The sequence below is a fragment of the Halogeometricum rufum genome (assembly GCF_900112175.1).
GTDB lineage: Archaea > Halobacteriota > Halobacteria > Halobacteriales > Haloferacaceae > Halogeometricum > Halogeometricum rufum.
In genome coordinates, this window is the sequence record NZ_FOYT01000001.1 from 554,190 (window position 1) to 608,182 (window position 53,993).

64 protein-coding genes (1 of these 64 only partly in view) are annotated in these 53,993 nt (G+C 68.7%); 33 read left to right on the plus strand and 31 right to left on the minus strand.

Going from position 1 to position 53,993, the window contains the following annotated elements; translation table 11 throughout:
• Positions 1–23: 23 nt before the first annotated feature.
• Positions 24–323, minus strand: a complete 300-nt coding sequence (locus tag BM310_RS02890; RefSeq protein ID WP_089804444.1) for a DUF6432 family protein — start codon at positions 321–323, stop codon at positions 24–26.
• A 142-nt stretch (positions 324–465) separates the two neighbouring features.
• Here BM310_RS02890 and BM310_RS02895 point away from each other — a divergent pair, with 142 nt between their 5' ends.
• The gene (locus BM310_RS02895) at positions 466–1,548 is read left to right on the plus strand and encodes a DUF7093 family protein (protein ID WP_089804446.1); all 1,083 of its coding nucleotides are present in this window, start codon (positions 466–468) and stop codon (positions 1,546–1,548) included.
• Between the two features lie 132 nt (positions 1,549–1,680).
• A complete protein-coding gene (locus BM310_RS02900) occupies positions 1,681–2,061 on the plus strand; it encodes a DUF5611 family protein (RefSeq protein WP_089804448.1) in 381 nt (126 codons plus the stop codon).
• Between the two features lie 70 nt (positions 2,062–2,131).
• Here BM310_RS02900 and BM310_RS02905 read toward each other — a convergent pair whose 3' ends face one another.
• Entirely contained in the window at positions 2,132–2,872 is a 741-nt protein-coding gene (locus BM310_RS02905; RefSeq protein WP_089804450.1) for an SDR family NAD(P)-dependent oxidoreductase, read from the minus strand.
• A 186-nt stretch (positions 2,873–3,058) separates the two neighbouring features.
• On the opposite strand from BM310_RS02905, the gene BM310_RS02910 reads away from it, so the two are divergent.
• The 4 genes from BM310_RS02910 (at position 3,059) to BM310_RS02925 (ending at position 6,720) form a co-directional block, all read left to right on the plus strand.
• Positions 3,059–3,517 carry a universal stress protein gene (locus BM310_RS02910; protein ID WP_089804452.1) on the plus strand — a complete coding sequence of 153 codons (459 nt, stop codon included), beginning with the start codon at positions 3,059–3,061 and terminating at the stop codon, positions 3,515–3,517.
• 111 nt (positions 3,518–3,628) lie between these two features.
• Positions 3,629–4,597 carry an ROK family protein gene (locus BM310_RS02915; RefSeq protein ID WP_089804454.1) on the plus strand — a complete coding sequence of 323 codons (969 nt, stop codon included), beginning with the start codon at positions 3,629–3,631 and terminating at the stop codon, positions 4,595–4,597.
• A gap of 184 nt (positions 4,598–4,781) precedes the next feature.
• A complete protein-coding gene (locus BM310_RS02920) occupies positions 4,782–6,287 on the plus strand; it encodes an LVIVD repeat-containing protein (RefSeq protein ID WP_089804456.1) in 1,506 nt (501 codons plus the stop codon).
• Between the two features lie 100 nt (positions 6,288–6,387).
• A complete protein-coding gene (locus BM310_RS02925) occupies positions 6,388–6,720 on the plus strand; it encodes a NifU family protein (protein ID WP_089804458.1) in 333 nt (110 codons plus the stop codon).
• Between the two features lie 153 nt (positions 6,721–6,873).
• Here the strand turns inward: BM310_RS02925 and BM310_RS02930 are convergent, their stop codons facing one another.
• The 3 genes from BM310_RS02930 to BM310_RS02940 all read right to left on the minus strand — a co-directional run bounded on the left by BM310_RS02930 (position 6,874) and on the right by BM310_RS02940 (position 9,066).
• Positions 6,874–7,143, minus strand: coding sequence for a HalOD1 output domain-containing protein (locus BM310_RS02930; protein WP_089804460.1), 270 nt, complete (start codon positions 7,141–7,143; stop codon positions 6,874–6,876).
• Between the two features lie 85 nt (positions 7,144–7,228).
• A complete protein-coding gene (locus BM310_RS02935) occupies positions 7,229–8,692 on the minus strand; it encodes a DUF402 domain-containing protein (protein WP_089804462.1) in 1,464 nt (487 codons plus the stop codon).
• Entirely contained in the window at positions 8,689–9,066 is a 378-nt protein-coding gene (locus BM310_RS02940; RefSeq protein ID WP_089804464.1) for a DUF7532 family protein, read from the minus strand. Before BM310_RS02940 ends, BM310_RS02935 begins: the two co-directional genes overlap by 4 nt.
• Before the next feature lie 109 nt (positions 9,067–9,175).
• Between BM310_RS02940 and BM310_RS02945 the strand changes: the two genes are divergently transcribed.
• Positions 9,176–10,186 (plus strand): PrsW family intramembrane metalloprotease, encoded by a 1,011-nt coding sequence (locus tag BM310_RS02945; protein ID WP_089804466.1) that lies wholly within the window; start codon positions 9,176–9,178, stop codon positions 10,184–10,186.
• 36 nt (positions 10,187–10,222) lie between these two features.
• On the opposite strand, the gene BM310_RS02950 is transcribed toward BM310_RS02945, so the two are convergent.
• On the minus strand, positions 10,223–10,834 hold the full coding sequence (locus BM310_RS02950; RefSeq protein ID WP_089804468.1) for a riboflavin synthase: 612 nt from the start codon (positions 10,832–10,834) through the stop codon (positions 10,223–10,225).
• 117 nt (positions 10,835–10,951) lie between these two features.
• Between BM310_RS02950 and BM310_RS02955 the strand changes: the two genes are divergently transcribed.
• Entirely contained in the window at positions 10,952–11,599 is a 648-nt protein-coding gene (locus BM310_RS02955; protein ID WP_089804470.1) for a DUF502 domain-containing protein, read from the plus strand.
• A 20-nt stretch (positions 11,600–11,619) separates the two neighbouring features.
• Here BM310_RS02955 and BM310_RS02960 read toward each other — a convergent pair whose 3' ends face one another.
• Positions 11,620–13,488 carry an SLC13 family permease gene (locus BM310_RS02960; RefSeq protein WP_089806973.1) on the minus strand — a complete coding sequence of 623 codons (1,869 nt, stop codon included), beginning with the start codon at positions 13,486–13,488 and terminating at the stop codon, positions 11,620–11,622.
• Between the two features lie 118 nt (positions 13,489–13,606).
• Between BM310_RS02960 and BM310_RS02965 the strand changes: the two genes are divergently transcribed.
• Positions 13,607–13,849, plus strand: a complete 243-nt coding sequence (locus BM310_RS02965) for a DUF7533 family protein (protein ID WP_089804472.1) — start codon at positions 13,607–13,609, stop codon at positions 13,847–13,849.
• Positions 13,850–13,876: 27 nt separating this feature from the next.
• On the opposite strand, the gene BM310_RS02970 is transcribed toward BM310_RS02965, so the two are convergent.
• From BM310_RS02970 to BM310_RS03000, 7 genes are all read right to left on the minus strand, one after another.
• Positions 13,877–15,040, minus strand: coding sequence for a M24 family metallopeptidase (locus tag BM310_RS02970; RefSeq protein ID WP_089804474.1), 1,164 nt, complete (start codon positions 15,038–15,040; stop codon positions 13,877–13,879).
• A gap of 4 nt (positions 15,041–15,044) precedes the next feature.
• On the minus strand, positions 15,045–16,895 hold the full coding sequence (locus BM310_RS02975; protein ID WP_089804476.1) for a UvrD-helicase domain-containing protein: 1,851 nt from the start codon (positions 16,893–16,895) through the stop codon (positions 15,045–15,047).
• Between the two features lie 110 nt (positions 16,896–17,005).
• Positions 17,006–17,188, minus strand: a complete 183-nt coding sequence (locus BM310_RS02980; protein WP_089804478.1) for an HVO_0416 family zinc finger protein — start codon at positions 17,186–17,188, stop codon at positions 17,006–17,008.
• Between the two features lie 170 nt (positions 17,189–17,358).
• Positions 17,359–18,843 (minus strand): carboxypeptidase M32, encoded by a 1,485-nt coding sequence (locus BM310_RS02985; protein WP_089804480.1) that lies wholly within the window; start codon positions 18,841–18,843, stop codon positions 17,359–17,361.
• Between the two features lie 90 nt (positions 18,844–18,933).
• Complete coding sequence (locus BM310_RS02990) at positions 18,934–20,472, minus strand: carboxypeptidase M32 (protein WP_089804482.1); 1,539 nt, start codon at positions 20,470–20,472, stop codon at positions 18,934–18,936.
• A gap of 179 nt (positions 20,473–20,651) precedes the next feature.
• Entirely contained in the window at positions 20,652–21,728 is a 1,077-nt protein-coding gene (locus BM310_RS02995) for a M20 family metallopeptidase (RefSeq protein WP_089804484.1), read from the minus strand.
• Positions 21,729–21,861: 133 nt separating this feature from the next.
• Positions 21,862–22,674: a manganese catalase family protein gene (locus BM310_RS03000; RefSeq protein ID WP_089804486.1), complete on the minus strand. Its 813-nt coding sequence runs from the start codon at positions 22,672–22,674 to the stop codon at positions 21,862–21,864.
• 238 nt (positions 22,675–22,912) lie between these two features.
• Here BM310_RS03000 and BM310_RS03005 point away from each other — a divergent pair, with 238 nt between their 5' ends.
• The 3 genes from BM310_RS03005 (at position 22,913) to BM310_RS03015 (ending at position 26,765) form a co-directional block, all read left to right on the plus strand.
• Complete coding sequence (locus BM310_RS03005; RefSeq protein ID WP_089804487.1) at positions 22,913–24,559, plus strand: methyl-accepting chemotaxis protein; 1,647 nt, start codon at positions 22,913–22,915, stop codon at positions 24,557–24,559.
• Between the two features lie 78 nt (positions 24,560–24,637).
• Positions 24,638–26,485 (plus strand): PINc/VapC family ATPase, encoded by a 1,848-nt coding sequence (locus BM310_RS03010; protein WP_089804489.1) that lies wholly within the window; start codon positions 24,638–24,640, stop codon positions 26,483–26,485.
• A 100-nt stretch (positions 26,486–26,585) separates the two neighbouring features.
• Positions 26,586–26,765, plus strand: a complete 180-nt coding sequence (locus BM310_RS03015; RefSeq protein ID WP_089804490.1) for a hypothetical protein — start codon at positions 26,586–26,588, stop codon at positions 26,763–26,765.
• A gap of 344 nt (positions 26,766–27,109) precedes the next feature.
• On the opposite strand, the gene BM310_RS03020 is transcribed toward BM310_RS03015, so the two are convergent.
• A complete protein-coding gene (locus BM310_RS03020) occupies positions 27,110–27,400 on the minus strand; it encodes a MarR family transcriptional regulator (RefSeq protein WP_089804492.1) in 291 nt (96 codons plus the stop codon).
• Between the two features lie 152 nt (positions 27,401–27,552).
• Between BM310_RS03020 and BM310_RS03025 the strand changes: the two genes are divergently transcribed.
• The 4 genes from BM310_RS03025 (at position 27,553) to BM310_RS03040 (ending at position 30,995) form a co-directional block, all read left to right on the plus strand.
• Complete coding sequence (locus tag BM310_RS03025; protein WP_089804495.1) at positions 27,553–27,879, plus strand: EMC6-like membrane protein; 327 nt, start codon at positions 27,553–27,555, stop codon at positions 27,877–27,879.
• A 3-nt stretch (positions 27,880–27,882) separates the two neighbouring features.
• On the plus strand, positions 27,883–29,718 hold the full coding sequence (locus BM310_RS03030) for a ribosome biogenesis/translation initiation ATPase RLI (protein ID WP_089804497.1): 1,836 nt from the start codon (positions 27,883–27,885) through the stop codon (positions 29,716–29,718).
• Positions 29,719–29,795: 77 nt separating this feature from the next.
• Positions 29,796–30,005 (plus strand): hypothetical protein, encoded by a 210-nt coding sequence (locus tag BM310_RS03035; protein WP_089804499.1) that lies wholly within the window; start codon positions 29,796–29,798, stop codon positions 30,003–30,005.
• Positions 30,006–30,011: 6 nt separating this feature from the next.
• Positions 30,012–30,995 (plus strand): hypothetical protein, encoded by a 984-nt coding sequence (locus BM310_RS03040; RefSeq protein ID WP_089804501.1) that lies wholly within the window; start codon positions 30,012–30,014, stop codon positions 30,993–30,995.
• A 16-nt stretch (positions 30,996–31,011) separates the two neighbouring features.
• On the opposite strand, the gene rtcA is transcribed toward BM310_RS03040, so the two are convergent.
• From rtcA to BM310_RS03055, 3 genes are all read right to left on the minus strand, one after another.
• Positions 31,012–32,085: an RNA 3'-terminal phosphate cyclase gene (rtcA, locus tag BM310_RS03045; RefSeq protein ID WP_089804503.1), complete on the minus strand. Its 1,074-nt coding sequence runs from the start codon at positions 32,083–32,085 to the stop codon at positions 31,012–31,014.
• Complete coding sequence (locus tag BM310_RS03050; protein WP_089804504.1) at positions 32,086–32,502, minus strand: universal stress protein; 417 nt, start codon at positions 32,500–32,502, stop codon at positions 32,086–32,088.
• Between the two features lie 132 nt (positions 32,503–32,634).
• On the minus strand, positions 32,635–33,156 hold the full coding sequence (locus tag BM310_RS03055; RefSeq protein WP_089804506.1) for an archaemetzincin family Zn-dependent metalloprotease: 522 nt from the start codon (positions 33,154–33,156) through the stop codon (positions 32,635–32,637).
• A gap of 39 nt (positions 33,157–33,195) precedes the next feature.
• Between BM310_RS03055 and BM310_RS03060 the strand changes: the two genes are divergently transcribed.
• The 5 genes from BM310_RS03060 to npdG all read left to right on the plus strand — a co-directional run bounded on the left by BM310_RS03060 (position 33,196) and on the right by npdG (position 35,914).
• Positions 33,196–33,627: a UPF0146 family protein gene (locus BM310_RS03060; RefSeq protein ID WP_089804508.1), complete on the plus strand. Its 432-nt coding sequence runs from the start codon at positions 33,196–33,198 to the stop codon at positions 33,625–33,627.
• 25 nt (positions 33,628–33,652) lie between these two features.
• Positions 33,653–34,525, plus strand: coding sequence for a TIGR01548 family HAD-type hydrolase (locus BM310_RS03065; protein ID WP_089804510.1), 873 nt, complete (start codon positions 33,653–33,655; stop codon positions 34,523–34,525).
• 54 nt (positions 34,526–34,579) lie between these two features.
• The gene (locus BM310_RS03070; RefSeq protein ID WP_089804512.1) at positions 34,580–34,963 is read left to right on the plus strand and encodes a hypothetical protein; all 384 of its coding nucleotides are present in this window, start codon (positions 34,580–34,582) and stop codon (positions 34,961–34,963) included.
• Positions 34,960–35,151, plus strand: coding sequence for a DUF7534 family protein (locus BM310_RS03075; RefSeq protein ID WP_089804514.1), 192 nt, complete (start codon positions 34,960–34,962; stop codon positions 35,149–35,151). Before BM310_RS03070 ends, BM310_RS03075 begins: the two co-directional genes overlap by 4 nt.
• 94 nt (positions 35,152–35,245) lie before the next feature.
• Complete coding sequence (gene npdG, locus BM310_RS03080; RefSeq protein WP_089804516.1) at positions 35,246–35,914, plus strand: NADPH-dependent F420 reductase; 669 nt, start codon at positions 35,246–35,248, stop codon at positions 35,912–35,914.
• Between the two features lie 100 nt (positions 35,915–36,014).
• On the opposite strand, the gene BM310_RS03085 is transcribed toward npdG, so the two are convergent.
• The 5 genes from BM310_RS03085 to BM310_RS03105 form a co-directional block, all read right to left on the minus strand.
• The gene (locus BM310_RS03085; RefSeq protein WP_089804519.1) at positions 36,015–37,268 is read right to left on the minus strand and encodes an MFS transporter; all 1,254 of its coding nucleotides are present in this window, start codon (positions 37,266–37,268) and stop codon (positions 36,015–36,017) included.
• 211 nt (positions 37,269–37,479) lie between these two features.
• Entirely contained in the window at positions 37,480–38,010 is a 531-nt protein-coding gene (locus BM310_RS03090; protein WP_089804521.1) for a preprotein translocase subunit SecD family protein, read from the minus strand.
• A 67-nt stretch (positions 38,011–38,077) separates the two neighbouring features.
• Complete coding sequence (gene hisE / locus BM310_RS03095) at positions 38,078–38,380, minus strand: phosphoribosyl-ATP diphosphatase (RefSeq protein ID WP_089804524.1); 303 nt, start codon at positions 38,378–38,380, stop codon at positions 38,078–38,080.
• Between the two features lie 72 nt (positions 38,381–38,452).
• On the minus strand, positions 38,453–39,055 hold the full coding sequence (pdxT, locus tag BM310_RS03100; RefSeq protein WP_089804526.1) for a pyridoxal 5'-phosphate synthase glutaminase subunit PdxT: 603 nt from the start codon (positions 39,053–39,055) through the stop codon (positions 38,453–38,455).
• Positions 39,056–39,157: 102 nt separating this feature from the next.
• Positions 39,158–39,322, minus strand: a complete 165-nt coding sequence (locus BM310_RS03105) for a preprotein translocase subunit Sec61beta (protein ID WP_089804528.1) — start codon at positions 39,320–39,322, stop codon at positions 39,158–39,160.
• Between the two features lie 106 nt (positions 39,323–39,428).
• Between BM310_RS03105 and BM310_RS03110 the strand changes: the two genes are divergently transcribed.
• Complete coding sequence (locus BM310_RS03110) at positions 39,429–39,695, plus strand: thioredoxin family protein (RefSeq protein WP_089804530.1); 267 nt, start codon at positions 39,429–39,431, stop codon at positions 39,693–39,695.
• 154 nt (positions 39,696–39,849) lie between these two features.
• The gene (locus BM310_RS03115) at positions 39,850–39,999 is read left to right on the plus strand and encodes a 50S ribosomal protein L40e (RefSeq protein ID WP_089804532.1); all 150 of its coding nucleotides are present in this window, start codon (positions 39,850–39,852) and stop codon (positions 39,997–39,999) included.
• A 53-nt stretch (positions 40,000–40,052) separates the two neighbouring features.
• Here BM310_RS03115 and BM310_RS03120 read toward each other — a convergent pair whose 3' ends face one another.
• Complete coding sequence (locus tag BM310_RS03120) at positions 40,053–40,679, minus strand: MBL fold metallo-hydrolase (RefSeq protein WP_089804534.1); 627 nt, start codon at positions 40,677–40,679, stop codon at positions 40,053–40,055.
• A 168-nt stretch (positions 40,680–40,847) separates the two neighbouring features.
• Here BM310_RS03120 and BM310_RS03125 point away from each other — a divergent pair, with 168 nt between their 5' ends.
• From BM310_RS03125 to trpB, 4 genes are all read left to right on the plus strand, one after another.
• Positions 40,848–41,024 carry a DUF5786 family protein gene (locus BM310_RS03125; protein WP_089804535.1) on the plus strand — a complete coding sequence of 59 codons (177 nt, stop codon included), beginning with the start codon at positions 40,848–40,850 and terminating at the stop codon, positions 41,022–41,024.
• Between the two features lie 9 nt (positions 41,025–41,033).
• The gene (locus BM310_RS03130) at positions 41,034–41,618 is read left to right on the plus strand and encodes an endonuclease dU (protein WP_089804537.1); all 585 of its coding nucleotides are present in this window, start codon (positions 41,034–41,036) and stop codon (positions 41,616–41,618) included.
• 118 nt (positions 41,619–41,736) lie between these two features.
• Positions 41,737–42,339, plus strand: coding sequence for a uracil-DNA glycosylase (locus BM310_RS03135; RefSeq protein ID WP_089804539.1), 603 nt, complete (start codon positions 41,737–41,739; stop codon positions 42,337–42,339).
• 45 nt (positions 42,340–42,384) lie between these two features.
• Positions 42,385–43,536, plus strand: coding sequence for a tryptophan synthase subunit beta (gene trpB / locus BM310_RS03140; RefSeq protein ID WP_089806975.1), 1,152 nt, complete (start codon positions 42,385–42,387; stop codon positions 43,534–43,536).
• Between the two features lie 42 nt (positions 43,537–43,578).
• On the opposite strand, the gene BM310_RS03145 is transcribed toward trpB, so the two are convergent.
• The 5 genes from BM310_RS03145 to BM310_RS03165 all read right to left on the minus strand — a co-directional run bounded on the left by BM310_RS03145 (position 43,579) and on the right by BM310_RS03165 (position 47,606).
• Positions 43,579–44,328 (minus strand): DUF6498-containing protein, encoded by a 750-nt coding sequence (locus BM310_RS03145; protein ID WP_089804541.1) that lies wholly within the window; start codon positions 44,326–44,328, stop codon positions 43,579–43,581.
• 72 nt (positions 44,329–44,400) lie between these two features.
• Positions 44,401–44,607, minus strand: coding sequence for a hypothetical protein (locus BM310_RS03150; protein WP_089804543.1), 207 nt, complete (start codon positions 44,605–44,607; stop codon positions 44,401–44,403).
• A gap of 100 nt (positions 44,608–44,707) precedes the next feature.
• A complete protein-coding gene (gene phnE / locus BM310_RS03155; protein ID WP_089804545.1) occupies positions 44,708–45,673 on the minus strand; it encodes a phosphonate ABC transporter, permease protein PhnE in 966 nt (321 codons plus the stop codon).
• On the minus strand, positions 45,663–46,463 hold the full coding sequence (gene phnC / locus BM310_RS03160; RefSeq protein WP_089804546.1) for a phosphonate ABC transporter ATP-binding protein: 801 nt from the start codon (positions 46,461–46,463) through the stop codon (positions 45,663–45,665). The genes phnE and phnC overlap by 11 nt, the downstream gene beginning before the upstream one ends.
• A gap of 99 nt (positions 46,464–46,562) precedes the next feature.
• On the minus strand, positions 46,563–47,606 hold the full coding sequence (locus tag BM310_RS03165) for a substrate-binding domain-containing protein (RefSeq protein ID WP_089804547.1): 1,044 nt from the start codon (positions 47,604–47,606) through the stop codon (positions 46,563–46,565).
• A gap of 175 nt (positions 47,607–47,781) precedes the next feature.
• On the opposite strand from BM310_RS03165, the gene hisH reads away from it, so the two are divergent.
• Positions 47,782–48,444 (plus strand): imidazole glycerol phosphate synthase subunit HisH, encoded by a 663-nt coding sequence (gene hisH, locus BM310_RS03170; protein WP_089804550.1) that lies wholly within the window; start codon positions 47,782–47,784, stop codon positions 48,442–48,444.
• A gap of 15 nt (positions 48,445–48,459) precedes the next feature.
• On the opposite strand, the gene BM310_RS03175 is transcribed toward hisH, so the two are convergent.
• The gene (locus BM310_RS03175) at positions 48,460–49,041 is read right to left on the minus strand and encodes a hypothetical protein (RefSeq protein ID WP_089806977.1); all 582 of its coding nucleotides are present in this window, start codon (positions 49,039–49,041) and stop codon (positions 48,460–48,462) included.
• Positions 49,042–49,116: 75 nt separating this feature from the next.
• Here BM310_RS03175 and pheA point away from each other — a divergent pair, with 75 nt between their 5' ends.
• The 4 genes from pheA to BM310_RS03195 all read left to right on the plus strand — a co-directional run bounded on the left by pheA (position 49,117) and on the right by BM310_RS03195 (position 51,635).
• Entirely contained in the window at positions 49,117–49,923 is an 807-nt protein-coding gene (gene pheA / locus BM310_RS03180) for a prephenate dehydratase (protein ID WP_089804552.1), read from the plus strand.
• Positions 49,924–50,021: 98 nt separating this feature from the next.
• On the plus strand, positions 50,022–50,438 hold the full coding sequence (gene hsp14 / locus BM310_RS03185) for an archaeal heat shock protein Hsp14 (RefSeq protein WP_089806979.1): 417 nt from the start codon (positions 50,022–50,024) through the stop codon (positions 50,436–50,438).
• A gap of 94 nt (positions 50,439–50,532) precedes the next feature.
• Positions 50,533–51,051: a gamma carbonic anhydrase family protein gene (locus BM310_RS03190; protein WP_089804553.1), complete on the plus strand. Its 519-nt coding sequence runs from the start codon at positions 50,533–50,535 to the stop codon at positions 51,049–51,051.
• A gap of 131 nt (positions 51,052–51,182) precedes the next feature.
• Positions 51,183–51,635 (plus strand): Hsp20/alpha crystallin family protein, encoded by a 453-nt coding sequence (locus BM310_RS03195; protein ID WP_089804555.1) that lies wholly within the window; start codon positions 51,183–51,185, stop codon positions 51,633–51,635.
• Positions 51,636–51,742: 107 nt separating this feature from the next.
• Here BM310_RS03195 and BM310_RS03200 read toward each other — a convergent pair whose 3' ends face one another.
• Positions 51,743–52,915 (minus strand): SMP-30/gluconolactonase/LRE family protein, encoded by a 1,173-nt coding sequence (locus tag BM310_RS03200; RefSeq protein WP_177232517.1) that lies wholly within the window; start codon positions 52,913–52,915, stop codon positions 51,743–51,745.
• Between the two features lie 259 nt (positions 52,916–53,174).
• Here BM310_RS03200 and leuS point away from each other — a divergent pair, with 259 nt between their 5' ends.
• On the plus strand, positions 53,175–53,993 hold the start of the coding sequence (gene leuS / locus BM310_RS03205) for a leucine--tRNA ligase (RefSeq protein ID WP_089804557.1). It continues 2,058 nt past the right edge of the window; 819 of the gene's 2,877 nt are visible here — the first part of the coding sequence; it begins with the start codon at positions 53,175–53,177; its stop codon lies beyond the right edge, outside the window.

Consider the following 53,993-nt stretch of genomic DNA (forward strand, 5'->3'; position numbering starts at 1 on the left):
CCGGCGCGATTGCCGGGGGCCGGCTACAACCCCAACTTCTCGCGGATGGCGTCCACGATGCTCCGTTCCTCCTCGGGTTCCTCGCCGGGGTTCGGCACGACTCGGTCGTCGGGGAGGATGACGACCCGGTCTTCGTCGCTGTCGACGGTGATGAGTCCGTCCGACTTGAGCGACGACAACGCCTCCTCGATGGTGTCGATGTCGGCGTCGACGGCCGCGCGCAACTCGAAGACGGTCATCCCCTCCTCAGTTCGGTCCACGAGTGCGTCGAGGAGGGCTACCTCCACGTCCCGCCGATTCCGAAACTCCCGCCGCGCTCTCATGGTCGCTACAACGTCCGCACTCGGTTTATACTGTCCCCTCAGCGTGCGACCCGCTGTCACATTCTTCCCGAGCGCACCTGTCTGCCGGGCGTCGGACAACGAGGGGGTACATTTTAGTCGCTGAGTTTCCGAAAAGCGGGTAATGGGACTCAAGTGCCGTCTACTCGGGCATCAGTACGGGGACCCCGAGATAGAACGCGAACGCGAGGAGAACGGCGACGAGGTCGTCGCCACCATCCGGGAGATTCAGGTGTGCCAGCGGTGCGGGACCGAACACGTCGTCAGCGAGAACAAGGAAGTCACGTCCATCCGACGCCCCGAGGAGGTGGGACTGGAGACGGACGCTGCGCCCGAGGCGGCAGACCCCGTGGCCGCCGACGAGGCGCCGGCCGGACCCGAGACGACGCCGACGGGCGACGCGTCCGCACAGGCCGGCGACGCCGCGACGCCGACCGACGGCGACCCGACGCCCGCCGCCGACACCGGGACGCACATCGCAGAGGCCGAACCCGACGAGTCGGCCGCCCCCGCCCCGCGCGAGGACGCCGCGGAGGCGTCCGCGGACTCCGACTCCGACTCCGCGTTCAACGACGACGACTTCGAACCGCCGGAGTCGCCCGACGAGGACGACGCGGTCATCCTCGACGACGAGGGCAACGAACGGGACGAGACGCAGTGGCCCGAGGACACGGGCCCCGACCCGGCGATGGCGGCGCGGGAGTCCGCGGCGGCGGAGGACGGCCAACCCGTCGAACCCGAGACGCCCGACGAGGACGTCACCGACGACGCCGAGTTCATCGACGCCGAGGAGGACCCGGTGAACGACGACGTGGACGTGGACCGCGAACGCGGCGAGTGGCCCGAACGCGAGGACGTCGAGGACCGCGAACCGTCCTGGCCCGTTCAGGAGGGCGAAGACGAGGGATTCGCGGCCGAACCGTCCGACGGGAGTCCGAGCGAGGACGTGTCGTTCGGCGGTCTCACGCCCGAGTCGAACGGCCACGTCGGCGACGACGCGGCGGAGGAAGACTACATCACCGCCGGCGACGACGGGTTCACCCGCGCGGAGCAACAGGGCGAACTGCAGTCCGACGTCCCCGACGACCGAATCGAGTTCTACTGTCCCAACTGCGGTCACGCCCGGTCGGCGGGCGCCTCTTCGATGCGGGCCGGCGACATCTGTCCGGAGTGCAAGCAGGGCTACATCGCGGAGCGACAACTGTAGTCGCGGCGGCGAGTATATAACGCCCCCCGGCGCACTCGTAAATCGCTTATAGGCGCCCGGAGACGCTTTTATAGGGCATAAGAGGCGACGAGGGACGAAACAGGTAAACCATCCCCTGTCAAACCACGGGTCATGAAGGAGTACAAGATGCGTCGCGGAGAGACCCTCGATGAGCGAGTTCCGGACATGGAGTCGTACGTCGAGGAGATGTTCGGCCCCATCACCGACACCGAGGAGTACAAGGGGAGCGACCTGTACGTCGTCGGCGAACCCTCGAACCCCGTCTTCGAGAAAGTCGTCGCCGGTGCGGTGGAGTACAGCGGCAAGAAGGACAAACTCGCCGTCGAGTTCCACGAACGCGACCCGACCGAACTCGGCCCCGACGAACTCGAGGCGGCCGGCGAGGCCGTCGACGCGAAGAACACGTTCCTCCTCGAAGCGACCGGTCGAGACGCCAAGTCCCGCCGTGAGTCGCTGAAGCGGTCGGTCGAAGACGACGCACCCGACTACTGAACGGTACCCCTTCTCCGCGCGAGCGTCGTTCGCCCACCCGCGGAGCGACCGGTACGGACGCGGCGCGGCCTCACAGGGTCTCGGGTAGCCAGCCGCCGTCGATTTCGACGTTCTCGCCGGAGATGTAGCCGGAGTCGTCGTCCCAGAAGAACGCCACCGCGTGCGCGACGTCCTCGACGCTCGCCCACCGGCCGCGGGGGGCGTCGTCGGGGAACTCGTCGGAGGTGTCCACGACGTACGGCGAGACGGCGTTGACCGTGACGCCGTCGTCCTGCGTGTCCGCCGCGAGCATCCGCGTGAACATCAGCACGCCCGTCTTCGCCACGAAGTAGGGGAAGTTCTTCGGGTAGACGAGTGCCTTCTCGCTGCCGGCGTAGCCGACGTTGACGATGCGCCCCCACGACTGCTCGCGCATCCCCGGGAGGGCGCGCTTCGCGCAGAGGACGGTGCCGTAGAAGTTCGTCTCGACCACGCGCTTCCACGTCTCGAACGGTATCTCCGCCCAGTGCTGGGGCGCGAAGTCGCCGACGTTGTTCACGAGGAGGTCCACCGTGCCCAGTTTCGCCTCCACGTCCTCGAACATCGCGTCCACGGCGTCGGGGTCGGTCACGTCGCCCTGCACCGTCGTCGCGGCGGGCGCGCCGAGTTCGCGGGCCTCTGCGGCGGCCTCTGCGGCGGCCTCGTCGCTCGTGTGGTAGTGTATCGCGACGGCGGCGCCCGAGGCGGCCGCGCGGAGGGCGATGGCCCGTCCGACGCCTCGCGCACTGCCGGTCACCAGCGCGACGCGGTCGTTCAACTCCGGAGTGAGCATATCGGTCCGTGGGACGGCACGCATATAGCGATTCGCCGCCGCGCAGTCCGGACCGCAGTAACTTACTTGACGGTAGCACGTGACACGGACACGTGTGCCTCCGGCGCCGGTAGTCCGTAGAAAAGTTCATTCGGAACAGAGTAAAAAGTCGCTACAGTTAAGGTAGCGGAGAATCTTTCCTCCAGCATGGCGATAGAAACCATTCTCTTAGCCGTCGGACCCGGCGACGAAGACAGACTCGAACGACTCGCCGAGGAGACGATAGACGTCGCTGGCCCCACCGGCGCCCGCGTCGTCCTCGGGCACGTGTTCACGCGCGAGGAGTACGATTCGGCCCTCGACAACCTCGACTTCGACACGAGGGCCGACGAGGTGTCCGCCGACGACGTGGCGACGCGGCACTCGACGGTCCGCGAACTGGTCGCCGCCCTCGACGAGGCGGGCGTCGAGTACGAGGTCCGCGGACGCGTCGGCGACCACGGCGAGTCCATCGTCACCCTCGCGAAGAACGTGAACGCCGACCGCGTCATCGTCGGGGGCCGCCGTCGGTCCCCCGCCGGCAAGGCCGTCTTCGGCAGCGTCGCACAGGAGGTCATGCTCTCTGCGCCCTGCCCGGTCACGTTCGTCCGCGCCGACACGAAGTGAGCGTTCTCGGGACGCGGTGATCCGTCGCCTCGGCTTCGTCGCGCGAAACTCGTACTCGAATCCGCGTGAGAAACCTCTTAGTTAAGTGCCGGGCAAACGCGTACCCGTACAATGGCTTACTACGTGGGTGTCGACCTCGGGGCGACCAACATCCGCGCGGTCGTAGCCGACGACGAGGGTACCGTCGTCGCCAGTCGAAGCGACGGGACGCCTCGCGGCCCGACGGGCATCGCGGTGACGGAGGCGGTTCTCCGCGTCGTCCGCGAGACGTGTTCGGAGGCGGGCATCCGTCCCGACGAGGCCGTCGCCGCGGGCGTGGCCTCCATCGGTCCGCTTGACTTGGCGGAGGGCGCCGTCGAGAACCCGGCGAACCTCCCGGACACCATCGACCGCATCCCGCTCACGGGACCCATCTCGGTCCTCCTCGACACCGACCGCGTCTTTCTCCACAACGACACGAACGCGGGCGTCATCGGCGAACGGTTCCACTCCGAACGCAACCCCGACGACATGGTGTACGTCACCATCTCCTCGGGCGTCGGCGCCGGCGTCTGCGTCGACGGCAACGTCCTCTCGGGGTGGGACGGCAACGCGGGCGAAGTCGGGCACATGACGCTCGACCCGCAGGGACTGCTCACCTGCGGATGCGGACACGACGGCCACTGGGAGGCGTACTGCTCCGGCAACAACATCCCGCGCTACGCCGAGTTCCTCCACAGCGAGGACGACGTGGAGACGTCGCTGCCCATCGAGGACCCCGACTTCTCCGCCGCCGACGTGTTCGACCACGCCGAAGACGACGAGTTCGCCCGGTACGTCGTCGACCAGGTCGGCCACTGGAACGCGATGGGCATCGCCAACATCGTCCACGCGTACGCACCGCTGACCATCTACGTCGGCGGGGCCGTGGCCCTCAACAACCCGGACCTCGTTCTCGACCCCATCCGCGAACGGATGGACGACATGGTGATGGTGAACGTCCCGCAGATAGAGTTGACCACGCTCGGCGACGAGGTGGTGGTGCAGGGAGCGGTGGCGAGTGCGATGACCGGCGGGACTGGCGACCGGTCGCGCCTGTAGGGCGCGAGGCCTCGACAGTCGCGTCGCAGGCGGGACCACTCGACGGTCGCGCCGTAGGAGGGACGGGCGACCGGTCGCGCCTGTAGGGCGCGAGGAATCGCCCGTTCCCCTCGTACCGAGTCTCCGACGAATCGCTCGGGTCGGCAGGCACCCGACTTATCCTTCCGGAACACCGAACGGGAGTATGCATCGCCGTGAGTTCCTGCGCACGGGTGCCCTCCTCGGCGCGGCCGGTCTCTCGCTGTCGGCGTCCGGTCGCGTCGACGCTCACCCCGGCCCGTACGAACCCTACGGCTCCGTCGACGTCGACGGGACGAAGGAGGCCGTCGTCTCGCCGGACGGGACCGTCGCCTACCTCGCGGCGTCGACGGGGTACGCCACCGTCGACGTCTCCGTCCCCGACCGGCCCCGCGTCCTCGCGGAGGTGCGCGAACCGGTCGACGAACACGAGAACGGCCCGCTTCGCGGTATCTACGACGTGAAACTCGACGCGACCGACCCCGAGACGCTGGTCGTCGTCGGCCCGGCCAACCCCCTCCCCGGCGCCGTCGCGGGCGTCCTCGTCGTCGACGTGTCGGACCCCGCCGCGCCCGAACGCGTCTCCTTCTTCGAGACGGCGTACCCCATCCACAACTGCTTCGCCCGCGACGGCCACGCCTACCTGACGCGCAACGACGGCGACACGAACGTGCTGGTCGTGATGGACCTGCAGTCCGGCCGGGCGGTCGGTCGGTGGTCGCTCCCGGACGTCGACGAGGCGTGGACCGACGTGTCGAACGGACGGAAGTCGCTCCACGACGTGTACGTCCACGAGGACACCGCCTACCTCGCCCACTGGGACGCCGGCACGTGGATTCTCGACGTGTCGGACCCGACGGCGCCGACCCACGTGGGGAGCGTCGACGCGCCCGACCCGACCGAACTCGCCGGGTCCGGACGCGGCGAGGCCCTCGTCCCGCCGGGTAACCACCACTACGTCGCCACCGACGAGTCGGGCACGCTCCTCGGCGTCGGCAAGGAGTCGTGGGCGCGCCGCGTCGGCACGAACGACGACGACGAGGAGTCGCGTCTGGTCGGGGGACCGTCCGGCATCGACCTCTGGGACGTGTCGGACCCCGCCGCGCCCGAACGCCACTCGACCATCGACCCGCCGCCGTCGCCGAACCCGACGTACGGCGGCGTCTGGACCACCGCGCACAACTTCGAGTTCCGCGACGGCCGCCTCTACTCCGCGTGGTACCGCGGCGGCGTGAAGCGACACGACGTGTCCGACCCGTCGACCCCCGAGGAACTGGCGTGGTGGCGGATGCCAGACGAGGCGTCGTTCTGGACGGCCCGCCTCGCCAAACCGGGCGCGGAGACGGGCTTCTTCGTCGGCGCGAGTCGCGGCGTCGACGACGTTCCCGGCCGCCTCTACACGTTCCCCGACCACGCGGGCCAGCAACTGTCGCCGCCGCCCCTCGGCGACGAGTCGAACGCGTCCGGCGGGTCGGGCGACGCGACGGCCACCGAATCCCTCGTCGTGACGCCGACGCCCGACGCCGCCGGGTCGAACGGGACGACGGCGGCCACCGACTCCGCCGGCACGGCGACTCGCGCCCCCGGGTTCGGTCCCGGCGTCGCGGCGGGTGCCCTCGGCGTCGCCGCGTGGCGACTCCTCCGGCGTGCGCGGCGAGAGTCGCGCGAGTGATTATCGAATCGGACGATAGACCGTGAACGAAACCGATTTCGGTGTCGTTCCGTCGTCGACAACCGCAAGGCATCAAAGCGTGGGGTGCGAAGGCACGGCTATGAGCGACGACGGGGACTCACTGAAGCGGCGCATCGAGGACTGGATGGTCGGCCAGATGCCCATCATCCAGATGCACGGCGGCGACAGCGTCGTGCGGAAGGCCGACGAGGAGACGGGTGAAGTCGTCGTCGAACTCGGCGGGGCCTGCGCGGGGTGCGGCATCTCGAACATCACCGCGAACAACATCAAGTCGGACCTCATCATGGACTTCGACGACGTGACCGACGTGCAGGTGAAAGTCCCCAGTTCCGGCGACCACGGGGCCAGCACGGTTGAGGGCGGCCGCGGCGGCGAACTCCAGTACGGCGACGAGGACCCCGGGCACTTCTAACGAGCGTTCCGCACGTTCGGGTCGCGCGAAGCGCGACCGCTCACCGCGAAACGCTCGACCACCGTCGGAAATCGAAGCTCTCTGGCTGTTCAGTCGGAACGCTCCGCGTTCTGGCGACGAGAACACTCCGCGAGGCTCGCGTTCGCTCGCCGCCTACAGTTTGACGAACTCCGCCCGTCCGTTCTGTTCGACGGTGATTCGGTAGCCCTCGTAGGTGAACGAAATCTCGATTTCGGCCTCCGGCCGCGGGGGGGTCGAGAACACGTGGTCGAGGACGTGGTCCAACTGGTCGTAGGTCGGTTGCAGTCTCGCCGCGTCGGTCCCTTCGAGTTCGGCCACGATTTCGGCGACTGCGAGCGCCGGGTCGTCCGCGTCAGTGTCCAACTGTCGCACCACCACGTCGTCCTCGGGTGAACCACTCACGTCCGCGCAGTCTCGGACGCCGCGGATAAATCTTTGCCGTCGGCGACAGCGCCGGTGGCCACGGATGGACCCGCCGCGCGCCGCCTCACGACCCGAGCGCGTTCTCCAGACTCGACGCCACGGACCGGGCTTTCTCCGCGAGTTCCTCGCTCACCGTGCCGGCCGCGACGGCCTCGTCGAGTTCGTCGTCGTCCACTCGTTCGACGGCGCCGTCGGGGTGTTTTATCACGTCGACGTGCAGGTCCACGTAGCGCACCTCGTCCGGGAAGCACTCGACGGGCGTGCAGACGTTCACGTACGTCCCCTTCAGGTCGCCGTCTGCGCTCCGGTAGACGGTCGGATACCACCACCGTCCCTCGCGGAACTTGGTGAGCGCCGTGTCACCCGCCTCTCGGGCCGTCCCGAGTGCGTCGTACGTCCCGCTCCCGGAGAGCGTCCGCTCCACCGACAGCGTCCCGTCGGTGTCCCACTCGACCACCTCGCCGCGGCCCAGCGAGAACGCCCGGCCGTCGGGCTTGCCGTGGCCGATGGCGACGGTGTCGCCCTCGACCGGTCCGAACTGCCGCGTCACCACGTCGAACCGGAACTCGCCCGCGGGCGCGCACATCGCCTCGACGAAGTCCACGCCCGCGCTGGCCGCCTCGCAGGCGGCTTTCGTCCGGTGGTGTCCGGGCATCGTCGTCTCCACCTGCCGCCTGTACTCGTCGAGTTCGAAGCGGGACTCCCGGCCGAACCACACCCACTCGCCCGCGCCGGGCGCGGCGAGTTCGCGGAGGGGTTCGACCCCGCCGACGGCCGCGAGGGCGTCGTCCATCGCCGCGGCGCGTTCGGCGGCGCGTTCGAGCGCCGTCTCGAGGGCGTCCATGTCGGCCTTCGTCGCCGCGTGAGACCACTCGATGCCCCACCCGTCGGGCACCGCCACGGAGAGGAAGTCGGTCATGCCGACGAGTTCGCGGCCGGCGGCGTCGTCGCGGGTGTCCACCGTCACGCCGTCGCGGCCGCGGACCAGCGTCGCCAGGCCGCCGTCGGCGCGCACGTCGGTGCTCAGCGAGGCCCGGCGGTCGCTCCACGGCGGTTCCGGGTCGCGGACCTGCACGCGGACGGCGTCGCCCGCCTCGATTCGGTCGTCGGTCTCGCGGAACGGGAGGAACCCCTCCGCCTCGCCGGAGGAACTCCGACTGCTCGATGGACCGCGTCCATCGGTGCCGCCGAGCGAACAGACCGCGCCCGAGCCTTTCGTCTCCGTCACGCGCGCGTCGAACACCGCACCCGGCGGCGCGGGGTCCGCCCACGCGAACGCGTCGACGCCGACGTCTCGCAGGCGGTCGGCGACGGCCGCGACGTCGCCGGCGTCGCCGTGGACGCCGACGCCCTGTCGGTCGTCCGTCGTCGCCACCGTCACCTCGTGGTGGCCGTCGCCGAAGTCGGCGTCGAAGCGCGCGCGAATCGGTTCGGAGGCCTGCACCACCTCGTGTCCGGCGTCGAGGAGGAGGCGCGTCACGGCCGTCGTGTAGATGCCGCGGACGCGGACGCGGGCCGCCTCGCTCATCGCAACAGGTCCGGGTCGCGTGCGAACCGGACGCGGGCGTCCACCGTCGGTCCCAGCGACAGTTCCACCCGCTCGTCCGACAGGACGCGGCCGCCCTCGACGGGTACGCCCCACGAGTCGAAGCGGAGGTACCCGCGGAGGTCGCTCCCGTGCGTGAACAGGTCGAGGAACTCGACCTCGTGTTCCTGTATCTCGGAGGCGCTGTGCGCCATCTCCATGTCGGAGTACACCGTCTCCCCGTCGGCGAAGAACGCCCGAAGCGTCTCGGCGTCGCGTTCGACCGCCGCCGCGACGGCGTCGGACGCCTCCCGAATCTCCTCGGTCGTGAGTCCGGCGTCGCGGAGGGCGGCCTGCGTTCGTTGGTCGAAGTGCATGTCGTCGGCGAACGTAGGGCCGCGCCCCCTTTCAAGCGCCCGTTTCGGCCCTGGGGCGCCGCGGTTCGGCCGAAGCTATTACGCGGCGACCCATTGTATTGTCAGGGCGATGGCTGAGAGACGAGACCCGGTCGAACGCGCGTCGGACGGTTCCAAGGACCTCTACGACATCTCGACGTGGGAGGAGCGAACCTCCGTCGACGGTCTCTCGGTGGCGTTGTACCGGCTGTTCGCGGCCTCGGCGCGGTTCGTCATCGTCGCCGTCGCGTTCCTCCTCCTCGTCGGTATCGGCGGGTTGGCCGCAGTGACGAACCTCGAAATCGGTCTCCTCACGGTTCTCTCGGCGATTCCGGCGCTGGGACTGGCCGCCTACGTGTACTACTCCGACGTGACGACGAACGAACCCCTGTCGCTTCTGGTCGGAACGTTCCTGCTCGGCGTCCTGACGGCCAACTTCGCGGCCGTCCTCAACGGTGCCCTCCAGCCCTACTTCCAGGGGCTCGGCTTCCTCGGGACGGTGCTGTTCTTCTACATCGTCGTCGGCCCCATCGAGGAGATAGTGAAGCTTCTCGCGGTTCGCCTGTACGCCTACACCGACGACCGGTTCGACTCGGTGGTCGACGGCGCGGTGTACGGGGCGATGGCCGGCCTCGGTTTCGCGTTCATCGAGAACGCCCTCTACATCACGCGGGAACTCCCGACGGCGGAACTGGACCTCGGACTGGGACTCATCGGGATGGGCGGGGGCATCACGGCCGTCCGCGCCCTCGCCGGGCCGGGGCACGTCATCTACTCCGCCATCGCGGGCTACTACCTCGGACTGGCGAAGTACAACCCCGACAACCGCGGCCCCATCGTCGTCAAGGGACTGCTCATCGCGGCGTTCGTCCACGCGACGTACAACGCCACGGTCGGCATCGGGTCGGGCCTCATCCAGACGTTCACCCCGCTCTCCGGACTGTGGGCGTTCCTCGCGTACGTCCTCGTCTACGACAGCGTGTTCGGACTGTACCTCATCCGGAAGATTCGGCGCTACCGGCAGGCCTACCGAAAGGCGCACACGCCCGCGTACGACGACGGCGCGGTCCAGTCGGAGACGGAGACGACCGAGGCCGAGTAGACGGCGCGGGCGGCGGCAGACGACCCCGAGAGGTCGCTACTGCAGGGCGTCGGCGTAGCCCGACACCATGTTCTCGACGTACTTCGCGACCACGTCCACCTCGACGTGGACGGGGTCGCCCACCGCTTTCTCCGAGAGCGTCGTCAGGTCGTACGTCGTCGGGATGATGGCGACGGCGAAGTCCGAGTCGCGCCGGTCGGCGACGGTCAGGCTGATGCCGTCCAGACAGATAGAGCCCTTCGCGACGACGTACTTCGCTATCGACGCGGGGAGTTCGAACTCGAAGAACCAGTCGTCGCCGACGCGTTCGATGCCCGTGATTGTCGTCGTCGTGTCGACGTGGCCCTGCACCATGTGGCCGTCGAGACGCCCGTCCGCGGGGAGTGCCCGTTCGAGGTTCACCCGGTCGCCCTCGGTCACGTCGCCGAGATACGTCTTCTCGACGGTCTCCGCGGCGAGGAACACCTCGAACCACTCCCCGTCGGCCGCGAACTCCTCGACGGTGAGGCAGACACCGCTGACGGCGATTGACTGCCCGTGGTGGAGGTCTTCGAACGTCGCGTCGGGGCTGAGACGGAGGCGACGGCCGCCGTCGTCGTCCGTCGCGGCGACGACGACGCCCGTCCCTTCGACTATCCCTGTGAACATACCTCCCGTCTCGTCCCACACGTGAAAAGCATCACGAAACTGGGCGACCGCTCGCCGACGGTCGGGTGGACTCGGCGGCGGGATACACTTTTGTCGTCGCTCTCCCACCCCCGCACGATGTCGCTTCTCACCCGACTCCGGACCAGTTTCGTCACGGGACTGTTCCTCGTCGCGCCGTTGGCGGTGACGGTGTTCGTCCTCGACTTCGTGTTCGACCGCCTCACCGGCATCGTCCTCGACCCCATCGTCGCGACGACGCGCCTGCGGACGTTCACCGGGGACGAACTGTTGCTCGCGCAACTGCTGGCGGCGACGCTTCTGGCCGTCACGCTCACCGCCGCCGGCTACGTCGCCTCGCAGGAACTCGGCCGTCGCCTGTTCGGCGGCTTCGAACGCGGCGTGCGCCTCGTCCCCCTCGTCCGAACCATCTACTTCGGCGTCAGGCAGGTGTCCGAGTCCATCGCGCGGCAGAGCGAGGGGTTCGACCACGTCGTCCTCGTCGAGTACCCCCGCGAGGGCGTCTACTCCATCGGCTTCGTGACGAACGACGGCCCGCAGAGCGCCGAACGGGCGACGGACTCGCCGGAGTTGCTGACGGTGTTCCTCCCGCACAGTCCCAACCCGACGGCGGGGTCGCTCATCATGGTGCCGCCCGAGGACGTGTTCGAGGTGGACATGTCCGTCCGCCGGGGCCTGCGCCTCATCGTCACGACCGGACTGGGCGCCGAGGACGTCGAGGAACTTCCGGAGGGCGTCGTCAAGTAGCGGGAGCGCTCCGCCGCCGGTCACACGCCCCAGTAGAGCGCTATCGCCGCCGACGTGACGACGGCGAGGAGGAGTTGCAGGGGCGCGCCAACGCGGACGTAGTCGGTGAACCGGTAGCCGCCGGGGCCGTACACCATGAGGTTCGTCTGGTAGCCGACGGGCGTCATGAACGCCGTCGTCGCCGCGAACGTCACCGCGAGGGCGAACGAGAACGGGTCGGCCCCGATGCTGGTCGCCGTCGAGACGGCGATGGGCAGGAAGAGGACGACGCTGGCGACGGGCGTGATGACGTTGGCGAACCCGCCCGTCAGCAGGTAGAACAGGCCGAGGACGACGACGGCGGGGAGTCCGGCCGTCGCGCCGACGACGCCGTCGGCGACGAGTGCGGCCGCGCCCGTCTCCCGGAGGGCGATGCCGAGGGGGACGATGCCCGCCAACAGGAAGACGACGTTCCAGTTCACCGCGTCGTACGCCTCGTTCGGCGAGAGGACGCCCGTCACTATCATGGCGACGACGCCCGCGAGGGCGGCGACGGCGATGGGGAGGACGCCGAGGGCGGCCAGTGCGACGACGCCGAACAGGGTGCCGAAGGCGGCGACGGCCGTCGAACTCACGCCGCCCTCGCGCACGCGAGCCATCACCTCGTCGAACACCTCGCCGGTGACGACGAAGTCGTCGTTGTCCGCGAGGAACTCCGCCGCCTCCTCCGTCGTCTGCATCAGGAGGGCGTCGCCGCCTCCCAGTTTCGTCGCGCCGATGCCGTCGCGGACGAGTTCGCCGCCGGCGCTCCGGATGGCGAGGACGGTGGCGTCGTAGCGTTCGCGGAGGCGAGCGGTCTCGACCGTCTCGCCGACCAGCGACGACGAGGGGGGCACGACGAGTTCGACCAGCGTCGAGCGCTCGGGGTTGTCCAGTTCCGCGTCCGTCACCGCCGCCCGCGGGAGGCGGCGGAGCGACCCGAACTCGACGAACCGCTGGATGGTCGGCGGATCGCCGCGGACGGTCAACACGTCGCGGGACCGCAACTCCCGGTCGGACTCCGCGGCGGGGAAGTGGTCCGCCCCCCGCACCACGTCCAACACGTCGAGGCCGAGGTCCCGGCGCGCGTCCTCGGCGACGGACTGCGCGGTGGTGCCGACGAACGGCGACCGGGAGGTGACGAGGACGCGCGCGAGGTACGGTTGCACCTCGTACCGTTCCGTCCGCGACCCCGGCGGGACGCGGGCGGGCAACAGCCACTTCCCGACGGTGAGGAGGTACGCCGCGCCGACGAGGAAGACGACGACGGCCACCGGCGTCAGCAGGAACACGCCGAACGGCCGGCCCAGCAGTTCCGCGGACAACTCGGAGGCGACGAGGTTCGTCGCCGTCCCGAACAGCGTCAGGGTCCCGGCGAGCATCGACGCGTAGGAGAGGGGGATGAGCAGTTTCGACGGCGAGACGCCCGCCTCGTTGGCGAGGTCCGTCACCATCGGGATGAAGACGGCGACGACGGGCGTGTTGTTCACGAGGCCCGCGATGGGTCCCGTGAGGCCGATGATGGCGGCCAGCAGGCGGTTCTCCGACCCGCGGGTGAGGTGGGCGACTTCGACGCCCAGACGGCGGACGACGCCCGTCCGCTCGATGCCGCTACTCAGGATGTACATCGCCAGAATCGTCACCGTCGCCGGGTTCGAGAAGCCCGATAGGCCCTCGACGGCGGACACGCCCGTGAACGGTTCGAGGGCGACGAGGGTGACGACGACGGCGATGGCCGTCACGTCGGGCGACACCGCCTCGGTGACGAACAGGACGACTGCGGCGACGACGATGGCGAAGACGACGAGGACGGAGAGGGAGACGCTCAGGCCGGCCAGTTGCACGGCAGTCGCGGGGACCGTCGAGACCATACGGACCGTCTCACCCCCCGACGGGTTAGCCGTGTCGCCGTGCCGCGGCCACGCCGACGCGTCCGGCGGTGCGTCCACACCGAGGTGCTTTTTCCTCCGCACCGCTATCTGTCGGTCGATGCGCCTCGGAATCCTCGGGACGATTCAACTCGCGGCGACGCTGATATTCGCCGTTCCCGTCGGCGTCTACGGGTTGAACACGCTCCTCGACGGCCAGCAGATACTCGGCGGCGGCCTCCTCGCCGTCGCCGTCCTGATGGTCGTCCTCCCGCACTACCTGACGACGCCGACGGACATCCCCGCGAAAGTCGGCGAATCGGTCGTCGGAAAAGTCGTGAAGACGCCGGACGACGAGGAGTAGCGCCTCCGGCCGCCGGTCGGCGCGCGACTACTCCGTCCGCGGCGTGAACGACCGCGGGTACTCGTGGAGTATCTCGTACCCGTCGTCGGTGACGGCGACCAGTTCCTCCAGTCGGACGCCGCCGCGTTCGGGGTCGTAGACGCCGGGTTCGACGGTGAACACCATCCCCGCGTCGAGTTCCACCGCCTCCCGGAGCGACGGCCCCTCGTGCAGGGAGAGGCCGACGCCGTGGCCCGTGCCGTGGGTGAAGCCCGCCTCGCCCTCGTCGGCGTTCGGGTCGAAGCCGTGGGCGGCGAGTTCGGCGGCGGCCTCCCGGTGGACGGCGTTCGCGTCCGCGCCGGGTGCTATCTCGTCCAGTCCGGCCTTCAGCGCCGCCTCGACGGCGACGTAGGCGCGTCGCTCCCACCCGCCGTCGCTCTCGACGACGTACGTGCGGGACAGGTCGCCGTAGTAGCCGTGGGGGCCGCGCGGCGAGAGGTCCAACAGCACCGTCTCGCCGGGTCGGAGCACGTCCGTGCCGGCGTAGTGCAGGTCCGCGCAGGTCGGTCCCGCGCCGACGACGGTGTTGTCCGCGTCGCGGACGCCGTAGACGGCGAGTTCGGCGTTCACCTGCCGCCGGAGGCGTTCCGTCGAGAGGGGGGCGTCCCGCCAGACGAGTTCGTCGCCCTCGGCGGCGCTCTCGGCGAGAATCTCCTCGGCGCGGGCCATCCCCCGGACGGCGGCGCGTTGGACGCGCCGGAGGCAGTCGAGTTCGGCGTCGGTCTTCGTCAGGCGGGCGTCCGCGACGGCCGTCGTGGACCCGAGTTCGTAGCCCGCGCGTTCGAGGTGGACGGCGGCGTCGTGCGGTATCGACCGCGGGACGAGCAGTGCCCCAGACGCGCCGCACTCGTCGAGGACGTTCGCGGCGCGGACGCCGGCGGGGGCGCCCGCGTCGTCGGTTCGGACCGTCCCGGCGAACTCGCGTTCGGCCTGTTCGCCGAACAGCGATGGCGCGCAGAGCGTCGCCTCCCCGTCGACGTAGACGAACGCGTAGTCGCGGTCCGGCCCCGAAAAGCGGGTGAGGTAGCGCACGTCGTCGTCGAACCGGTCGCCGACGGCGACGAACCCGGCGGCGTCGGCGTCGGCGATTGCGGCGTCGAGGAACGCCGGGTCCGTCTCGGGCGGGGGCAGCGACTCGGGTGCGTCCGGCATCGCCCTACGCTTCGGGCGCCGGCGCGTCGCCCGTCTGCGCCTCCTCCAGCAGTTCCTCGACCGGCGTGTCGCGGACTTCGTTGTGGAGCAGGACGCTCACGGGGAGCGTCGGCGCGCCCTTGATGAGGTTCTCCAGGATGACGAGGCGTTCGCGGGCGCGGGACATCCCGACGTAGAAGACGCGGCGTTCGTTGTCGGTCAGGATGGGGACGGGGTTCGTCGTCGAGGTGAACTCGTCGACGCCGTCGACGTCCTCGTCGTCCACGGAGGCGGCCATCTGTTCGACCACCTTCTCGGTCAGGTCGGTGGAGACGAACACGTGGTCGGCCTCGCGACCCTTCGCGGAGTGGATGGTGCCGACGCGGACGCGGTTGGGGTCCATCCCCTTGTACTCGCCCTCGAAGTAGGCTTCGACGGACTTGCGCTGGAACGACGTCACCTTCCGGACCATGTCGCCCGCGGCGGCCCCGTCGGGGACGAACGGCGCGTGGTCGGTGATGACGTCGGGTTCGACCTCCAGTTCGGTCAGGTCCTCGACGCCCGTCGTCTCCTGCAGGTCGTCGATGTAGTCGAACAGGTCGTCGCGTTCGTTCGACCCGAACGCGGAGTCCTGCAGCATGTCCGCGAGGCGGCGCGCCTCCAGTCCGGTGACGTTCTCCTCGCGTTCGAGTTTCTCGATGGCCTCGACGTACTGCGTGAGGCGGTCGGTCCACATCCGCTGGTCGGTGAGGACGGAGAAGGGGATGCCCAGCGGGAGGAACTCGTCGATGAACTGGAACATCTGGTAGCGCGCGCGGAACAGCAGCATGATGCTCTCGTCGTCCTCGTCCTCTTCGAGGGTGTAGCGGACGTTGCGCGCGAGGTCCAGCATCGACGGCGAGGAGACGCCCTCGACGACGCCGCCCTCCTTGCGCGGGTGCAGGTCCTTCTCCTGCCGCTTGTCGATGTGGCGAATCTCCCTGTTCACCACGTTCAGAATCTTCGAGGGGAGGCGGTAGGAGTTCGGCAGCACCACGTCCTCGTCGCGTTCGGTGTCGAGCAGGAGGTTCGGGTCCGCGCCCTGCCACGCGTAGACGACCTGGTCGTCGTCGCCGGCGATGAGGACGCCCTTCAGGTGGGGGAGCCACTCCTGGTAGACGTCGTACTGCAGGGTCGTGATGTCCTGGAACTCGTCGATGACGAGGTAGTCCACGTTCGGCACGAGCGAGCGCTGTTTCACCCGTTCGAGCATGTCGGCGAAGCCGACCAGCCCGTTGTCGCCCTTGTAGGTGCGCCACCCGCGGATGACGCTCGGCACGTCGATTCGGTCGTCGTCGGAGGGCCACGTCGGCGTGTACTTGTTGCCCTCCTGCGCGTTGGGGTCCACCTCCGGCGGGAGGCGAACCTCCTCGACGTTCCAGTTGAACGGCACGTCGTACCAGTCGGCCACGTCGCGTCGCGTCCGCTGGAGCCACTGGCTCGTGGCGATTATCTTGTTGCCGATGGTGGTCGAACGGGCGGTCCGGCGGCCGGCGCCGCCGTACTCGTCCTCGAACTCGACGCCGTACTCCTCGCAGAACTCCTGTTTGTCGCTCTCGCCCACCACGTCGTTGCGCGAGAGGTCGAGGAGTTCGTACGCCTTCGCGTGCATCGTGGCGACGTTGCCCTGCAACGCCCGCGGCGACACGTCCAGCCGTTCGGCGAGACGCTCTCGAATCTCGGCCGCGGCGGCGCGGGTGTACGAGACGACGAGGATGTCTCGGATCGTCACGTCGTCGTCTTCGAGAATCTCCTCGACCCGGTCGAGGAGTGCCGTGGTCTTCCCGCTCCCCGGCCCACCGAAGAGTCGGGTGACTGTCGCGTCGGAGTCACTCATTGTACCCGTTCACGCCCTTATCCCTGATAAACTGCCTGCTTTCGAGGACTTCTCTACCGGTCGAGTCGCGAGCGAAAGAAGGTGTTCGTCGACGGCGAATCGGCGTCGCGCTAGACTCGCGGGTCCCAGCCGCAGACCGAACAATCGACGGCAGATTCGTCGTGAAGCGCACCGCAGTCCGGACACTGCTTCTTGTTATAGGATGTCTCCCAGTCTTCGTCGGATACTCCGTGTCCGCGGTCGTCCAAGAACTGGTCGAACAGCGCCTCATCGGCGTCTGGTGCTGAGGCCATACGTGGTGTGCTATGCCGTACCACTACTTAGTCTTTGTTGCCCGTCCTCACCGCTCGATAACCGTCCGAAGGAGTAATGAGTCCGGCGCGCGTTCTGGGGGGCCGCTCCCGTCCGTCGGCCGGCCCCCGTCCGACGGCGGAGTCCGCCGTCAGCCGTCGAACGCGCCCGTTCAGAGCCCGTACAGCGACTCGAACTTCGCCGTCGCGTAGTCGCAGAAGGCGTCCGCCGACAGCGACTCGCCCGTCGCCTCCGCGACGAGTTCGTCCGTCGGGTACCGCCGGCCGCGCCGGTGGACGTTCTCGGCCAACCACTCGTGCATCGGTCCGAACTCCCCGTCGCGAATCAGGGCGTCCACGTCGGCCAGTTCCTCGCGCATCGCGGCGTCCAACTGCGCCGCGAGGACGCTCCCGACGGTGTAGTTCTGGAACGCGGCGAGGTAGCCGGCCGTCCAGTGGATGTCCTGCATGCACCCCGCCGCGTCCGTCTCGGGACGGACGCCGAGGTACTCCTCCATCTTGTCGTTCCACACCGCGGGCACCTCCGCCACCTCGATGTCGCCGCCGAGGAGGGCCTTCTCCGTCTCGAACCGGACGAGGATGTGCAGGTGGTACGTCAACTCGTCCGCCTCGACGCGAATCACGTTGTCCGGCTTCACCCGGTTGACCGCGGCGTAGGCCGCCTCTGCGCTCGCCTCCGAGCCGAGTCGGTCGTTCACGACGCCGACGAACCCCTCCCAGAACGGGCGCGTCCGGCCGACGTGGTTCTCGAAGAACCGCGACTGGGACTCGTGGACGCCGTGACTCCCCGACTCGCCCAACGGCGTCGCGTAGCGGTCCTGCGGCAGGCCGAGGTTGTACGTCGCGTGGCCGAACTCGTGCATCGTCGAGGTGAGGCCCGCGAGGGGGTCGGACTCGTCGAACCGCGTCGTCACGCGGCAGTCGAACTGCGTCCCGAACGTGAACGGGTGCGCCGACGTGTCGAGTCGCCCTCGCGCCCAGTCGTAGCCGAGGCGGTCCAGCACGTCCTCCGAGAGGGCGTACTGCGCGTCCTCGTCGTACGCGCCGTCGAACGGCGTCGGCAGTTCGTCCGCCGCGCGAATCTCGTCGACGAGGGGGACGATGGTCTCCTTCAGGTCCGCGAATATCTCCTCGACCGTCGAGAGGGGCAGGTGCGGTTCGGAGTCCCCGTAGATGGCTTCGAACGGGTGGACGTCCGGGTCGAGGTGCGCCGCGCGTTCGCGGTAGAGGTCGACGATGCGTTCGAGGGTGGGCGCGAGGGCGTCGAAGTCGTCGTCGGCCTTCGCGTCCACCCACGTCTCGTGCGCCCCGGACTCGACGCGCGATATCTCGGCGACGAGTTCGTCCGGCACGCGGACGGCGCGTTCGTGCTGTCGGCGAATCTCTCGCACCGCGGCCCGTTCGTCGGCCGCCAGCGACTCCTCGTCCACCTCGGCCAGCAGTCGGCCGAGTTCGTCGGCGGTCAACAGGTCGTGTTCGACCGAGGAGAGCGTCGACCGCTGTTCGGCGCGGGCGGGCGTCCCGCCTTCGGGCATCACGGTCTGCTGGTCCCACATCAGCACGCCGTCGGCGTGGCGGACGTTGGAGACGCGTCGGTAGCGGTCGAGGAGGGCGTCGTACGTGTCGCTCGTGGACATGCCTCGTCGGTCTCGCCGCGAGCGTATCAATCTCCGTCAGCCGGCAGTCCGCGAGAGAAAGGGGTCGACGGAGGGAGTGCCGAGGAGGGGTTACGCGTCGATGTCGTACAGGTCGCCGTACTTCTCGGTCACGTAGTCGGTGAACGCGTCGGCGGTGAAGTCCTCACCGGTCGCCTGCACGACGAGTTCGTTCGTCTCGTAGCGGCGTCCGTGCCGGTGGACGTTCTCGGTCAGCCACTCGTGGAGGGGTTCGAAGTCGCCCTCGGCGATGTGGTCCTCCAAGTCGTCGATGTCGTCCTCGGCGGCCGCGTACAACTGCGCGGCCATCACGGACCCGAGCGAGTACGTCGGGAAGTAGCCGAAGTTGCCGTGACTCCAGTGGATGTCCTGCAGACAGCCCTCGGAGTCGGACTCGGGGCGGACGCCGAGGTACTCCTCGTACTTGTCGTTCCACACCTCGGGCACCTCCTCGACGTCGATGTCGCCGGCGATGAGTGCGCGCTCTATCTCGAAGCGGACGATGATGTGCAGGTGGTAGGTCAACTCGTCCGCCTCGACGCGGACGAGGTTGTCGTCGTACACCTGGTTGGCCGCCTCGTACGCCTCCTGCAGCGTCACGTCCTCGGCCTTCGGGAAGTGCTCCTTGAAACTGGGGAGCAGGACGTTCCAGAACGCCTCCGACCGGCCGACGTGGTTCTCCCAGAGGCGAGACTGCGACTCGTGGACCGAGAGGTTGCGGTCCTCGCCCAGCGGCGTCGCGTAGTGCTCGTCCGGCAGGCCGAGGTTGTACGTCGCGTGGCCGAACTCGTGGACCGTCGAGAACAGCGAGCCGAGGGGGTCCGTCTCGTCGAAGCGCGTCGTCACGCGGGCGTCGAACATCGTCCCCGAGGAGAACGGGTGCGACGACGTGTCCATGCGGCCGCGCTCCCACGGGTAGCCCAGCGTCGAGAGCACGTCGCGGCAGAGTTCCTCCTGGTCGCCCTCGGGGTAGTCGCCCTCGCGGGTGAACGCGTCGGTGGCGATGTCGTCGCCCTCCTCGCGAATCTGCTCGATCATCGGCACGAGGGTGTCGCGGAGTTCGTCGAGAATCTCCTCGGCCTGTTCGAGGGGGAGACACGGCTCGAAGTCCTCGAACAGCACCTCGTAGGGGTCCTTGTCGGGGTCGATGTGCTCGGCGTACTCGCGCTTGAGTTCGACGTGCTTCTCGAGGTACGGCGCGAACGTCGAGAAGTCGTCCTCGGCCTTCGCCTCCTCCCACGCCGGGAGCGCCTCCGAGGAGGTGGTCGAAATCTCCTCGACCAGTTCGGAGGGGACGCTCACCGCGCGGTCGTACTCGCGGCGAATCTCGCGGACGACGGCCGCCTGCTCGTCGGTCAGGTCGGCGTCTTCGAGTTCGTCCAACTGCTCGCCCACCTCGTCGTCGGTGAGCAGTTCGTGCGACAGCGACGACAGCGTCGACAGTTGCTGGGACCGGGCCGGGTTGCCGCCCTCGGGCATCATCACCTGCTGGTCCCACGACAGCAGTCCGCCCGCGTTGCGGACGTTCGCCACGCGTTTGTACGTCTGGAGGAGGTCCGTGTACGCGTCCGGTGCCGACTCCGAGTCGGAGCCTGCGGCTTCAGTTGCCATATCGAATCGAAACACGTCCTGCGTAATCAACCATGTGTATCCGGACGGGCGGACCGGTTCGTCGCGCGACCGGCCGCCGCCTCAGTCGCGTTCGACGGCCGTCTCGGGGGACGCGTCGGAGACGCGGGCGGTAGCGCCGGGTCCGCCGCCGCGTTCTACGGGAACCTCTGCGCTCTCGGTCAGGCGTCCGGCCACGACTCCGCCGCGCCGCGGTATATCTCGTAGCATCGCTCCAACACCGACAGCGAGACGCTCTCGTCCTTCGTGTGCGCCTCGCCGGGTTCGGAGGCGCCGCAGATGACGCACGTCGTCCCCGCGCCCGCCAGCCACCCGGCGTCCGTCGCGTGCGGTTTCGTCACCAGTTCCGGGGAGTTCTCCTGCGCCGCCGTCGCCGCGTCCAGCACCGTCTCGGCGAACGCCTCGTCGTCGCACGCCATCGGCGGCAGGTCCTGTTCGAGCACCCACTCGACGCCCTCGACCGACTCGACCCGCGACAGGTCGGCGTACTCGCCGGGGACGGTCCGTTCGTCCACCGTCACCTCGCAGCGCTCGGGGACGACGTTCCACGCCGACCCGCCGTCTATCTCGGTGACGACGACGCTCCCGGACAGTCGCTCGCCGAACACGTCGGCCGTCGGCACGTCGAGGTCGCGAATCACGTCGACGGCGTCGCAGGCGCGGTACACCGCGTTCACGCCGGCCTCGGGTTCGCTCGCGTGCGACGCCGACCCGCGGGCGACGACGGTGGAGGCGCGGCGGCCCTTGTGGGCCACCACCACGTCGGTCACGTCGTCGCCGGAGTAGTTCGTCGACCCCTCGCCGACGATGGCGTAGTCGGGGACGAACCCGTCCTCGATCGCGCCGCGGGCGCCCTCCCCGCCCGTCTCCTCGCCGACGAACGAGACGAAGACGAGTTCGCCCGCCGGGTCGGCGTCGCGGAAGGCGAGCATCGACGCCGCGACGGCGCCTTTCATGTCCGCCGTCCCGCGGCCGTACAGGCGGCCGTCGCGTTCCTCGACGACGTACTCCCCCGCGTCCTCCTGCGACTCGTCCGGCGGCACCACGTCGTGGTGGCCGACGAGTGCCAGCGACGTTCCCTCGCCCTTCCGGGCGACGACGTTGCCGTGGTCGTCGCGCGTCACGTCCGCGTCCGTCTCCTCGCGAAGCCACCGTTCGATGGCGTCCCCGCAGGCCGTCTCGTCCTCGTGGCTCGGGACGGAGACGAGTTCGCGGGTGAGGTCGGTCAACTCCTGCATACTCGCACGACAGTCGCGGACGGCATAAGTCTCTCCCGCGCGGAACAAGGGGACGCCGCGGCGACGCGACGACGGCGCGACGACGCGACGGCGTGCGGTCGGGGGACTCCCCCGGCGCGTACGGACGGCGGTCTCAGTTCACGTCGTTGTACATCTCGTCGATGACGTCCTCGACGTCGGGCGCGCCGCCGTCGGGTTGCTCGGCGGTGTAGGAGTACTCCGACTTCCCGTCCGCCGAGGGACCGGTCGTCCACGGCTGTTCGGGGTCCGCACGCTCCTCGCGCGTCGTGGACATGAACGTGTAGTTGTAGTCCTGGTTCTCCTTCTCCTGCGGGAAACTCGCGGGCACCGGGAGGTGGTCGTCGAAGGAGTCCAGCACCGAGTGCCACTGGTTCTGGTGCATCGTGTCGCGGGCGATGAGGTACTCCAGCATGTCCTTCATGCCGGGGTCGTCGGTGAACTCGTAGAGGCGCGTCGCCAGCGTCCGCCCGGTGGACTCGGCCATGACGTTGGCGTACATGTCCGCGGCGAGGTTCCCGCTGGCCACCACGTAGTTCCCGGTGAACGGCACGCCGTTCGAGTCGACGGGCATGGCGTGCAGGCCCGCCGAGAGCGCCTGACGGGGCTGTCCGCTTCGCATCATCTCGTCGATGATGTCGTCGTCGCGCGCGGCCTCGCGCCGGGAGTGGGAGGCGCCTTCGAGGTTCTTGGCCACCGCCGTCGCCAGCATCTCGATGTGGCCCATCTCCTCCATCGCCGTCTCCATCAGGAGCGTCTTGTACTCCGACATCTCGCTCGGCACGGCGAACGACTGGAACATGTACTGGAGGGCGACGCGCATCTCCCCTTCGGCCCCGCCGATGGCCTGTTGGAGCATCTTCGCGAACTGCGGGTCGGGGTCCTCGACTTCGACGTCGTACTGCAGTCCCTGTTCGTGGAAGAACATGACTTCTAATTCTCCCCGGCAAGTTCACAAAAATAAATTGGCCAAAATGAACAATTTTCTCTACGAACGGACGACTCCCCGTCTCGGTCCGCCTCTACTCCCTCGTTCGCGTGGGCCGATATCGAAACTCAGAACTGGACAATCCGCTGTCACCGGCGCAGAACGGCCGGAACCGGACAGTTATCATCAACTGAGAATCTGAGCCACGTTATGAATATCTCCGGGAAGACACCCGGGTATGAGTCCACTCGACGCGTACGAACGGCTCCTGTGGGGGACGATGGACGTGCTGGGCGTCTCCCGGTCCGTCTCCCGAAAGGTCCTGACCGCCGTCGCCATCCAGTTCGGCATCTCGGTTGCGCAGGTAGCGCTCCCGGCGTTCGTCTCCGGTTCGACGCAGACGGCGCTGTCGGCGGCCCTGTTCGCCGCCGCCCTCGTCGCGTTCGGAAACACCGTCCTCGTCGTCCGCCGCGACGTGGTCCAGCCCATCACCCGCCTCTCGGCGTCGGCCGCCGCCGTCGCCGACGGTGACCTCTCGACGCCGCCGCCGTCGGTCGCCGGAGACGACGAAATCGCCCGCCTCGCCGCCGACTTCGACGACATGCACGCGCACCTCGAAACCGTCTCGGCGCAGGCGACGGCGCTCGCGGACCGGGAGTTCGACGACCCCGTCCTCGAGGAGTCGCTCCCCGGCGCGTTCGGCGACGCACTCGACCGCATGGCGGCGGACCTCGCCTCGCACACGCGCAACCTCCAGCGACTCGTCGACGCCTTCGGCGAGGCGACGGAGCGTGCGGCGGCGGGCGACCTCACGGCCCTCGTGCCCGTCGACGACGTCGGCGAGGAGAACGACCGGTACGTCGAGGTGGCCCGGTCGTACAACGAGTTCGTCCGCGAACTGTCCGACACCATCGCGGAGGTCCAGTCGTTCGCGGCCGACGTCGCCGCGATGAGCGACGAGGCCCAGACCAGCATCGAACGCGCGAACGAGGCCAGCGGTGCGGTGGCGTCGGCCGTCACGGAGATATCCGACGGCGCGGACCGGCAGACCGAACACCTCCAGACCGTCGCCGACGAACTCTCGACGCTCTCGGCGACCGTCGAGGAGATAGCCGCCTCGGCCGAGAACGTGGCCGAGACGGTCGACACGGCGGCGGAACGCGGTCGCGACGGCCGCGACATCGCCACCGAGGCGATGAGCGAACTCGACGCCGTCGAGTCGCGCATCGACGAGACGGCGTCGGCCGTCGTCGCCCTCGGCGAGCGAATCGAGGAGATAGACGAGATAGCCGAGTTCATCGACGACGTCGGCTCGCAGACGGACCTGCTCGCCATCAACGCGGCCATCGAGGCCGCGCACGCCGGCGAGGCGGGCGACGGCTTCGGCGTCGTCGCCGAGGAGGTGAAAGCGCTCGCCGAGGAGACACGCGAGTCCGCCGACGAGGTGTCTGCGCTCATCGCGGACGTGACCGAGCGGTCGGAGGAGACGCTCGAAACCGTCCGCGAGACGAACCGGCAGGTGGCCGCCAGCGTCGAGACGGTGGAGACGGCCATCGAGGAGTTCGAGGCCATCGTCGCGGCCGTCGAGGACGTGAACGCGAGCGTCCGCGAGGTGAGCGACGCGACGGACCAGCAGGCGACGTCCTCGCAGGACGTGGCCGCCCGCGTGGACGAGGTGGCGAACATCTCCGAGGAGACGGCCGCGCGCACCGACTCCGCCGAGGAGGCGGCGACCCAGCAGGCGGAGTCCGTGGACGACATCGCCGACCGCACCCGGTCGCTCTCCCAGCGAGCCACGGAGTTAGAGCGACTCGTCGGGTCGTTCGAACTCGTCGAGGACGCCGACGGCCGACCGGCCGGCGTCGCCGCGACGGCGGACGACTGACCGCGTGACGGCGCGCCCGCGAACCGTCGCCGTTCGACCATCTATACCCTTATCCGTGTTCCGCTCGAACCGCCGCGTATGAAGATAGTGCCGGACACGAGCGCGGTCATCGACGGTCGCGTGTCCGAGCGAGTCGAGTCGGACGACGAGGTGACGACTATCTGCGTCCCCGAAGCCGTCGTCGGCGAACTCGAATCGCAGGCGAATCAGGGGTACGACACCGGCTGGGAGGGCCTCTCGGAACTCCAACGCCTCGCCGAACTCGCCGACGACGGCGTCGTGACCGTCAAGTACGTCGGTCGTCGCACGAAACCGAGCGAGGCCACGGGCGCACACGAGGGCGACATCGACGCCGTCATCCGCGACGTGGCCGAGGAACAGGAGGCGACGCTCCTGACGAGCGACCAGGTGCAGGCCGAAGTCGCGCGGGCGAAGGGCATCGACGTGGAGTTCGTCGAGGCGCGAACCCGCGGGTCCGGCGACCTCGTCATCGAGGAGTTCTTCGACGACCAGACGATGTCGGTCCACCTCAAGACCGGGACGAAGCCGAAGGCGAAACGCGGTGCCATCGGCGAGATGCACTACCAGACCATCGACGAGGAGGTGTCCGACGAGGAGACGATGAAGGCGTGGGCCGACGACATCGAGAACTCCGCGCGCGCCTCCCCCGACGGCTTCGTCGAACTGTCCGAACCGGGCATGAACATCGTCCAGTTCCGCGACTACCGCATCGCCATCGCCCGCCCGCCGTTCGCCGACGGCATCGAGATAACCGCCGTCAGGCCCATCGTCAAGACCGACCTCGACGAGTACGAGTTCGCGGACGAACTCCGCGACCGACTCGCCGAACGCCAGCGCGGCGTCCTCATCTCGGGGTCGCCCGGCGCGGGGAAGTCCACGTTCGCGCAGGCCGTCGCCGAGTTCCTGAACGACAGCGACTACGCCGTGAAGACGATGGAGAAACCGCGCGACCTGCAGGTCGGTCCCGAAATCACGCAGTACACCGCCCTCGGCGGGCAGATGTCGAAGACGGCCGACTCGCTGCTCCTCGTTCGCCCCGACTACACCATCTACGACGAGGTGCGGAAGACGGACGACTTCGAGGTGTTCGCGGACATGCGCCTCGCCGGCGTCGGTATGGTCGGCGTCGTCCACGCGACGCGCGCCATCGACGCCCTCCAGCGACTGGTCGGCCGCGTCGAACTCGGCATGATTCCGCAGGTGGTCGACACCGTCGTCTACATCGAAGACGGCCGCGTCGACACCGTCTACGACGTGCAGACGCAGGTGAAGGTGCCCGAGGGACTCACGGCGGAGGACCTCGCCCGCCCGGTCATCCAGGTGACGGACTTCGAGACGAACACGCCCGCCTACGAGATTTACACGTTCAACCGACAGGTCGTCACCGTCCCCCTCGGCGAGGAGGCGGAGGGCCGCGACGAGACGGGCGTGAGTCGCCTCGCGCGACAGGAGATAGAGCGCGAGATTCGCTCCATCGCCCGCGGCCACGTCGAGGTCGAACTGCAGGGACAGGACAAGGCGACGGTGTACGTCGACGAGGACGACATCTCCTACGTCATCGGGAAGGGCGGCGGCCGCATCTCGGACGTCGAGGACCGTCTCGGCATCGACATCGACGTGCGGACCCACGACGAGAACCCGGCCCAGTCGGGGTCGGGGTCGGCGTCCCAGTCGTCGGCCGACGAGGGCGAAGTCGTCACGCCCGAGGTCACCTCCCGGCACGTCGTCGTCCGGATGGACGAACACGTCGGCGAGACGGTGGAGGTGCGCGCCGACGGCGACTACCTGTTCACCGCCACCGTCGGCCGCGGCGGCGACATCCAGGTGTCGCGCGGCAGCGCCATCGCCGACGAACTCGAACAGGCCATCGACCGCAAGCAGCGCATCACCGTCCACCCGGCGTAGGCGTCTCAGCCGGCAGTCTCGCTCGGGTGCTCGGAGTTCATCGACGCGGACCACCGGCCGAGCGTGTGACGTATCTGTCTCCCGGTAGTACCGCAAGAGGATGTCGGAGGAGTCTCCGCGCCGACTGCTACTCGTCGCCGTCTCGGTCGGTCTCGCGGCGTCTGCACAGACCTATCGCGTACTCGCCGGCGAGGGCGGTATCTGGGCGGTCACGGCTCTCGTCGGCCTCTCGCTCGTCGCTCTCGCCTCGGGGTGGCAGCTCTGGTCCCGGCGACGGTGACGGCAGTTTCCCGCTCGCTTCGCTCGCGTTTTCCGATTTCAGCAACCCACCGCTCACGGGCTTTGCCCGTTCGCCACGAGGCAGTTTCCCGCTCGCTTCGCTCGCGTTTTCCGGTTTCAGCAACCCACCGCTCACGGGCTTTGCCCGTTCGCCACGAGGCAGTTTCCCGCTCGCTTCGCTCGCGTTTTCCGATTTCAGCAACCCACCGCTCACGGGCTTTGCCCGTTCGCCACGAGGCAGTTTCCCGCTCGCTTCGCTCGCGTTTTCCTGCCTCGCCGAAAGAGAGAAGTTGTCGCCGTCAGCGTGGTCGTGAGCCGATGCCGTCGCACCCGTGCCAGTCGGGATTATTCGGCGCAGCAGGCCTCTGCCTCGTCCGCGTCGCTCTCCGAAGGACGTTCCGGAGCCGCGTCGGTGAGTTGGTAGAGGTTCTGTCGCGCGTCTGCGAAGTAGACGTCTTCGTCGACGACGCCGATTCCCTCGAGTCGTTCGAGTGCGTACCGGACCGTCCGAGCCGACAGCATCGACTCCTGGACGATTCCCTTCTGCGTCAGGGGTCCGTTGTATTCGAGCACTTTGAAAACTAACTTCGCACTCGGAGGGAGGTCGTCGAGACTCTCCTGTTCTGCCTCAGCCATCGTTACGAATCGAAACGTCGAAACGCCATAAACCTTCGTGGATGACGGCGCGAACGTGTCCTCTGAGAGACAGTAGTCGTCACCGAAAGCGCCCCCCGTTCGGCGCGTGCGGGAACGAACGCCTTTTGATGCCGGGTATCGGAGTCGTACCCATGGCAACGGAAACGCAGACGGGCCTCTCCGGTCACATGCGGGGGGTCACGGTCACCACACTCGCCTGTCTCGCCGGCATCGGTGCCGCGTTCGGGTCGGGCGCGTTGGTCGGCTTAGGGGCGACACCCGTGGCCGAGGCGGCGACGAATCAGCAGACGCTGGCCGTCCTCGGCGCGTTCGTCCTCGCGCAGTTCCCCCTCCTGCGCGTCGTCGGCGTGGACGTGGGCGACTTCGGCGCGAAGGACTACCTCTACGTCGTCTTCATGACGTTCACGCTGTGGTACATCTCGTACGGCATCATGCTCACGTCGGGCGTCTCCCTGTAATTCATGGCGGACGACAGCATCGCGGTCGTCGACCTCGACCGGTGTCAACCGGACCGCTGCAGTTACGAGTGCGCCAACTACTGCCCCCCGAACCGGACGGGCAAGGAGTGCATCGTCACGCGCGGCGACTACTACGAGGAGGACGAACCGTACGACGGCGGCCCGGACCAGATTCGAATCTCCGAGGAGGTCTGCCTCGGCGAGACGTGCGGCATCTGCGTCGAGAAGTGTCCGTTCGACGCCATCGAGATAATCAACCTCCCCACGGAACTGCAGGAGGACCCGGTCCACCGCTACGGCGAGAACGCGTTCGCCCTCTACGGCCTGCCGGTCCCCGAACCGGGTTCTGTGACGGGCATCCTCGGCCCGAACGGCATCGGGAAGACGACGGCCGTCCGCGCCCTCGCGGGCGAGATGGTTCCCAACCTCGGCGACTACGGCGAGGAGGCGACGTGGGAGGCCGTCCTCGAACGGTACCGCGGGACGGAGTTGCAGAACTACATCGAACGCGTCCGCGAGGAGAAGGTCTCCATCGCGCGCAAACCGCAGTACGTCGACCAGATTCCCAAGCAGTTCGACGGCGTCACGAGCGAACTGCTGGAGGCGACGGACGAACGCGGCAAACTCGACGAGTACGTCGAGCGACTCGGCATCGCGCCCGTCGTCGACCAACCGCTCGACACCCTCTCGGGCGGCGAACTCCAGCGCGTCGCTCTGGCGGCGACGATGGCGCGCGACCGGGACTTCTACTTCCTCGACGAGATTACGCCGTACCTCGACATCGGCCAACGCGTCACGGCCGCGCGTCTCATCCGCGAACTCGCGGAGGAGGAGGACAGGGCCGTTCTCGCCGTCGAACACGACCTGGCCATCCTCGACCTTCTCGCCGACACGCTCCATATCGCCTACGGTGAACCCGGCGCGTACGGTGTCGTCACGGACCCCAAGTCCGTCCGCAACGGCATCAACGAGTATCTCAAGGGCTACCTCTCGAACGAGAACATGCGGATTCGCCCCGACGAGATAACGTTCCACGAACACGCGCCGCGGGAGACGGCCAAGAGCGACCCCCTCGTGGACTACCCCGCACTGGAGAAGTCCTACGGCGAGGGCGAGTTCTCGCTCGAAGTCGAACCCGGCACTATCTACCACTCCGAGGTGCTGGGCATCGTCGGCCCGAACGGCATCGGGAAGTCCACGCTGGCGAAGATGTTCGCCGGGTCGCTCGACCCCGACGTGGGCGAACTCGACTTCCGCCTCGACATCGCGTACAAGCCGCAGTACATCGAGATAGACCAGCCGATGCGGGTGGACGCGTTCCTCTCGTCCATCACGGACGACTTCGGCACCTCCTACTGGAAGACCGAAGTCGCCAACCCGCTCCAACTCGGCCGCATCATGGAGCGCAACCTCGACGACCTGTCGGGCGGCGAACGACAGCGCGTCGCCATCGCGGCGACCCTCTCGGAGGACGCCGACCTGTACGTGCTGGACGAACCCTCCGCCCACCTCGACGTCGAGCAACGCGTGCAGGCGACGACGGCCATCCGCCGGTACGCCGAGAACCACGACGCGACGGTGATGGTCATCGACCACGACATCTACATGATCGACCTGCTGGCGGACCGCCTGATGGTGTTCGACGGCGAGTCCTCCGTCCACGGGCACGCCGGGACGCCGCAGGAGATGCGCGCGGGGATGAACGACTTCCTCTCGGACCTCGACATCACGTTCCGCCGCGACGAGCGCACGCAGCGACCCCGCATCAACAAGCCCGGGTCGCAACTCGACAGCAAGCAGAAACGCGAGGGCGAGTACTACTACTCGTCTACGAACTGACCGGTCGACTCTCCGTTCTCTCCGCCTTTCCGAGGGGTGGCCTCAAACGTTAACGGTGCGCCGCGTCGACTACCTGTATGAAGACTGACCGACTCAAGAGCGCGCTGAGCGGGAACGAGATGCGAACGCTGAGCGTGGCGATACCGCTCTTGCAGGCCGTGTTCGCGCTCCTCCGGAAGAGGCCGAAGCGGGCGCTCCTCCTCGTCGGCGTCGCCCTCGTCTCGAGCCGGTCGACCAAACTCGGTACGGTCGCGCAGGTCCTCCTCCGGTTCCTCAGCCGCCGCTGACGCCCGATGAGCGGTTCTCGCGACATTTCGTTCGCCCGAAGCCTCAGAGAGTGGTGGCTCGTCAACGGCGACCGACTGGCCGTCGCGGCGGTCCTCCTCGCCGTCGTCTTCGCCGGGTCGCTGTGGCTGACGCTCTCGGAGGTGCTCCGCATCGGCGAGGGCAGTTACATCCCGACGCTCCTCGGAAGCGGCGTCCTCTCGGGCCTCGCCACCATCATCACCGTCACGCTCTCCATCAACCAGCTCATCCTCTCGCGCATCTTCGGCGCGCCGAACGACCTGAACGACCGCCTCGACGCGACGCTGGACTTCCGGCGTGACGCCGCGGCGGTCCTCGACGTCACCACCGTCTCGAACGACCCGGGCACGTTCCTCGTGGAGATATCCGAGGCGGTGCGGGACCGGGCCTCCGCGCTCGAAGTCGAGGTGGCCGAAGTCGGCGACCCCTCCGACGGCGCGGTGCGGTCGTACGCCGAGGAGTTGCAGACGTACGCCGAGCAGTTCGGCGACGCCGACGACGAGAACACGACGATGGACGTCCTCTCTCGGACGCTCTCCTCGGAGTACGCCGAGCAGATGACCGCGACGCGCCACCTCAGAGAGGAGTTCGGCGACGACCTCTCCGCCGAGGCCGAAGCCGCGCTCGACGACCTGTACGACCTGCTCCGTGCCGTCGCCATCACTCGACAGTTCCTCAAGACGATGGCGCTCCAGCAGGACCTCGCGCTCCTGTCGAAGCGGCTCATCTACTCGGGTCTGCTCGCCCTCGCCGCGGCCGTCGTGACGGTGCTCCTCTACACCAGTCAGCCGTCGGTGGCCGTCCCCGCCACGCTCCTGCCGTGGGTCGTCAGCGCCGCGTTCGTCGTCGTCTTCGCGCCGATGGCGATTCTCGTCGCCCACATCTTCCGCGTCGCCACCGTCACGCGCTACACCGTCTCCGTCGGCCCGTTCGTCCCGCCCGAGGAGCAGACGGACATCGGTCGGTTCTGAGGCGGCGGCCGGCGGGTCACTCGGGCGACGGCGCGGTCGCCACCACGCCGCCGGTACCGTCCTCCTCGTCGGCTCCCGTCTCTTCGCCGGTTCGACTCTCCTCGCCGTCGCCGACTCGGAGCCCGTAGCCGAACGCCCGTATCGTCTCGGCGTTCGTCCGCACGTGGTCGGTGACGCGTGGGAGTCGCAGTTCGCCGCCGGCGAGGGCGACCCACAGGAGCAGTTGGTCGCCGAGGTGTTCGTCCACCGGCGCGCCCGTCGCCCGCCACGACCGGAACGCCTCGACGGCCCGGCCGGCGACGTCCTCGGACGGGAGGCCGCGCTCTCCGACCGCGTCGAACCCCGCCCGCGACGACCCGCAGTCGGCGACGAGGGTGACGACGGCGCCCGGACAGTCCGATTCGACGTACCGCGCCGTCGCCTTCACCGGCCGCTCGGCCGTTCCCGCGCCGCCCAGTCGCTCACGGACGGCGTCGGCCATCCGCTCGGCCACCGACGCCGATTCGAGCGACTCCGAGGCGACGGCGGACGCCGAGAGGCGTTCGACCGGGCCGCGGTTCGACAGGCGGAGTTCCGACGGCGACGACGGCCGGAGCGTCAGCGTGAGACGGCCGCCGCCCGCGGGGTAGAACCCGCGCCGGTGGACGCTCAGGTCGGCGCGCACGCCGACGGCCCGCAGGAGGGGAAGTTTCACGTGGCGGAGGAAGTCCGCCGGCGGCGACCACTTCACGTCCGTCCCGCCGCGGACGGTGAGCGTGAGCGGTCGGTCGAGTGCGACGGCCAGCGGTGCGACGGCGTCGCAGACGAGGGTCGCGCTCCCCGCCGACCCGACGTCCACCGTGAACGTGCCGCCGCGGACCGCCTCCGGGGCGAACGAGAAGGCGTCGCTCTCCCGTTCGACGCCGTCGAGCGTCGCGTCCGTCGCCGCGCCGACGGCCTCGACGGCGGCGACGTGTTGCGGTCGGAGCCCCCGGTTCGGGCGGCTCCCCCGGACGTTCTCGACGCGAATCGCCTGCCCCGTGAGGGCGGACAGCGAGAGCGCGGTTCGGACGAGTTGGCCGCCGCCGTCGCCGCCGTCGAGTTCGAGCATCTATCGGACGACGGTGACGGGGACGGTGGCGCGCTGGACGATGCTCTTGGCGACGCTGCCGACCATCCCCTCGACGCGACGGGAGAGGCCGCGGTGGCCGACGACGATGCCGTCCACGCCGTTCTCCTCGGCGTAGGACGGAATCGTCTGCGCGGGGTCGCCCCACAGCATCACCGTCTCGACGGAGACGCCGGACTCCCGGGCGCGTCCCTCGGCGGCCGCCAGTATCTCCTCGCCGCGTTCCTCGGCGGCGTCGGGGTCCTCTCGGTACATCTCGTCGCCATCTTCGGCGACGACTCTGGGTTCGACCGAGTAGACGACCGACAGCGTCGCGTCGAGACGCGTCGCGAGCATCAGCGCGTGGTCGAGTGCCTTCTCCCCGGGTTCAGAGCCGTCGACGGCCACGACGTAGTGCATCGTTTCACCGTCTGCAATAGGGCGGCGGGGTGCTTATGTGTGGCTGTGGTACGGGCGCGCCAATCCCGTCGCTGCCCCGCGGTACGGGTGCGGGTACGGATGCGATGGGTTCGCGGAGAACGACCGGACGCCTCAGTGGACCAGTCGGCTACAGGTGCCGCAGAGGTGTTCCTCCTTCACGTCCACCTCGCGGACCGTGGGGGAGAAGGACATGACGCACTTCGAGTTGTCGCAGTGTTCGAGTCCGAGCGTGTGGCCGATTTCGTGGACGACTTCCTTCCGGACCCGGTCGGAGAACACCTCGGCCTGCGGCTTGGTCGAGATGCCGCCGTCGGAGGACGTCTGGAGCCGATACGTCGAGATGACCGACCCGTTTCCGTTGAGATAGGCGAGTCCGAAGACGTAGTTTCGACGCCGGTAGTAGAGGTCCTGCGCCGTGATACCGATGTTCTTCTCGCCGCTGCCGACCCGACTCGCGAGTTCGATGAACTGCTCCGCTCGATACTGGTTCCGGCCGCGGTCGAACGCGCCTTCGGGGATGGACTGCTCGCTGTGGACGGTGACGTCGCAGTCGTAGACGCCGCGGAGGGCCGCAGAAGCCTCGCGCTTCACCTGCGCAGGGAGGTCCCCGATAGGCACGATATCGACAAGCATGAAAGTTGTTAAGCGGGGCGGTGTCATAAATATCCCGCCGTGGAATCCCCAGTTCGAGACGCTCTTACTGCACGTCTCTCGGAGTACGAGCGACTCACGGAGGTCGGGGTCGGCCGCCGTCCGGCGGTGGCCGTCGCCCTCGCCGCCGCCGGGTCGGCGGTGACCGTCACGGACGTCCACCCGTTCGACGTTCCCCCCGAACTCCGCTTCGTCGAGGACGACGTCGTGGCCGCGAGCGAACGCGCAGACCCCGGCCCGGCGTACCGCGCCGACGCCGTCTACGCACTGAACCTCCCGCCCGAACTCCACCGGCCGGTCCGCGACGTGGCTGCCGCCGTCGACGCGGACTTCCTGTTCACCACGCTCGGCTTCGACGCGCCCGCCGTCCCCTGCGACGCCGAGACGCTGGCCGACGGCGCCGAGACGCTGTACGTCGTCGCCTGCGACGACCGTCCGAAAGGACAACGCTAACGGTTCCGCCCCGCCGCCTCTCGGTATGCACGCAGACGCAGTCGTCCTCGACGTGGACGGCGTCCTCGTCGACGTGGCCGACTCTTACCGCCGCGCAATCGTCGAGTCGATAGCGCGCCTGTACGACCGGACCATCGACAAGGCCGACGTCCAACGGTTCAAGGACGCCGGCGGCTTCAACAACGACTGGGAACTGACGGACGCCGCCGCGCTCTGTCTCCTCGTCGACGACCGAGCGCCGATGTCGGTCGCCGAGTTCACCGACCGCATCCACGACCGCGGCGGGGGACTCGCCGCCGCCGAAGCCGTCGCCGAGGCCCACCTCGACCCCGACGACTACGCGGCCGTCAGCGAGGCGTGGGACCGCGAGGGCCTCCGCGAGGCGTTTCAGGCGCTCTACCTCGGAACGGACCGCTACCGCGAACTGGAGGGCGGGGACCCGCCGTTCGAGGCCCCGGGCTACATCCACGACGAACCGGTCATCGTCGAGGGAGAGACGCTCGACTACCTCACCTCCAACCACCGCGTCGGCGTCCTCACCGGCCGCCCCGCCGCCGAGGCGGACATCGCCCTCTCGCGCGCCCGTCTGGCCGTCCCCGAGGACCACCGGTTCACGATGGACGACTGGGAGGAGGGCAAGCCTCACCCCCGCGCCCTCACGACGCTGGCGGACCGCCTCGACGCCGAGAGCGTCGTCTTCGTCGGCGACACCCTCGACGACGTGCGGACCGCCGTCAACGCCGCCGAGGCGGACGCCGGCAGGACGTACCACGGCGTCGGCGTCCTCACGGGCGGCCTGACCGGCGAGGCGGGCCGCGAGAAGTACGAGGCGGCGGGCGCGGCGGCCGTCGTCGACTCGGTGAACGACCTGCCGGACCTGCTGACCGCTCAGGAGTGACCGGTGGGCGTGAACAGGCGTACATTTAGGCCGACGGCGGCCCGACCCGAGAACATGGACGCGCTTCGTCTCGAACACCTCGTCTGGGCCGCCCTGTTCGGTCTGGTCGTCGCGGCACCGCTCGGGTTCTTCCTCGCGCCGGACCCGACGGGTTTCGTCCCGTTCGCCCTCGCTGCACTCGCGTTCGTCGTCGCCGTCCCGTTGGTGTTCCGCGCGTTCGCGTTCGCCGCGTCGCCGACGGCCGAGGCGGGCGACGTGACCGCGCGGTTCGCGTCGTTCTTCGTCGTCTCGTTCACCCTCCGACTGGGCCTCGACGCCGTCGGCTTCGGCGGACTCGCCGGTAACGTCGTCTCGCTCGCGGCCGGGTGGCTCGCCGCGACGTACGCGGCGACGCGACTGAACCCGCGCCGCTGGGGTCGGGGAGGTGTCTCGGCGTGAGCGACACGCTCTCGCACCTCACGCGGTTTCTGGTCGTGATGTTCGCCGTGGACGCCCTCGGCCTCGGCGTCTGGGCCATCCTGCCGGCGACGGCGGGGATACGGCAGTACGTCCTGCTCGGGACGCTCGTCGTCGCGCCCCTGATAGCCTTCCTCGTCACGTACGGTCCCGAGTTCGAGTCGCCGTGAGGGCGGGCGGTCCGGGTCCGCCGCCTCGCCGGAGGCGGCGGCAGACGCGCCCGGTCACGCAACGCTTTACCTGCCGCCGTCCGCAGTCGATAGCATGCGAATCGCACTTCTCGGTGGGACCGGCGACATCGGCGAGGGACTCGCCCTGCGCTGGGCCTACCACACGGACCACGACGTGGTCGTCGGCTCGCGCGACCCGGACAAGGCCCGCGCGAAGGCCGACGAGTACGAGACGGAACTGTCGAGTCGCGGCCGCGACGTGAAGGTCAACGGCTTCGCCAACGAGATGGCCGCCGACCGGGCGTCTATCGTCGTCCTCGCGGTGCCGCCGTACCACGTCGCCGACACCGTCGAGGCCGTCTCGGACAGTCTCGCCGAGGGCGACGTGCTGGTGACGCCCGCGGCGGGCATCAAGCGCGACGACGACGGCTTCCACTACCACCCGCCGGGCGCCGGCAGCGTCACGCAGTTGGTCGCCGACGCCGCCCCCGAGGGCGTCGCCGTCGTCGGCGCGTTCCACAACCTCGCGGCGGGCCGCCTCGCGGACCTGGACGCCGAGTTGGGCATCGACACCCTCGTGGTCGGCGACGACTTCGACTCGAAGGACATGGTGATGCGACTCGCCGAGGAGATACCGGAACTCCGCGCCCTCGACGTGGGCGGCATCGCCAACGCCGCGGAAGTCGAGTCGCTCACGCCGCTTCTCATCAACGTCGCCCGGAACAACGACGGCATGCACGACCTGGGCGTGCAGTTCCGGTAGGCCGCCGGTCGGCGCTCCGCCGGCGACTGTCGGTCGGCGACGTCGGCCTCTGCGGGGGCGTCGGTCTCTACGGAGGCTTCGGTCCCGGCGACGGCCCCGGCTACGACAGTTCCGACCGCGGCACCGTCGCCGCCTCCCCGTACAGCGTCTTCGCGACGAGGGCGCCGACGACGAGGACCAGTCCGACGCAGGCCAGATACTCCGCGCGGAACCCGACTATCTCGACCAGCGGTACCGCGACGAGGGGGCCGAGCGTCGACCCGAGGTCGCCGAACACGTTGTAGACGCCGCCGAGTTTGCCCACGTCGTCCGAGGGGCTGAGGTCGCCGAGGTACGCGAGCAACGGCGGGTTCGACCCGCCGACGCCGACGCCGACGAGGGCGACGGCGACCAGCGTCGCCGCGAGCGTCGGGACGAGGGCGAGGAGGGCGAACCCGGCGGCGAGCAGTCCGAGTGCCGGCAGCGTCAGCGCCGCGCGGTTCGAGAGCCGGTCCGAGTAGCGACCGACGACGAGCGTGGTGAGACTCGACGCGACGACGGCGACGGCCATGACGACGCCGCTGACGCCCGTCTCGGACAGCACGCCGATGCTGATGTCGTGCGCGCCGGCGTAGAGGACGGCCGTCGAGAGGAGGACGCCGGCGAACAGGAACCGGACGGCGAAGTTGACCGCGCCGACGGTGAAGATGCGCACGTCCGTCCGGACGAGTTTCGGCACCTCGCGCAGCGAACTCGTCGCCGAGACGTCGGTGCGAACGTTCGGGAGGACCAACGCGACGACGGCGGCGGCGAACAGGCCGGCACAGCCGGCGACGAGGAACGCCTCCGAGTAGCCGAGGGCGTCGGTGACGAGGCCGCCGACCACGAGTCCGGCCGGGAAGCCGAGGCTCTGGCCGCCGCGCATGTAGCCGACCCACTTGCCGCGGTTCGCCGCCGTCGTGACGTGCGTGATGGTGCTGAACGCGCCGACGAACACGAACGCGGAGCCGACCCCCCAGACGGCCCGCGAGAGGACGAACACCGTCGCGCTGTCGAGGGGGACGACGGCCGCGTGGAGGCCGAGGACGTAGCCGAACGGCGCGAGTCCCTGCCCGACGAAGCCGGCTATCATCGGCCGGCGCGTCCCGTACCGGTCCAGCACCTGCCCGGCGGGCGTGTTCATCACCAGTCGAGTGAAACGGTTGGTCGAGAGGATGAGGCCGACGAGGAACGGCGAGATGCCGAGGATGGGTCCGAACGTCGGGAGCGTCGGGAAGGCGACGCCGGCGCCGACGCCGCCGAAGAACACGCCGGCGATGAGGCTCCCGGCGACGAAGCGAACGCTCGGTTCGTCGCCGCCGAACCACCGGCTCACGTCCCGCCCCCTCGGTGTGTCGCTCCCGGGCGAGACCGAGCGCTCGCGGCGGTCGCCGGCGGGGTTCTCGTGGACGCCATCCTGACTGGCTGTGGAGTCGGCGACCCGCCTCTTGGTGCTTTGGAATCGGGCGTTTCCCTCCGCGAATCCGCTCGAGAGTCGGGTCGATCGGACACACCGCACGACCCGCGAACCGACGGTTCGAGCGGGGTCAGTCGTCCGCGAGAGTCTGCCGAATCTCCGCGGCGGTCTCGCGGTCCTCGACCATCAGGATGAACTCTCCCTCCCACTCGCCCTCGGCGATGTCCGCCGCGAGACGCGCCGAGACGCCGAACCGGTTGACCGTCTCGCCGTCGTACCGCAGGACCACCTCGAACGGGTCGGGGTCTTCGCCGACGCCGGCCGCGCGAAACGCCTCGCTCACCTCGGCCGCCGTGGCGTCGGCGAGGACGACCGGCAGGCCGTACCCGCCCGACCGCTGTTTCTGCACCTCGCCGACGCGCGACACGCCGGCCCCGGTGAACAGCGTCCGGTCCGTCTCTGGGCCGACGAGGCGCATCTCGACGCTCGCCGGGTCCGCGGCGTCGGCGGTCGGCGTTCCGCCTTCGTCCGTCTCGGTTCTCGAACCCGATTGCGCCGTCGCGTCGTCGTCGGTTTCCAGTCCCGCGGCGGAGCATCCCGCGAGGAGGGCTGTCGCTGTCGTTCCGAACAGTCCGAGCGTCGCACGTCTGGAGGGCGGCATACACTCACCTATCGAACATGTCTACAAAGTTCTTGTGTGCTCGGAGTCGGGCGTTCTCGGGAGTCCGTCAGAAGCGGTCCCGCAGTTCGGCGCGCAGGTCGTCCAGCGAGGCGCCCTTCATCGAGAGGAGGACGAGCAGGTGATACACGAGGTCGGCGCTCTCGGCCAGCAACTCCTCGGTGTCGTCGTCCTTCGCCGCGAGGATGGCCTCCGTCGTCTCCTCGCCTATCTTCTCCAAGACGTAGTTCTCGCCCTTCTCGTGGGTGAACAAGGTCGTGGTGTACGAGTCGTCCGGCAACTCGGCCTTCCGCGCCTCGATGGTCGAGAACAGGGCGTCGAGCACCGCGTCGGAGTCGGATTCATCGGTCATACCGGTGCGTGGGAACGTCGCGAGAAAACGGTTCTGACTCCCGAACGACGGCGCGAGCGTGTGAGACGAGCCTCAGTCCGCGGCCTCGGCCTCGATTCGGTCGAAGAACGCCAGGTCGTGCAGGCGACTGTCGTCGGTCAGTTCGGGGTGGAAGGAGGTGCCGACGACGGGACCCTGCCGCACGGCGACGGGCGTCCCCTCCCACTCGGCCAACACGTCGACGCCCTCGCCCACCTCGTCGATGAGGGGGGCGCGGATGAACACCGCCGGGAAGGGGTCGTCCATCCCCTCGACGTCGAGGGGGGCCTCGAAACTGTCCACCTGTCGGCCGAACGCGTTCCGGTCGACGGTCACGTCTAGCAGGTCCAGCGTCTCCACCCGGTCGTCCTTCGCGTCCCGGGAGGCGACGATGAGTCCGGCGCACGTCGCCAGCACGGGTTTGCCGGCGGCGACGTGGTCGCGTATCTCCTCGTCGATGCCCTCGCGCTTCAGGAGGCGCGAGATGGCCGTGGACTCGCCGCCGGGGACGAGAAGCACGTCGCAGTCGGGGACGTGGCCGGACTGACGAATCTCGACGACTTCGACCGGTTCTCCGTGGGCCTCGGCCGCGCTACGGATGGCCGCGGCGTGTTCGGACACGTCGCCCTGCACGGCGACGACGCCTGCGCGTAACATACGTGCCCGTCGGTGTCCGGGGGTGAAAAAGTGAACGTTCGGCCGGCGTCGCACCGGCTACGAGGACGTGCGTTCGGGAGGTCCGGGGACCGGTTCGGCCGTTCAGAACGCGACGGCGTTCAGGACGAGGACGCCGACGCCGAAGAGGAGGCCGAACGCGACGACGCTCTTGGGGTCGAGACGGATGGCGTTGCGGTCCTCGGCGTCGAAGTACCGAACGAGACCCGCACTAGACATCAAGCCACCGCTGTTCTGTCCGCTGCTCATGGCAGTCACTCCGCCTCCCCTTCGCCTAAACGTTTCGACTCTGGCCGAACGGGGGTGGGTAAGAAACCCTTATGCGCCGGGCTCGGTAACGACCAGAGGGATCACGATGACCGTTCGACTCAAGGACTTCTACGCCGACTGGTGCGGGCCGTGCAAGACGCAGGACCCGATTCTCGACGAACTCGAAGCCGACTACGCGGACGTCGAGTTCGAGAAGGTCGACGTAGACGAACAACAGGACGTGGCCAACGAGTATCAGGTTCGCTCGCTCCCGACGCTCATCGTCGAGAACGACGACGGCATCGTCGACCGATTCGTCGGCGTCACTCAGCGAGAGGACCTCGAAGACGCCCTGCAGAAGGCGGGCGCGTAACCGGTCACGACCGTTCTCTCGACGCTTCGCCCGTGCGATCAGCGACCGCGACGCGTCACGCCCCGGGTCGGGCGTCCGCGGTGGCGCCGTGCGGGCCCCGTCCGCGCCAGACGCTCTCGCAAGCGTTATACGGGCGGCTGGGGAACTGACGTGTATGCCAACCAACGACGCCGCGACCAAGCGAACGCTGGAGAAGCAGATCTGCATGCGCTGTAACGCGCGCAACCCCGCGCGTGCGAAGGCCTGCCGAAAGTGCGGCTACAAGAACCTCCGTCCGAAGTCGAAGGAACGCCGCGCCGCGTAATCGGACGCCCTTTCTCTCCATCTTCCGCCGGCGTAGCGGCGCGTCCGGGCCGCTCAGTCGTCGGGGTACTTCGGTTCGCGCCGTTCCGCGCGTGAGAGCGCCCGCTCTATCACGTCCCGCACGGAGTCGCCGTCCGGGTCCGAGCGGAACACGTCGCCGTGGCCCGCGTACAGTTCCGCGACGGTGTCCGGCATCCGTCTGAGGAGAGTTCGGAGGCTCTCGACGAGGCGTTCGCGCGACTGGCCGGGCATGTCCGTCCGGCCGAAACTGCCGTCGTCGAACGCGCCGTCGTCGTGGACGACGACGTCGCCGCTGAACACGCGCGTCTCGCCGACGAGGGAGACGTGGTCGGAGGCGTGACCGGGTGTGTACACCACCTCGAACGTCTCGTCGCCCATCCGGAGTTCGTCGCCGTCTTCGAGTTCGCCGGTCCGGCGCGGGTGGTCCGCGTACGCGTACAGGTCGGCGTCGAAGGCGTCGAGGACGGCGTCGAGTTCGCCGACGTGGTCGGTGTGCTGGTGCGTGAGGACGACGGCGTCCAGCGCGTCGGTGTGCTCGGCGACGACGTCTTCGACGCCGGGCATCGTCCCGGCGTCTACGAGCACGTTCCGTTCGCCGAGGACGAGATACGCGTTACAGGTGAACTGTTCCGCGCCGTCGGTGACCGTGACGATTTCCATGGGTGCCCGTACGGCCGCGCGAAGAAAAACCCCCACCGACTCGGCACGGTCGCTCGTCCCTCCGACGCACCCAATCGCCGCTCGACCGTATATTTCCGATGTTCAATCTATGAACAAAATTCTCACCTGCGTATCATTTTTCCGTCTGAGCCGTCTACGTCGACTCGTATGGGATTTGGGAGCTACGACGAGTCCGAGCAGGAGAGTCAAGACTACGACCAGGACCTTGACGAGAACGACGGCGTCGCAACCTCGGAGAACGACCACAAGGGCGAGGTCGAGTTCGAGAACGGCGCGTCGAACGAGGAACTGCTGGACCGTCTGCAAGAGATCAAGGACGACTGACGGGGCGACGTGACGCCGCCGGTCAAGTCGGGCGCGCGCGCACTCGGCGTCGCCGAGTCGTACGAGGACGGGGTCGGGTCCGAGAGCGTGCTCTGCGGTGCAGTCGTCCGCGCGGACCGCGTCGTCGACGGCGCGGCCTTCGAGACGTGTACGGTCGGCGGCACGGACGCCACGGACGCCATCCGACGACTTTTTGCCGAACTCGGCCGCGAAGACGTGCGTCTGCTGTTCGTCGCGGGCGTCGCCCCCGCGTGGTTCAACCTCGTCGACGTCGAACGCCTCGCGGACGCCGTCGAACGCCCCGTCGTCGCCGTCTCCTTCGAGGAGAGCGAGGGACTGGAATCCGCACTCGAGGCGCAGTTCTCCGGCGACGAACTCGCCGCCCGCCGCGCGGTGTACGACGCCCTCCCGGCGCGCCGACCCGTGACCGTCGGCGACGACACCGTGTTCGTCCGCGCCGTCGGCGTCGACGACGCGGAGGCGGCGCGCCTCGTCCGCGCGTACACCCCCGAGGGTGGCCGACCGGAACCGCTCCGCGTGGCCCGTCTCCTCGCGCGTTCGGGCCGCGAGTGGCGCGGCCGGGACGGCCGCTGAGCGTCGGGACCGACCGGCGCGTGGGGGTCGCGACGGCACGATACCGACCGGCGCGTGGGGGTCGCGACGGCACGACACCGACCGCCGCGTACAAGTCACACCGGCCCGCCTCTCCGGTATGAGCGACGACGCGATGGACGGCCTCTGCGTCCGCGACTGCGAACGGTGTCCGGACCTCGTGGCGTCCCGGAGTCGGATAGTCAACGGCGTCGGCCCCGACGACGCCGACTTGGTGTTCCTCGGCGAAGCGCCGGGCGCGAACGAGGACGAACGGGGCGAACCGTTCGTCGGCCGGTCGGGGAGCGTCCTCGACGACGCCCTCCGCGACGTGGGTCTGGCCCGGGCGGACGTGCGCATCACCAACTGCGTGCGCTGTCGGCCGCCGGAGAACCGCGACCCGACGAAAGACGAACTGGGCAACTGCCGGGGCTACCTCGAACGCGAACTCGAACTGCTCGCCCCGGACCTCGTCGTCACCCTCGGGAAGGTGCCCTCCGAACACCTCCTGGAACGCTCCGTCGCCGTGACGAAGGAGGCGGGCGACGTGGTTGACGTGCGCCTCGGCGACCGGTCCCAACGCGTCCTCGTCTGCGTCCACCCGGCGGCGACGCTGTACGACCGGAGCCAGCGCGACACGTTCTTCGACGCCGTCGCGAAGGCGGCGGACCTCTCGGGACTCGCCGACGGCGCGGACGGCCAGTCGAGCCTCGGCGACTTCTGACGCGGGGAATCTATTTTGACCGTCGATGGCGATGGTCGAGTGAACATGTCAGACGGAGACTTCGAGGGCTACGGCGGACGACACGTCCCCGACCCGCTGAGAGAACCGCTCGACCGGTTGGCGCAGGCCTACGACGACGTCGCGAACGAGGAGGCGTTCCAGTCCGACCTCCGCGACCTGCTGGAGACGTTCGCCGGCCGGCCGACGCCGCTGTACCACGCGCGCAACCTCAGCGAGCGCTACGGGGCCGACATCTACCTCAAGCGCGAGGACCTCCTCCACGGGGGCGCGCACAAGATAAACAACACGCTGGGGCAGGCCCTCCTCGCCGAAAAGGCGGGCAAGACCCGCCTCATCGCGGAGACGGGTGCCGGGCAACACGGGACGGCGACGGCGATGGTCGGGGCTCTGCTCGGCCTCGACACGGAGATTTACATGGGGAAGAAGGACGTCGAACGGCAGCGGATGAACGTCTTCCGCATGCGGCTGATGGGGGCCGACGTGAACGAGGTCACTCGGGGGGACGCCGGCCTCGCCGACGCGGTGGACGCCGCCTTGGAGGACTTCGCCGCGAACGTCGACGACACCCACTACCTCGTCGGGAGCGTCGTCGGCCCCGACCCGTTCCCGCGGATGGTCCGGGACTTCCAGTCGGTCATCGGCGACGAGGCCCGCGAGCAGTTCCGCGAGCGGACGGGCGGCCTCCCGGACGCCGCCGTCGCCTGCGTCGGGGGCGGGTCGAACGCCATCGGCCTCTTCCACGCCTTCCGCGACGACGACGTCGACTTCTACGGCGCCGAGGGCGGCGGCGAGGGCGACGAGGCCAAGCGCCACGCCGCCCCGCTTGCGTACGGCACCGACGACGTCATCCACGGGATGAAGACGCGCGTCATCGACGACGACGTCGAGGTTCACTCCGTCTCCGCCGGCCTCGACTACCCGGGCGTCGGCCCGGAGCACGCCATGTACCGCGCCGTCGGGCGCGCCGACTACGCCGGCGTCACCGACGACGAGGCGCTCGCGGCCTTCCGGGAACTCAGCGAGACGGAGGGCATCATCCCGGCGCTGGAGTCGAGCCACGCCGTGGCCCGCGCCGTCCAGTTGGCCGAGGCCGGCGACCACGACACCATCCTCGTGAACCTCAGCGGTCGGGGGGACAAGGACATGGAGACGGCCGCCGAGCAGTTCGACCTCTGAGGCGGCGGCCGGCCCTAGTCGGCAGTCACTCCGACCCGACGGTCAGGTCGCCCCGCCCGTCTCCCCGGCCGTCCGACGGCGCGCCCGCCGGTGTTCCCGCACGTGCGCCGCCGCGTCCAGCCCCGTCTTCAGCACGACCAGCAGGACGACCAGCACCGCCGCCCCGCCGAGGGCGGTGACGAGGAACGCGCCGAGGACGATGGTGAGGTGGAGGACGAACACGCGCCGGTACGGTTCTGCCATCTGTCCGCCCGGCGAGGCGGTCCGGAACTCCTCGCGGCCGACGTAGTTCCACGCGAACGACCCGCCGTGACTGACGACCATCGCGACGCCCGCGAGGGCGACGCCCGCGACGTCGACGCCGACGGGCACCCCGGCGAAGGCGGGGAGGCCGAACAGGACGAACGCGCCGTGGACGACCCAGAAGACGCCGTAGTGCAGACAGAAGAACGCCGCGGGGAAGACGTTCGACGGGTGGACGCGCGGCCCGGCGTCCGGGTCCGCGTCGTCCGGTCCCGACACGTCGATGGGCGACCCGTCGATGCTGAACGTCGCGTCGCCCTCGTACCGCCCGCTGGCGAGCAGCACCTTCGGCACGTTCAGGACGCCGACGACGCCGCTCTCCACCCAGTAGACGGCTAGCACGTCGAACACGTTCCAGCCGAGGGCGAGGACGCCCACGAGGGGGACGAGGTTGGCGGCGAGGAGCGTTCCGAGCGCCGCCGGCGACGTCGCCGGCGCGTCGGACGGCGGTCCAAGTACGCCGCCCGCCCCGAGTTCGGTTCGACTCACGGACGCGGCGTACGCCGGGGACGGAGAAGAATCCGTAGGTGCCGCCGCCCCAAACTGCGGCCGTTCGCCGCCTCAGGGAACGAGGCCGACCAGTCGCGTGACGCCGTAGCCGAGCAGGCCGACGCCGGCGACGAGGAAGAACGCCCCCGCCGTGCGGCCGTCTCCCGTTCTGTCCCCCTTCAACAGTTCCGTTCGCCCACGATACCGGACGAGGTAGCCGACGACGACGAACAGGGCGCCGACCGGAACGCTCCCCGGCACTCCCAGTAGTTCGCTCACGCCTCGCCGTGGGGACGCGCGGCGTGGAAACGGTTTCGGCGAGTGGGCCGCCGACGTTCGGCGTGCGAGAAAAAGGCGAGGCGACGCAGACGCGCGCGCCTTACTGCCAGATGGACCGCGCCATCCGCTGGGGGAACTCCACGAGCAGTTTGAGGAAGCTCGTCCCCTCCTCGTTGCCGCGGATGTACGACCGGACCCGCTGGCTGACGAACTCCACGGAGACGACCAGCACGAAGATGACGAGGATGGTCGCCATCATGTTCGTGTACTTGAACAGACCGCGCTGTGTCTGCAGCACCTGGCCGAGTCCGCCGCCGCCGATGAGACCCATCGTGACGGCGATGCGGACGTTGATTTCGAGGATGTACATCGTCCACGCGATGAAGGGCGTGAACACCTGCGAGAGCATCCCGAACACGACCTTCTGCGGGCCGTTCGCGCCGGTGGACTCGATTGCCTCGATGGGTCCGTCCTCGACTTCCTCCAGCGCGTCGGTGAACAGGCGACCGAGGTTCCCCATCGTGTCCGTCCCGATGGCCAGTGTCGCCGTGAACGGGGAGACGCCGCCCAGCGGGATGTAGATGAGCGCCCACACCAGCGCCGGGATGGCGCGGATGATGCTCATCGTCCCGCGGAAGATGAAGTTGAACGGGTACGGCGTCACGCGCTCGGACCCGAGGACGCCCAGGAGGAGGGCGCCGGGGATGCCGAGGACGGTGCCGGCGAAGCCCATCGCGAACGTGACGAACATCGCGCCGAGGACGGGGTTGCCGTTCTCGAACTGCAGGAGCAGGTTGCGCTCCTGGATGAACGCCCAGTACTGGCTCACGTCGACGAACGGTACCACGCCGAACAGCGTCCCCGGCGGGAAGAAGTCGCCGAGGGCGTCGGAGAACTCGGGCCAGTACTTGATTATCTCCCCGACGGAGAAGCCCACTTCGCTCAGCGCGTTCGTGAAGACGAACGCGAACACGGCGAGGACGACGAGCGAGAACAGCAGTCGGACGCGCTTTGCTATCTGGATGTTCCGCAGCGACTCCCGAATCCGGTCTGTGTCAGTACTCATGGGCCTGTGTTCCGCTCTGCGCCGGTCGTTCGTCGGCGGACGACTCGGTTCGTTCCTCGCGAATCGCTTCCGTCTCGATGTCGCCGTATATCTCGTCGATGACGTCCACGGTGAACTCCTCGCGGTAGCCGTCGAACACGATTTCACCGTCTTTCATCCCGATGAACCGCTCGCCGAACTCGCGGGCGATGTTGACCTGGTGGAGGCTGGCGATGGTGGTCAGGTCACGCTCGGCGGCGGCGTCGCGGATGTAGCGCATCACCGTCTCCGCGCTGGCCGGGTCGAGACTCGCCACCGGTTCGTCGGCCAACAGCAGACTCGGCTCCTGCACCAGCGCGCGGGCGATGCCGACGCGTTGTTGCTGCCCGCCGCTCATGTTGCCGGCGCGCTGGTTCGCCTCGTCGAGGAGGCCGACGGTGTCGAGGGCGCGGAGCGCCTCCCGCTTGTCGCCGTCGCCGTAGCGCCCGAGCAGGCTGCGGAGAAACGACGTGCGGCCGAGGGCACCGGTGAGCGCGTTGCTGTACGCGCTTATTTGTTCGAGGATGTAGTGCTGCTGGAATATCATCGCCACGTCGTTCCGTGGCCCCAGCACCTCCGCACCGTCTATCGAAATCGACCCCTCAGTCGGGCGAGTGATGCCGTTGAGACAGCGCAGCAGCGTCGACTTCCCCGCGCCGGACTGTCCCAGGAGGACGACGAACTCGCCGTCCGGGATGGTGAAGGAGACGTCGTCGAGGGCCTGTACGTCCCCGTACGACTTGCTGAGGTCCGTCACTTCTATCGTACTCATATCTGATGTGTGGTCGGTCCCTGTCTCGCCGTACACGCGGACCTGTCGTGCGTTCGTGAATCCTGACAACAAAACGCCGTGATACGGACGCCTACGGCCTTACTGACCCAGCGTGACGCCGAGTTCGTCCAGCACGTTCTGGACGGGCTGGTAGTCGTCGACGGTCCCCTGGTCGACGCCGGTGAACCAGAGCTGTTGGTCGTCGCCGAGGTCCTCGTTGATGAGGTCGTCCTCGCCGACGTCCAGCAGGGCCGTCTCGATGTCCGAGTAGAGCGACTGGTCCATCTCGGCGCGGCCGAGAATCGGCGCGCGCGGGATGGGGTCGGAGACCGAGAGCAGTTCCAGTTCGGGGCTCTCGGTGCCCAGGTCGCCGTCGTTCTCGGCGGAAGTCTCCAGGAACTGCTCCGGGAACTGGTCTTTCGGGACGTGCGGTGCCGTCGAGAACGCCCCGGTGCCGGCGGCGACGACTTCGTCGCGGTTGAGGAGCGTCTCTCGGGCCGTCGAGTGGTCCGAGAACTGGGCCTCGAAGTCCGCCGGTTCGCCGTCGGGCGCGCCGCCGGTGTCGAGGCCGGCCTTGCTCAGCATGTAGAGGGGGAACAGCGCACCGCTGGTCGAGAGGCGGTCGGCGAACGCCACCGTCTCGCCCTCGAGGTCGGTGAGTTCGCTGACGTCGCTGTCGGGCGTCGTCGTCATGAGCGAGAAGTACCGCGACGCGCCGTACGCGATGCGGATTCCGATGACCTTCGTCACGCCCTCGTTACCGCCCTGGATGGCGATGGCGGGCGCGGCGTCGGCCACGTCGGCCTGACCGCTCTTGAGCGCCTGCAGGACCGCCGCGTAGTCGGCCGCGACCGTGGATTCGACGGTGACGCCGACCTCGCTCTCCAGATAGTTGAACAGCGGCTGGTACTGCGCCTCCACGTCGACGTCCGACTCCGCGGGCGTCAACGCGAACATGATGGACTCCTGCGAGGTCGACCCCGTCGTCGTCGCCTCCGTCGTCGCTTCGGTCGCGGTACCGCCGCTTCCCGTCTCCGTCGACTGTTCTGTCGTGTTCCCGTCACCCGTACATCCGCTGAGGGCTGCGAGACCTGCGACACCTGTGGCACCTGCCGTCTTGAGGAAATTGCGTCGACTCGCCATTGAACTCACGTTTCTCGTTCGACAGGTTCCTGTTAAGTATTGCTATTTTCTCTATAGGTCTCAAAATATTAACAGTCAATGTGACCCTAGAGTGTATGTATCTCAATCTGCGGTCACGGCCGCCGAACCGTCCCCGAGGGAAAGTCACTTTGCCCCGGTCCGCGGACGTTCTCGCATGAGCACGACGACGTCCGAGACGCGGGAGACGGTAGCCTCCGTGGTCATGGTGGACTACGGCCTCGGCAACCTCCGGAGCGCCCAGCGCGGACTCGAACGCGCGGGTGCGGACGTGACTATCTCCGACGACCCGGCGACGTTCGCCGACGCCGACGGCATCGTCCTCCCCGGCGTGGGCGCGTTCTCCGAGGGGATGGAGAACGCCGGCCCGTTCCGGGAGGCACTCGCCGAGGCGGCCGACCGCGGACAGCCCATCTTCGGCATCTGCCTCGGGATGCAGATGCTCCTGACCTCCTCGGAGGAGGCCGACCACGCCGGCGAGGGCGAGGTGGAGGGACTGGACTTCGTCCCCGGACGCAACGTCCGCTTCGACGAGGGGCAGAAGGTGCCGCACATGGGGTGGAACGAACTCGACGTGCGGCGCGACCACCCGCTGGTCGAGGGCGTGGACGGGGAGTACGCCTACTTCGTCCACTCGTACTACGCCGTCCCGGACGACGACGACGCAGTCGTCGCCACCACCGACTACGGCGTCGAGTTCCCCGCCATCGTCGCCAACGAGGCGGGCACCGTGTTCGGCACGCAGTTCCACCCCGAGAAGTCCGGCGAGACGGGGCTGAAGATACTCCGGAACTTCGTCGAACTCTGCGCCGACTGGTAGCGTCGCTTCGCCCCGCTACGACAGCGATACGTCGTCTATCGTCCTGGCCACCTCCGTCTCCCAGACGACGCTGACGCCGACGGCGACGATTCCCTCTCCCTCTCCCGACAGGTCGTACTCGACGCGCTCCCACCCGGCGTGGTCCTCTATCGCGCGTTCGGTGTCGAAGTCCCCTTCGCGCAACCACCCCCGCTCGGGCCGCGGCCCGGCGTACGCCGCCAGTTTCGTGAGGGTGTTGAACGACTCCTCCGGCGAGTGAACGGACACGGAGAGCGTGTCCGTTCCGTCGAGGAGGACGGCCTGTTGGGCCCAGATGGTGCCGTCGTCCTGTCCCCCGTCGATGGCGAACTGGAGGGCGGCGTCGCCGCCGGCCACCGGGTCGTCCACGATGCGCGCCGACGATTCGACCGGGAGTCCGGTGTTCGGGTCGGTCGGCAGGTCGCGGCCGACGAGCCACCCCCGAAGCCCGGACTCGAACCCCGGGTTCGTTACCGACGCGCTCGGGTCCGTCGTCCCGTCGTCTACGACCGGCGCCGTGCAACCCGCGAGGGCAGCGACGCCCGTCCCGCAGGCGGCGAGAAACCGTCTTCGGTGCATGGTCACACCGATGCGGGCGACGACCATAGTCTCTGACCCGACGGTATTTTACAGGCCGCTGTCGAATCTCGCGCCATGCAGGCAGTCACGCTGGGTCCGGCCGGGACGTACTCGCACCGCGCGGCCCGCGCCGTCGCAGACGACGTCGCCTTCCGCGAGTCGGTGTCCGCCATCGTGGACGCCGTCGACTCCGGGGAGTTCGACCGCGGCGTCGTCCCCATCGAGAACAGCATCGAAGGGAGCGTCACGGAGACGCTCGACGCCATCGCCGACGCCGACATCGCCGTCACGCGGGAGATAGTGACGCCGATTCGGCACGCCCTCCTCGCGCAGTCCGAGGAGTTCTCCGTCGTCGCCTCCCACTCGCAGGCGCTGGCGCAGTGTCGGGGCTACCTGGAGCGAGAGTACCCCGAGGTCAAACTCGAAGCCGTCGCCAGCACGGCGCGCGGCGTCGAACGCGCCCGCGAGGACGCTTCCGTCGCCGGTATCGGGCACCCCGACAACGCGGGCGAGGGACTGCAGGTCCTCGCCGAGGACATCCAGGACCGCTCCTCGAACGCGACGCGCTTCTTCGTCGTCGCGCCCGCCGCCGAACGCTCGGACGCGGGCGGCAAGTCCACCGTCATCGTCTATCCGAACGCGAACTACCCCGGACTGCTCCTCGAACTCCTCGAGGCGTTCGCCGAACGCGACATCAACCTCTCGCGCATCGAGTCGCGCCCGAGCGGAAACCGCCTCGGCGACTACCTGTTCCACATCGACTTCGAGGCCGGCCTGTACGAGGACCGCGCGCAGGAGGCCCTCGCGAGCGTCGAGGAGATCGCCTCCCGCGGGTGGGTCAAGCGCCTCGGGTCGTACGACATGCAGCACGTCCTCTACTAGACCGCGGACGGAGCCGGCGTCTCGAACTGCGAACGCGCCGCCGGTCCCGGGAACCTGCGAAAACCTTGATAGCGTCACCGGGCGAACAGGTGGACGACATGGCGCGCCAGAACCCCTTCGACGAGATAGAACAGTTCTTCAAGCGGATGGGCCGCGAGTTCGAGGAGTCGGGACTCGCCTCGCTCCGAGACATCGCCGTCGACGTCTCGGAGACGGACGACGAACTCGTCGTCGTGGCGGACCTGCCGGGCTACGAGAAGGACGACATCGAAATCTCGGCCTCGGGCCGCGAACTCACCGTCGAGGCCGAGCGCAGCGCCGACGAGGAGGAGACCGGCGACCGATACGTCCGCCGAGAACGGAGTCGCAGCAGCGTCCGCCGGTCGATAACGCTCCCCGTCGAAGTCGTCGAGGAGGAGGCGTCCGCGACGTACAACAACGGCGTCCTCACCGTCACCCTGCCGAAGGAGACGGCCGACGAGGACGACGAGTCGACGAATATCGACGTGGTGTAAGGGCCGCGTCCCGTCTCCGGGCGGTCCCTCACCCCTCCCGCCGAGTTCTTCTCATCCGACCAACACTTAACAGCGAACTCCACGTAGTGTCCGCATGGACAGCCCGCGAAGCTACGAGTTCGAGGGTGTCGCGCCGACGATTGCCGACGAGGCGCGCGTCAGCAACGAGTCCACGCTGGTCGGCGACGTGACCGTCGCCGCGAACGCCAGCGTGTGGCCGGGCGTCGTCCTGCGGGGGGACATCGCCCCGGTTCGCGTCGGCGAGGCGTCGCACGTCACCGACAACGCCTTGCTGCACGCGTCGGTCGTCGGCGACCGGGTGATGGTCGGCCACGGCGCGGTCCTCAACGAGGCGACGGTGGGAGACGACGCGCTCGTCGGGTTCAACGCCACGCTAAACACGGACGTGACCGTCGGCGAACGGAGTCTCGTCGCCGCCGGGTGCGTCGTCCCGGAGGGGCGCGACGTCCCGCCCGAGTCGTTCGTCCGGGGGGTCCCCGCGCAGGTCACGCCGCTCTCGGAAGCGAGTATCGACATCGAGGCGCTTCTGGACAGGTACTCCGCCGCCGAGTACTCGGGGTTGGCGGAGCGTCACACCGACCTGTTCGACTGACGCTCCCGCTCGTCCGACGTTCCCGAAGTGCTGTATCTGGTGTTCACGAGCGCCGTACCGTGCGAATTGCCGTCTCACGTCCTGCTATCTTTATCTCCTCGAACGACATACTGTTCTTCGGTGAACTACCAATGATGCGACGTTCCAACCCCTTCGAAGAGATCGAGTCGATGTTCGAGCGAATGTCCCGCCAGTTCGACGAGATGAGCCACCAGTTCGACGGTTCCCGGATGATGGGCGCCGACTACGGCATGGACATCGACGTCCGCGACGGGGCCGACGAGTACGTCGTCGTGGCTGACCTCCCCGGCTTCGAGAAGGAGGACATCGACCTCTCCATCGCCAAGCGCTCGCTGACCATCTCCGCCTCCCGCGAGATGCACGAGGAACGCGAGTCCGACACCGAGTCGAGCGAGTACATTCGCCGCGAACGCCGCCACGAGTCGATGCGCCGGACCCTCCGTCTCCCCGAAGACGTGATGGCCGACGACGCCTCCGCGTCCTACAAGAACGGCGTCCTCACGGTGACCATCCCCAAGACGGCGGTGGAGTCCGAGGACTCCCACCGCATCGACATCAACTGAGCCGATTCGCCGGTCCGACGCCTCGGGCCGCACCGGCAGTCTCGGTCCCCCGTCTCTGACGTGCCGCCCCCGATTTCGCACGTGCCGCTCCCGGTTTCTCGTCGACTTCAGTCGTCTCCGGTATCTGTCTCGCTTTCGTCGTCTCCATCGTCTCCACCGTCGTCCCCGCCTCCGTCGCCGTCGTCTCCATCGTCGCCGTCGTCTCCATCGTCGCCGTCGTCTCCATCGTCGCCAGCGTCGTCCTCCGTCGCGAACGGGTGCGCGCGGAGAATCGCGCCGTCGTCGGGGCTGTCGTTGGCGAAGTTGCAGACGAACAGGTCGCTGCGCTGACGCGGCGTGACGCCGAACAGCACGTCCGATGGGAAGACGAGTCCGTCGTCTGCGGTGGCGACGACTTCGACGTGGCGGTCAGGGGTGACGCGCACCACGCGGTTCTGCGAGTTCGCGGCGACGTACACGTCCGCGCCGTCGGTGGTGACGCCGTCCGCGCCGAATATCTCGGGCGATTCGAGGTACGTCTCCGCCGCCCCGGCGGTGCCGTCCGTCTCGACGGGCACTCTCACCAGTCGGCCGACGTCCCGCCCCTCGTCGTCGACGGCGCGGGTGACGGCGACGAACACGGAACCGTCGCGTCCGAACGCGAGTCCGTTCGCGCCGAAACTCTCCGTCTCCAGCGTGTCGTCCTCGAACCACAACTCCGCCTCCGGGTCGTCCGCCGACAGCGAAACCTCGTAGACGGCGCCGTCGAACGACTCCGTGACGAGGAGGCGGTCGAAGTCCGGGTCGTACAGCACGTCGTTCGGGAACCCCGAGACGGACGCGAGGGGGAACGGCGCGTGCCCGTCGCGCGGCACCTCCCAGACGCCGGTCCCTTCTTCGGACGACGAGGCGACGTATATCGACCCGCAGGGGACGACTTCGACGCCGACGACGCTCCCCGGCAGTTCGGCGACGCGGGTGAGGTCCGCGGGCGTGAGACCCGTCTCCTGCGTCTGCGCGTTCGTCACCCCCCACACCTCGCCCGCGGTGATGCCGAAGTAGAGCGTCCCGTCCCAGTCGAGTGCGAGGTTCTCCGGCACCGGGTCGCCCGGCACCGCCACCACCGTCTCGACGGGCGTCGAGTCGTCGCTCGGTTCGCCCTCGTCCGCACCGCCGTCGCCCGACCCGTCGTCCGCACCGTCGTCTCCGTCCTCCTGTGCCGCCGCCGCGCCCGAGAGCGCGGAGAACGCCAGTCCCGTTCCGAACAGCCGAAGTGTCGACCGCTTGGTGAGTTCAACCATACCACCGGTACGGAAACGCTCGCCATAGCCGTTGTCGGTGGTTCGCGTGAGTGTTCGCGGTCCTGTTCTCTCCGCCCTCCTGTCGTGTCTCTGATTGGACGGTCCGGGGCGGGTCGCTATCGGAACAGTCCGGGGCGGGTCGCCACCGGAACGCCCCGTGTGTTTCGTGCTACCGTTCACCGCAATCGACGCCCGAATCGAACAGGTGCGAAAGTCGGGTATAGGAGTTAATTTATGCGCGCATCCTGACGACACAGGTATGGAATACGACCCGCAGGAACTCGAAGAGCGCTGGCGGGAGCGGTGGGCCGAGACCGGCCGCTACGAGGCAGACCCCTCCGACGCCGCCGACGCCGACGAGGAGCCGACGTTCATCACCGTCCCGTACCCGTATCCCAGCGGTGGGATGCACATCGGTCACGCGCGGACGTACACCGTCCCCGACGTGTACGCCCGCTACCGACGCCAACAGGGCGACAACGTCCTCTTCCCCATCGCCTGGCACGTCACCGGGACGCCCATCATCGGTGCCGTCGAGCGCCTGAAGAAGGGCGAGGAGAAACAGCTCTCGGTCCTGCGCGACACGTACGACGTGCCCGAGGAGACGCTGACCGACCTCGAGACGCCGATGGGGTTCGCCCGCTACTTCGTCGAGGAACACTACAAGCGCGGGATGCAGTCGCTGGGGCTCTCTATCGACTGGCGACGCGAGTTCACGACGAACGACGAGCGCTACTCGAAGTTCATCACGTGGCAGTACGAGACGCTGCGTGACCGCGGCCTGCTGGAGAAGGGCCTGCACCCCGTCAAGTACTGCACGAACGAGGAGCAACCGGTCACGACGCACGACTTGCTGGAGGGCGAGGAGGCGGAGTTCCAGGAGTACACGCTGGTCCGCTTCGGCCACGGCGACACCGTCGTCCCGATGGCGACGCTCCGCCCGGAGACGGTCCGCGGCGTGACGAACGCGTACATCGACCCAGAGGCCGACTACGTCTACGCCGACGTGGACGGCGAGCAGTGGTTCGTCTCCGCGGCGGCCGTCGAGAAACTGCAGTTGCAGGCGCACGACGTGACC

Coding starts and splice junctions, on each gene's coding strand:
- BM310_RS02890 (WP_089804444.1), bottom strand. CDS start 323: ATGAGAGCGCGGCGGGAGTTTCGGAATCGGCGGGACGTGGAGGTAGCC.
- hisH (WP_089804550.1), top strand. CDS start 47,782: ATGAGCACGACGACGTCCGAGACGCGGGAGACGGTAGCCTCCGTGGTC.
- BM310_RS03105 (WP_089804528.1), bottom strand. CDS start 39,322: ATGAGCAGCGGACAGAACAGCGGTGGCTTGATGTCTAGTGCGGGTCTC.
- phnC (WP_089804546.1), bottom strand. CDS start 46,463: ATGAGTACGATAGAAGTGACGGACCTCAGCAAGTCGTACGGGGACGTA.
- BM310_RS03090 (WP_089804521.1), bottom strand. CDS start 38,010: ATGCCGCCCTCCAGACGTGCGACGCTCGGACTGTTCGGAACGACAGCG.
- BM310_RS02925 (WP_089804458.1), top strand. CDS start 6,388: ATGAGCGACGACGGGGACTCACTGAAGCGGCGCATCGAGGACTGGATG.
- BM310_RS02905 (WP_089804450.1), bottom strand. CDS start 2,872: ATGCTCACTCCGGAGTTGAACGACCGCGTCGCGCTGGTGACCGGCAGT.
- BM310_RS02900 (WP_089804448.1), top strand. CDS start 1,681: ATGAAGGAGTACAAGATGCGTCGCGGAGAGACCCTCGATGAGCGAGTT.
- BM310_RS02915 (WP_089804454.1), top strand. CDS start 3,629: ATGGCTTACTACGTGGGTGTCGACCTCGGGGCGACCAACATCCGCGCG.
- pdxT (WP_089804526.1), bottom strand. CDS start 39,055: ATGTTACGCGCAGGCGTCGTCGCCGTGCAGGGCGACGTGTCCGAACAC.
- BM310_RS02995 (WP_089804484.1), bottom strand. CDS start 21,728: ATGCAGGAGTTGACCGACCTCACCCGCGAACTCGTCTCCGTCCCGAGC.
- hisE (WP_089804524.1), bottom strand. CDS start 38,380: ATGACCGATGAATCCGACTCCGACGCGGTGCTCGACGCCCTGTTCTCG.
- BM310_RS02980 (WP_089804478.1), bottom strand. CDS start 17,188: ATGGCCTCAGCACCAGACGCCGATGAGGCGCTGTTCGACCAGTTCTTG.
- BM310_RS02955 (WP_089804470.1), top strand. CDS start 10,952: ATGTCGCTTCTCACCCGACTCCGGACCAGTTTCGTCACGGGACTGTTC.
- BM310_RS02970 (WP_089804474.1), bottom strand. CDS start 15,040: ATGCCGGACGCACCCGAGTCGCTGCCCCCGCCCGAGACGGACCCGGCG.
- pheA (WP_089804552.1), top strand. CDS start 49,117: ATGCAGGCAGTCACGCTGGGTCCGGCCGGGACGTACTCGCACCGCGCG.
- rtcA (WP_089804503.1), bottom strand. CDS start 32,085: ATGCTCGAACTCGACGGCGGCGACGGCGGCGGCCAACTCGTCCGAACC.
- npdG (WP_089804516.1), top strand. CDS start 35,246: ATGCGAATCGCACTTCTCGGTGGGACCGGCGACATCGGCGAGGGACTC.
- BM310_RS02950 (WP_089804468.1), bottom strand. CDS start 10,834: ATGTTCACAGGGATAGTCGAAGGGACGGGCGTCGTCGTCGCCGCGACG.
- BM310_RS03025 (WP_089804495.1), top strand. CDS start 27,553: ATGGCAACGGAAACGCAGACGGGCCTCTCCGGTCACATGCGGGGGGTC.
- BM310_RS03030 (WP_089804497.1), top strand. CDS start 27,883: ATGGCGGACGACAGCATCGCGGTCGTCGACCTCGACCGGTGTCAACCG.
- hsp14 (WP_089806979.1), top strand. CDS start 50,022: ATGGCGCGCCAGAACCCCTTCGACGAGATAGAACAGTTCTTCAAGCGG.
- BM310_RS02960 (WP_089806973.1), bottom strand. CDS start 13,488: ATGGTCTCGACGGTCCCCGCGACTGCCGTGCAACTGGCCGGCCTGAGC.
- BM310_RS03005 (WP_089804487.1), top strand. CDS start 22,913: ATGAGTCCACTCGACGCGTACGAACGGCTCCTGTGGGGGACGATGGAC.
- BM310_RS03065 (WP_089804510.1), top strand. CDS start 33,653: ATGCACGCAGACGCAGTCGTCCTCGACGTGGACGGCGTCCTCGTCGAC.
- BM310_RS03125 (WP_089804535.1), top strand. CDS start 40,848: ATGGGATTTGGGAGCTACGACGAGTCCGAGCAGGAGAGTCAAGACTAC.
- BM310_RS02940 (WP_089804464.1), bottom strand. CDS start 9,066: ATGCACTTCGACCAACGAACGCAGGCCGCCCTCCGCGACGCCGGACTC.
- BM310_RS02910 (WP_089804452.1), top strand. CDS start 3,059: ATGGCGATAGAAACCATTCTCTTAGCCGTCGGACCCGGCGACGAAGAC.
- BM310_RS03195 (WP_089804555.1), top strand. CDS start 51,183: ATGATGCGACGTTCCAACCCCTTCGAAGAGATCGAGTCGATGTTCGAG.
- BM310_RS02975 (WP_089804476.1), bottom strand. CDS start 16,895: ATGAGTGACTCCGACGCGACAGTCACCCGACTCTTCGGTGGGCCGGGG.
- BM310_RS03050 (WP_089804504.1), bottom strand. CDS start 32,502: ATGCACTACGTCGTGGCCGTCGACGGCTCTGAACCCGGGGAGAAGGCA.
- BM310_RS02965 (WP_089804472.1), top strand. CDS start 13,607: ATGCGCCTCGGAATCCTCGGGACGATTCAACTCGCGGCGACGCTGATA.
- phnE (WP_089804545.1), bottom strand. CDS start 45,673: ATGAGTACTGACACAGACCGGATTCGGGAGTCGCTGCGGAACATCCAG.
- BM310_RS03035 (WP_089804499.1), top strand. CDS start 29,796: ATGAAGACTGACCGACTCAAGAGCGCGCTGAGCGGGAACGAGATGCGA.
- BM310_RS02945 (WP_089804466.1), top strand. CDS start 9,176: ATGGCTGAGAGACGAGACCCGGTCGAACGCGCGTCGGACGGTTCCAAG.
- BM310_RS03190 (WP_089804553.1), top strand. CDS start 50,533: ATGGACAGCCCGCGAAGCTACGAGTTCGAGGGTGTCGCGCCGACGATT.
- BM310_RS03175 (WP_089806977.1), bottom strand. CDS start 49,041: ATGCACCGAAGACGGTTTCTCGCCGCCTGCGGGACGGGCGTCGCTGCC.
- BM310_RS02985 (WP_089804480.1), bottom strand. CDS start 18,843: ATGTCCACGAGCGACACGTACGACGCCCTCCTCGACCGCTACCGACGC.
- BM310_RS03115 (WP_089804532.1), top strand. CDS start 39,850: ATGCCAACCAACGACGCCGCGACCAAGCGAACGCTGGAGAAGCAGATC.
- BM310_RS02990 (WP_089804482.1), bottom strand. CDS start 20,472: ATGGCAACTGAAGCCGCAGGCTCCGACTCGGAGTCGGCACCGGACGCG.
- trpB (WP_089806975.1), top strand. CDS start 42,385: ATGTCAGACGGAGACTTCGAGGGCTACGGCGGACGACACGTCCCCGAC.
- BM310_RS02895 (WP_089804446.1), top strand. CDS start 466: ATGGGACTCAAGTGCCGTCTACTCGGGCATCAGTACGGGGACCCCGAG.
- BM310_RS03000 (WP_089804486.1), bottom strand. CDS start 22,674: ATGTTCTTCCACGAACAGGGACTGCAGTACGACGTCGAAGTCGAGGAC.
- BM310_RS03070 (WP_089804512.1), top strand. CDS start 34,580: ATGGACGCGCTTCGTCTCGAACACCTCGTCTGGGCCGCCCTGTTCGGT.
- BM310_RS02920 (WP_089804456.1), top strand. CDS start 4,782: ATGCATCGCCGTGAGTTCCTGCGCACGGGTGCCCTCCTCGGCGCGGCC.
- BM310_RS03055 (WP_089804506.1), bottom strand. CDS start 33,156: ATGCTTGTCGATATCGTGCCTATCGGGGACCTCCCTGCGCAGGTGAAG.
- BM310_RS03110 (WP_089804530.1), top strand. CDS start 39,429: ATGACCGTTCGACTCAAGGACTTCTACGCCGACTGGTGCGGGCCGTGC.
- BM310_RS03165 (WP_089804547.1), bottom strand. CDS start 47,606: ATGGCGAGTCGACGCAATTTCCTCAAGACGGCAGGTGCCACAGGTGTC.
- BM310_RS03200 (WP_177232517.1), bottom strand. CDS start 52,915: ATGGTTGAACTCACCAAGCGGTCGACACTTCGGCTGTTCGGAACGGGA.
- BM310_RS03015 (WP_089804490.1), top strand. CDS start 26,586: ATGTCGGAGGAGTCTCCGCGCCGACTGCTACTCGTCGCCGTCTCGGTC.
- BM310_RS03040 (WP_089804501.1), top strand. CDS start 30,012: ATGAGCGGTTCTCGCGACATTTCGTTCGCCCGAAGCCTCAGAGAGTGG.
- BM310_RS03020 (WP_089804492.1), bottom strand. CDS start 27,400: ATGGCTGAGGCAGAACAGGAGAGTCTCGACGACCTCCCTCCGAGTGCG.
- BM310_RS03135 (WP_089804539.1), top strand. CDS start 41,737: ATGAGCGACGACGCGATGGACGGCCTCTGCGTCCGCGACTGCGAACGG.
- BM310_RS03120 (WP_089804534.1), bottom strand. CDS start 40,679: ATGGAAATCGTCACGGTCACCGACGGCGCGGAACAGTTCACCTGTAAC.
- BM310_RS03010 (WP_089804489.1), top strand. CDS start 24,638: ATGAAGATAGTGCCGGACACGAGCGCGGTCATCGACGGTCGCGTGTCC.
- BM310_RS02935 (WP_089804462.1), bottom strand. CDS start 8,692: ATGAGCGAGGCGGCCCGCGTCCGCGTCCGCGGCATCTACACGACGGCC.